Genomic DNA, 55,935 nt, shown 5'->3' with positions numbered 1-55,935 from the left:
GTACTGCCAGTCCCGGGCCGTGACGTCGTTGAGGACCGAGTAACCGGCGATGAGCCCCGCGGCCTCCGCCACGGAGACGTTGCGGGCACGTGCCCCGACGACGACCGCCATCTCGCCCTCCCAGTCCACGGCCTGTGAGGCGGCCGGCAGCACGATGTCGTCGTACGCACCGATGAGGACGGCGGGGAACTTGGCGAACAGCGTGGGGTATTCGGGGAGGTCACGTCCCATCTCGGTGATGTGCGTGCGGTAGTTCAGGCCCACGCAGAAGATCTTCTGCGGGCGGGGAACGACGGGCGCGTAGTCGAGTGTCTCCAGGGCGTGCCGGGTGCCGTCGGCGGCGGCGGCGAGCTCCTGCCAGCCGTCTTCGGCGAGCAGCGCGCCGACATCCGGGTGACCGGTCTCCACCGCCTCCGTCTGGTCGATGCGGACGGCGGCCGTGCCGGAGCCGGTGCGGATGGTGGCGAGCTTCACGAGTACTCCCTGCGGGCGAGGTTGAGGCGTTCGAAGACGGGGGCGTCGCTGAATCGGAAGAGGTCCAGGTCGGTGCCGGCCTCGATGGAGACCTCGCACCACGACGGCACGGCGATGACGTCGCCCCGAACTACGTCGGTGCGGGTGCCGTTCAGGCTGATCACGCCGGACCCGTCGAAGACCTGCCACACGCTGGAACCGGTCTCGCGGACAGGTGCCGTGCGCTGACCGGCGGCGATCCTGTGCATCTCGGTGCGCAGTGTGGTGAGCGCGTCGGACCCCGTGGTGGGGTTGGTGAAGCGCACGGCGGCGTGGCCGGGTTCCAGAACCCCCGGGTGCCCCTCGGCGGCGACTTCGAGCTGGGCGGCCAGGGCCGCGTCGGTGTGTTCCCAGCGGTAGGCGGCCAGGGGGGAGTTGGGTGTGTCCTGCTCCGTCGCCGAGACCGGCCGCAGGCCCGGGTGGCCCCACACCCGCTCGGAACGGGAGCGGTGCGGGGTGGAGCGGTCGCTCACACCGTCCTCGCCGAACTCGAAGAAGCCGGTGTCGGTGGCGGAGACGAACGGGATGTCCAGGCCGTCGAGCCAGGCCATCGGCCGGGGGTGCGGGTTGTGGTGCCCGTGGAACTGCCAGCCCGGTGTGAGCAGGAGGTCACCCCGGCGCATGGCCACGGGATCTCCGTCGACGACGGTCCACACGCCCTCGCCTTCGAGGACGAACCGGAAGGCGTTCTGGCTGTGCCGGTGGGCCGGGGCGACCTCGTTCGGGCCGAGGTACTGGATGGCCGCCCACAGGGTGGGTGTCGCGTACGGCAGCCCGGGCAGGCCCGGGTTGGACACGGCGATCGCCCGGCGCTCGCCCCCGCGTCCGACCGGGACGAGGTCGCCCGCGCGGGCCGCCAAGGGGTAGAGGTCGCCCCAGTGCCAGATGTGCGGAACGGCCTGGGGCTCGGGCGTCATCGGCATGAGGCCCTCGCGCTCGGTCCACAGCGGGATCAGCCCGAACCGGCTGAAGCCCTCGTACAGCTCCTTCTCGGCGGCGCTGGCCTCGGCCTCGTCCGAAGGCGTAGGGGGTATCTGCGTCTGCGTCATCGATCATTCCTCTCCGCGAGCCGCTGCAGGTAGTTCCAGCCGGCCTCGCGTTGCGTGGGGTTCCACACCTGGTCCCGCTTGAAAGCGGCCTCCTCGCTGTCGGACCACACCTTCGGTCCGCCGGCGGCCATGGCCATCAGCTGCGTACGGCACGCCCGCTCCAGCAGGACGGCGTTCATCACCGCGGCCGCCGCGTCCGGACCGACGGTGACAGCGCCGTGCTGCGGCATGAGGACCGCGGGAGCGTCGCCGAGCGTCGTGGCGAGCGCGGCACCGAGTTCGGCGGTCGCGATGAGCGCTCCCGTCTCGGTGAAGCGGGGCAGTTGCGGATCGCAGAACACGACGCCGTCGTGCGAGATCGGCCGCAGCGGCACGTCGAGGGAGGCGAAGGCGCTCAGCGCGGGTGCGTGGGTGTGGACGACACAGCCGACGTCCGGCCGCCGCGCCATGATCTCGGTGTGGATCGGGAACTCGATGTGCCGCTTGCCCTCGCCGTGGAGGACCTCGCCGGCACGGCTGACCAGCAGCACCCGCTCGGCGTCGATCTCCTCGAACCCCCAGCCGGAGGCCTTCATCCACACGCCCTCGCCGTCGGGGTCACGGATGGCCGCGTGCCCCCACACCATGTCGGTCAGGCCCGCTGCCGCCAGGGCGCGACTGGCACGGACGGTCTCGTCGATCTCTTGCTTCATCACGGTCCTCGTGGGTCGGTTCAGGCGGCGTGCGGCTGGTACAGCCAGTCCAGGTCGGTGTAGTCGTCGGCGCTGCGGAGCCGGAAGAGGCGGTCCCGCAGGGCCTCGATCACATCGCCTTCGGCGTGCCAGACATGGCCCCAGCCGCGCGCGACGCGCTGCACCAGCGCCGTACGGGGGATCCGTTCCGCCTGGTAGGCGGCGAACGCCTTGTCGATGTCGCCGTTGTGCTCGGCCATCTGGCGGGCCAGGCACTCGGCGTCCTCGATGGCCTGGCAGGCACCCTGCGCGAGGTACTGGAACATGGGGTGTGCGGCGTCGCCGAGCAGGGTGATGCGTCCGCGGGTCCAGTTGGCCAGCGGCTCCCGGTCGTACAGGGGCCAGCGCCTGGACCTGTTGAACATCCTGACGGACGTGCGGACCTGCTCGCACGAGGTGGCGAAGGCCGCGTCGAGTTCGTCGGGCCCTCCCCACTGGTCGGTGTGCTCGATCTCCGGCGTGTAGCTGGGGCTGCGGAAGACGGCGACCTGGTTGTACAACTCGCCACGCCGGATCGGGTACTGGACCAGGTGCCTGTTCGCGCCGAGCCAGATGATCTCGTCGTCCGGCTCGACCGGCACACTGATCTCGCTCATCGGGAGCGCGCCGCGGTAGGCGACGTACGCCTCCGTGAAGGGCCGGTCCTCGGAGAGGAGCAGGCGGGCGCGGGAACGCAGGCCGTCGGCGCCGATCAGCGCGTCGGTGCGGTAGCTGTCGCCGTCGGCGAAGCGGACGACGGCGGTCGTGGTGTGGTCCTCGATGTCGACGACCTGACGGTTGTTCTCCAGCGTGACCTTCGGGTGCTCACGGCACGCGGCGAGCAGGACGTCGAGCAGGTCACCGCGGTGCAGCACGCTGTAGGACTGGCCGTAGCGCTCCAGGAACGCGGCACCGAAGTCGATCGTCGTCATGTGCCGGCCGGTGTCGGCGTGCAGGAACACCAGGTTGCGCGGACGCACCGCGACGTCGCTGACGGCGTCGAGGACACCGAGGGATTCGAGGACCCGCAGGGCGTTCGGCGCGAGCTGGATGCCGGCGCCGATCTCCGTGAACTCCTGGGCCTGCTCGACGATGTGGGTCTCGAATCCGGCCTGGGCGAGGGCCAGGCCGGTGGCCATGCCGCCGATGCCGCCTCCGATGATGAGCAGCGGGATGTGTCGCACGGTCACTCCTTGGTCCAGTCGGCGACGAGGGGGGTGTCCACTCCGACGGTGCCGGTGCCGCCGGCGCCACCGGGGCTGTCCAGCGGGGCGTCCTTGCCGGGCAGCGCCGTGGCGAAGAACGCGGCGTTGTCCTGCTTCCAGACGGGATCCGACTTCTCGGGCGCGGTGATGGCGTCCACCGGGCACTCGGGCAGGCAGGCCCCGCAGTCGATGCACTCGACAGGGTTGATGTAGCGCTTGGTGAGGCCCTCGTAGATGCAGTCCACGGGGCACACGTCGACGCAGGAGCCGTCGAGTTCGTTGATGCACTTCTCGTTGATCACGTAAGCCATGAGGTGTCTTCCTCCGTTCAGGGGGTCGGTGTCGGTGGGCGTTCGCTCGAGTGGCCCGGGAAGAGGTCCTCGTCGGGCCGGAGCCGTACGGCGATGTTGTTCACGGCGGTGGCGGCCTCCCCGAACCCGACGGCCATCAGCCGGACCTTGCCGGGGTAGGTGGTGATGTCACCGGCGGCGTAGACGCGATCCAGGCCCGTGGACATCGAGCTGTCCACCTGGATCTGCTGCCGGTCGAGCGTGAGTCCCCAGGTGGTGAGCGGCCCGAGCGAGGCGATGTGTCCCAGGGCCGGGATCAGGACGTCGGCGTCGACGGTCTCCAACGCGTCGGTGCCGCAGTCCCGTACGGTCACGGCCTTCAGGGACTCGGTTCCGTGCACCTCCGCGATCTCGCTGTTGGTCAGGACCCGCACGGGGGAGTCCATGAGCCGGTCCACCGAGAACTGGTGAGCGCGGAAGCGGGTGCGTCGGTGTACGAGTGTGACCTGCCGCGCGTGCGGGGCGAGGGTGTTGGCCCAGTCGACGGCGCTGTCTCCGCCACCTACGATCACCACCTGCCGGTCGGTGTACGCGTGCGGGGGCTCGACCAGGTGGTGCACACCTTCTCCGGCGAACGCCGTCAAGGCGGGCAGCGGTCTCGGGGTGAAGCGCCCGATGCCGCCGGTGATCAGCACGGCGCCCGCCCGGATGACCCGTCCGGCGTCGGTGGTGACGACGACCGCGCCGGCGTCGTCTCTGCGCAGTTCCATTGCGCTCTCCCCGAGCAGGACGGACGGTGAGGCGGTCTCGGCCTGCTGGGTGAGCCGCTCGACCAGCTCGCGCCCGCGGACGGCCGGAAACCCGGCGACGTCGAAGATCTCCTTGTCGGGGTAGAGCGCCGCCACCTGCCCGCCGAGGTGGGGCAGGCTGTCCACGAGGGTCACGTCGAGGCCCCGCATTCCCGCGTAGTAGCAGGCGAAGAGGCCGGTGGGACCGGCGCCGACGATGAGGAGCTCGGTCTCCAGGGCGGCGGGGGCCCCGGAGGGCGGGACGGGTGTGGACATCAACGGCTCCCCAGTGTTGCGTCGGCGACGAGATCGGCGTGACCGCGGGCGGCCGCCGGATGCAGCGGAAGCGGCGAGGGTGCTGTGGCGGCAGTGCCGGCGGAACGGTACGTCCGGGCGAGGAACCGCGCGGTCACGCGGGCGACGTCGTCGTCCAGGTCCTCGCGGCAGAGCACTGCGAAGTCGGAGCAGTCCAGCGTCGGCAGGTCCGCGTCGAGGAGGGGGAGCCGACCCGCGGGGACCACCCGGGTCGGCCAGCCCTGGGAGGCGAAGCCGTGCAGCACGCGCGCGTCCCACGCCAGGTACTTCACCGGCCGCGCCTCGGAGGCTGCCGTCCAGTCGGGCGTGGACAGCAGGTCGTGGATGACGACGTCCGCCTCGCCGCTGGCGAAACGCTCACAGCAGGTGGCCGGCTGTTCGTCGTGGACGTATGTCACCTGGGCGTCGACACCGGCGATGCGCAGTGCGCGGCGCACTGCGAAGCCGACCAGGCTCACCCCGTCGTCCGCGGGAGTGGCGACTGTGATGCGGCTGGTGGCAGCGACCAGCTCACTGACCGTGTCGTGGGCAAGTCCGGCATCGGCAGCGGCGATCAGACCCCCGCGGCGAGCAACCACCCCGAGCGCGACCAGACCCTGGAGATCGCCGAACTGATGCAGGAGGCGCACTGCCGCGGCGGGTGTGACGACGGCGATGTCGGTCTCCCCGGAGAAGAGCCTGGCGGTCTCGTCCAGACCGCCTCGCCCGACCCGGATGCGGAGACGAGGCCCTTTCGGGCCGAGCCGGCGCACCTCCTGTCGGAGGTGGACGGAGATTCCGCGCAGGTCGCCGAGACCTTCCGGTTCGAACTCGCCAGTCACGGAGTCGCCTTGTGTGCCGCGGACAGCCGTGCCTTCGTCCGGCTCGGGAGCGACGGTGAAGCCCGGCCGGGCAGATCCGGACGCTGGAACATGGCGGCTCCTCCAGGATGTTTGAAGTGTCGCATCATACGGAACGCTGTTCCGTAGTGTGGCGCTATTTTGAGGCTGAAGCAAGACCTGCAGTCGTAACCAAGCCGCCCTCCCAGCCCGCTGATTGCGGGTCGGAAGGGCGGGAGAGCGCGCTGCGAGAGTGATCAGCTGGAAGCGATCCGCAGTACCAGGGCGGCGATGGACAGCACCGTCAGGGCGGCGGCGCCGGTCATCGACTGGTTCATGCGCCCGGATCTGAGATGGAAGGCCAGCGCACCGACGAAGTACGCGGCGCTTCCGACGGCCGCGGCGACGCCGACGGGCCACCAGAACAGCCCGGCAAGAAGGCCGATCCCGCCGGCCACCGTGCATGCGCCGAGCATCCACATCCGTTCGGCCGGGAAGCCGACCTCCGCCATGAGGTCGGCCTGGCCGGTGTTGCCGGTCAGCTTGGCGATGCCGCTGCCCAGCAGGGCGACGGCGAGCACACAGCTGACCATGGCCGTGGCAACGAACATGGACGTCCTCCAGGCGGGATGTGCGATCTCACGCCGGCTCCGCCGTGATCGGAGGAGCCGGCGGCGGTACGGGGCCCCGCCCCGCACCGCCGGTAGGGCAGGGGGTGGCGTTCTCGGCCGTGACGCCGACGGCCAGCCGGCCGATCCGGTCCACCGTCAGTTCCACGGTGTCGCCGCTCTGGATCGGGGCCACACCGGCCGGGGTGCCGGTCGTCACCACGTCGCCGGGTTCGAGCACGGTGACGGTCGAGGCATACGACAGGAAGCGGGCGGCCGACCAGATGAGGTCCCGGGTGTTGGCCTTCTGCCGGAGCGCCCCGTTGACGGTCAGCTCCAGACCGACCTCGTCGGGTGAGCCGAGTTCGTCCGGGGTGACGATCCAAGGGCCCATGGGCGTGAACGTGTCGAAGGACTTGCGGGTGGAGCGGTCCTCACCGCCGCGCATGGTGATGTCCATCAGGCCCGTGTAGCCGAAGACATGATCCAGGGCTTGCTCCGGCGTGACCTGGCTGGTGCGGCGGCCGACGATCAGAGCGAACTCGGCCTCGTGGTCGAAACGGCGGTCCGAGTAGGGCAGTCGGACGGTACCCCCCGGGTCGAGCAGCGAGGACGGGGACTTGAGGAAGAACCCGAGCGCGTTGATGTGGAAGGCCTCGTTCATCTCCGCCTGGTGGTCGCGGTAGTTGACCGGTGCGGCCACGATCTTCGTGGGATCGGGCACCGGGGCACGCAGCCGCACCTCGTCCAGCGGCAGCCCTGCCGACGCCTCGGATCCGGCAGCCAGTTCCTCCAGGATCGGCCGTACCACGGTGAACTCTGTGATCAGGCGCCGGACAAGGCTGTACGGGCCGGGGGAGAGGGCGGAGGTGAGCTGATCGGTGATGTCCAGGACACGACCGTCTCGCACGAGACCGAGGCGGTCGTCGTCGAAGCGGGCGATGCGCATGAGGGCTCTCCAGGGGGCATGGTCAGGCGGTCACAGAGGTTTCGGGAGGATCGGCAGCCGCTTCCTCCCGGTAGAGAGCCAGGGCTTCCAGCACCGGGGCGTCACTGACGGTGAACAGATCGAGCGGTTCGTCCGCGATGTACGCCACGGACGTCCAGGAGGGGACGGCGATCAGGTCACCCGGGGCGACGTCGTAGGAAATCCCGTCCAGGACGACGGCGCCGGTGCCACGGAAGGCGGCGAGGAGCGAGGAACCGGTGCGTCGCAGGGCGGGAGCGGTGTGGCCAGGCAGGTATCGGTGCATCTCGCACCGCATCGTGGGCATCACGTCGCGGCCGTTCGTCGGATCGGCGAAGCGGACGTGCGCGTGGCGGGCACCGGCGGCCTCGGCGCCCTCGTCGGCGAGACGGCTGCTCAGCGCGCGGTCGGTGGCGGCCCAGGGGTAGCGCAGGAGAGGGGAGTGGGCGGCCGGCGGGGAAGGCCCGTCGCAGGGAAGGAGTCCCGGTCCGCCGCCGTAGCGGCTCTCGGAGGCGGACCGGGGAGCGGTGACGCGTGCAGCGCCGGGTTCGTGGCCACGTTCGAAGAACACGGCCCCCAGCGCCTCGACCAGGGGCAGGTCGAGTGCATCGAACCAGGTCATGGGGGTGGTGCCTGGGTTGTGGTGTTCGTGCCAGGTCCAACTGGGGGTGAGGATCAGGTCTCCCGCCGCCATGTGCAGCGGATCGCCGTTCACCAGAGTCCACACGCCCTCGCCCTCCAGCACGAAGCGCAGGGCGGCGGGGGTGTGGCGGTGGGCGGGCGCCGTCTCCGCGGGGCCGAGGTACTGCACCGCCCCCCACAGTGTGGGGGTCGCGTACGGGGCGCCGCCCAGGCTGGGATTGGCCAACGACAGCACCCGCCGGTCACCACCGCGGTCCACGGGGACGAGGTCTCCGGCCCGCGCGCCCAGTTCCCGCAACTCCTTGCCGCGCCAGCGATACGGTGTCGCCCAGGCTTTCGGCGTGGGGGTGAGCAGCCCGGTCAACTCCCACAGCGGCTGGAGGTTTCTCTCCGCAAGGTCTGCGTACAGGTTGCTCAGAGCGGGATCGGCAGGCGCGTGAAAGCGCCGAGTAGCCATGTCTCTCCTACGGTGTCCGGCGGCGGGGAGGCCGGATGCGGCATCGACGATGCCGGTTGCCAAGACCGCGACCATCTGTCAACTGCCGCTTCCTGCCCCGCGGTGTGTCGTCCTCGCCCGGGGGCGGCCTCAGGCGACGGGAACGGGGGCCTGCCAGCCGTACGACGCCAGGTTGATCTCCGGGTGGACCGCCGCGCACTTCGCACAGGTACGGGCGGACAGATCGGTGGTGAAGCGGGCGCAGGCCGCTGCGTACTTCTGGACGACCGGGGTGTCGTTGTCGTGCTCCCACTCGTAGCGACAGAGCTCGGTCTGGCATCCCGGGCAGTACCACGCGGCCCCCTGGCGGCCGGCGTCGAGCGCCATGTAGCGGATCGCGACGCCTTCCTGAAGCGGCACGATCTGGTGCGGGGTGCCGGCGGGAACGTAGATGTGATCTCCGATGTCCATCCGGAACCGGTTCACGGAACTGTCCTTGAGGTGCACCTGGGCGGCGCCGGACAGCTGGCTGATCACGGTGTCCTTCTCACAGATCAGGTGGAAGGGCTGCGGCAGCCAGTTACGTGACAGATAGAGCTGCGGGTCGGTGTCGGCGGGCAGGACGGCGGCGTCCTCGTAGTTCCCCAGCTCGGCGGCGACCTTGAGGGAGTGCAGCATGCGGCGGCGGTTCATCACTTCTCCTGCTCGTCCTGCGGGGCGGCTGCCTCGCGCATGGCGCGGTGGGCCTTGGTCGTGGCGTCGGTCTGGACCACTGTGCGTGCCCAGCCCCAGATGTCCGACGGGAACACGTCGTTGACATGCCCGCACGCCTGACAGGTGCGTCCCTCGTCGGAGTTGCGCCGGCTGACGAACTCCATGGAGCCCAGCGTCGTGGAGAACTGGCGTATCGGGGCGTCGTGTTCACCGTGGCGGGCCACGTCGTATCCGGGCAGCGGGAACGGCGTCGCGTCGTAGTCGTAGCGGACGATCTCCGCCTTGCAGTTCTTGCAACGGGCGATCAGCGCCTCGGTCTGGTCGCCCTCCTCCGACTGGTGCTGGGTGACGACGATGACCGCGTACGCCTCGGGGTTCTTCTCGTCCCGAAGGAAGGAGTTCACTCCGTGCAGATTCTGGGTCGCCATGATCTGCCCGGTGGCGAGCATCGCCTCGTTGGAGCCGTAGGTGACGGCCACCTCGTTCACCGTGTTCCAGTGGAAGAAGTGCCCGTAGGCCTTTTCGGGGCCGCCGATGAGCACGTTCCCGCAGGGCACGATCGCCCCGGCGTGGTCGTACGGGAAAAGGGGCGTCAGCTGCGAGGCCGCCTTGGCCATCCGCTCGTAGACGTTGGCCTTCATCGGTTCGCGGTCGGGGTCCGGCGGAGGGATTCGCCGAGTGTCCTGAAGGCCGTCCTGCTCGGAGACAAGCTCGCTCACAACATCTCCTCCTTGAGATACTGTCGCATGATACGGAACACTGACCCCTATTGTGAAACTAGATGTGGGCGATGGCAAGGTGGAACTCGCAGAAAATCGCGTGATCGTGGGATGGCCGGGGCGGTGGTCCCCGGCGCGCCCCGCCACGAGAATCGGGCGTGGCGGGACTCCGCCCCAGGCGGCTTGAGAACGGCCGCTGTCTCGGCGGGCCGGCCATGACCTCCTGTACGCGGACATCAGGGATCGGACGGATCCGCAGAGGCGCTGCGCTCGACTGAAAGACGGCTACGCCGTGGGAGGTGAGCAGGTGGGCCATGATGAGGCCGACCTGACCGCCGCCCACGACGAGTACGGGCTGCCGTGGGCGATCTACGGGTTGACGACCGCCATCCAGATCGGCTCGGTTCGGCTCTGCATGGCCTCGACGGCCTCCTTCGCCTCCGTGAGCGGGTAGCGATGGGTGATGAGTTCGTCCACGTCGAGCGCCTTCTCGGCGAGCAGAGAGAGAACTTCCTGTGCGTCGGTACGGGTGCAGGAACGAGTGCCGACGAAGCGCCAGCAGTTGACCATGACGGCGATCGGGGGGAGCGTCAGCGGGCTGGGGTTGGCGCCCATGTGCACCAGGGTTCCGCCGGTGGTGAGCGAGGCCATGGCCTGGGAGGTGGCCGGCCCCTCCGGGACGTAGTCGAGGACCGCGTCAGCTCCCTGCGGGACGAGCGCGCGCAGGGCGCGGGTGAGACCCTGCGCGGAGTGCCAGTTCTCGGGCAGGGTCTCCAGCGCTACGACATCGGTGGCGACGTCGCCCGCCAGATGCCGGATGGCCTCCAGCCGTTCGGCGCTGCGCCCGACGAGAATCAGACGCGCCACTCCGTAGTGCCGGGCGAGTTTGATGGTGGAGGTGCCCATCGTGCCGGTGGCGGCGGTGACCACCAGGGTGGCGCCCAGGGGCAGATCGGCGCTCTTCAGAGCGCGTACGGCGTTGGCGATGTCGTAGACCTTGGCGCCGACGTCGAAGGACACGCTGTCCGGCAGCGGATCGACGAGCCAGTGCGGCACCCGGACGTACTCCGCCAGACCACCGTCGTGATAGCGCTCGTACAGCGGCATGGGGACGTCACCGAACCCAGCGTGGCCGATCACCGCCTGCTGCGCGCACATCATGTCCCGGTTCGAGCGGCAGTAGCGGCAGGCGCGGCAGTTGAGGTTGGGATGCACCCGCACTCGGGCGCCGATCTCGATGCCCTCCACCTCGCTGCCGACGGCGGCGATGGTTCCGGCGGCCTCGTGCCCGAGGGTGGTCGGCAGATGCTTGAAGGCGCCCATGGCCAGCAGGGTCATCATGCCGGGGGCAAGCCCCGCGGAGGCTACCTTGATCAGGACGTCCTGGGGGCCGGGCTCGGGGATGTCGATCTTGTCCAGGTGCAGTGCGTCGGAGCCCTTCCGGGCCCGTGCGGCGAGCATGGTGGTCATGATGTGCGGCTCCTCTGCCGTTTCAGACGTTCAGGGCGGTCAGGCGTTCGGGGGTGTACGGCTCGGCGGTCCTGGTCGTTTCGGCGATCTGCGGGAGCTCCCGGTCCGAGAACAGGGCGATGTGCTCGCTCTCCTCGCCGCACACGCTCGTGTGGGCTATGCCGAGGGGGATGCGGACGAAGTCGCCGGGCCCGAGGTCGACGATGCCGCGCTGGCTGATCAGGGTGCGGCGGCCGCTGATCTGGTACTGGACCTCATCGGCGTCCAGGGTGCGGCGGTACGTCCGGACGCCCGCGGGCCGAATCCGGACCGTGCCGAGGCGGAAGCCCGCGGAACGGTACAGCCAGGTCGTGCCGGGTTCGTCCGAGCCGGTGAGGACCTGGAGGCGTTCCTTCTCCGCGTGCACCTGCTCCAGCAGCCGCAGCTCGTCGATGGGCGCGACGGTGATGTCGTGTCCGACGGAGCCCATGCACTGGGTGACCGCCTCGTTGATCGCCCCGGGTTCCCATCCCGGGAACGGCGGGATGACCGCCTGCGACTGCCGGGCGGCGGCACGCTCCTCCGTGACCGGGACCGGCGTGTAAAAGAGCAGGTGGCTCTCGCGGCGCCCCCAGTTGTCGTGGGCGACACCCCGGGGCAGTCGGGAGAACTCGCCAGGCCGGTGCTCGACCACTCCGAGCTCGGTCATCAGGGTGCGCTCGCCGTCGATCTGGTAGGAGATCTCCTCGACGTCGCAGTTGCGGTGGTAGAAGGGCTGACGGCCCTCCATCGTCTGCCACTCGACGCGCAGTTGGGCGCTCTCGTAGACGCCGCGCGGCGGAGCGAACGGAAGCGCCTCGTACTCCTGCGGGAAGTGCACGACGCTCAGCGGCTCGTGGTCCCTCCACAGCTTCATCGGCACGCGGCTGGGGTGCGGGGGAGAGAGCAGAAGGTGCTCGTCGCGCTCGATGGTGCGTGAGGGCTCGTCGGAGCAGACGACGGCGACGACTTCGGTGACGGTACCCATGAAACTTCCTTGTTTCGTCGGGGTGATGGAAATCAGGCGGCCTGGGGCAGGTGCTTGTCGAGGAAGGCGTGGGTGCGCCGCCAGGCGGTGGCGGCGCTGTCCTCGACGTACATGTGCGGGCGGGCGTCGCAGGCGAAGGCATGGCCGGCGCCGTCATAGACATGGCTTTCGAAGTCGGCCTCCGCGGCGGTGAGGGCCCCCTCGATGGCCGCGACCTGCTCGACGGGGATGGCGGGGTCCTGGGAGCCGACATGCAGCTGCAGGGGTGCGTCGATGTTCTTGGCCCGGTCCACGACCGCGTGCGGGCCGGCGGCGATGCCGGGGCCGTAGAAGACGACTACGGCGCCGAGACCGCTGATACCGGTGGCCGCGGTGAACGCGGCCCGGCCGCCGAAGCAGAACCCGTTGACCGCCGTGCGGGAGGCGGGAACGCCCTCCCGCTCCGCGAGGTGGGTGAGGACCGCCTCGACGTCGGTGACGATCGCGTCCGGTCCGATGGCACCGATCAGCGGCATGGCCTCGGCGTGCTGCTCGTAGGCGAGAGTGCCCACCCCGTTGCGATGGAACAGGTCCGGGGCGAGGGCGAGGAAGCCGCGGTCGGCGTGGCGGCGGGCGATGTCCTGGATGTGGTCATTGACCCCGAACGCCTCCTGCAGGACGATCACCGCGCGGTCCGCGGGCCGGTCGGGCCGTGCCCGATACACGCGCATCGGTCCGTCGGCGGTGGGGACGATGATCCACCCGGTCGGTGTGGCGAGGGTCTTGTGCTGGTCGCTCATGGTGCTGGGTCCTTCACTGGAGTGTGGGCTCGATGGCTGATGGCGTGAGGGGGCGGGCGGCGGCGAGTGTCGCCGCCGCCCGCCGCACGAGGTAGCGGTATCCGGCTTCCAGCTGACTGTCGGCCCAGCATTCGGCGTGCTTGGCCGAGGCCTCGGCGTCGCCTGACCACACACGGACCTCGCCGGCCGCTGCCGCGGTGAGCTGGACGGCACACGCCCGCTCGAGCAGTACGGCGTGCATGACGGCGGCCGGCACGGTGCGGCCGGCGGCCACCAGGCCGTGCTTGGGCATGAGGGCGGCCGGGGCCCCGCCCAGGTCCGCGGCGAGCGCCTTGCCCAGCTCCGGGGTGCTGACGAGGCTGCCGGTGGCCTGGAAGCGCGGTACGTCCTCGCCCTCGAACAGGGATTCGTCGTGGGAGATCGGGCGGAGCGCGGTCCCGAGTGCCACGAACGCGACCGCGGACACCGCGTGGGTGTGCACCGTGCAGGTGACCGGGCGGCCGGTTCGCATCGAGGGTGAACCCACAACCCCTCCTTGTGTCCTGAATTTAAGGACCAGTGTCCTATTTGGCGGCCAGCATAGAAGGTGATGCTCTGGATGACGAGGGGGTTACGGGTGTGAATCTAAGCCTATACCTCTATGGGTAGAGTTAATGGTTGGCCGCCTCCGGACGGTGCCGCAACAGGCGGCTGGTCGGTGCCGGCGCTGAGGCCGCATCCGGCATCCACCGGTTCCCGAACTGGGAACGACCGTCGGTGGACAGCCACCAAGCACCCTTGCTCAAGACGTGCACATCGAGGTGCCCATGAGCCACGGCAGAACTCTCGCGATCACTCCAAGCTCACGAACCCGTCGTGTCCTGATCCGCGAGGAGTCGCGCGACAGCCTCCTCGCCCCGTCACTCAAGGGCGTCGACCAGTTCCCCGTGCGGCCGGCAGCGGCCGCGCCAGCTCTGCCTCCGGGGCCGCCCCAGGCTCCCTCACGCGGCGTCGCCACCAGCCCGCCACCGTTCGACCAAGCACCTTCTAATCATTATGGCGATTACCTTCCCGCCTCTTGACGGCCGGCGAAACAGGGATGCAACATCGCCATAATCATCATGATGATCGGAGATGCCATGGTTCCCTGTCCTTGGCGAGCAGGAATTCCGTGACCTCATGGCGGGCGTCTGCGCACCGGTCACGATCTGACCGCCACGGCGGAAGGACGTCCCTGCGGCCCTCCGAGGTCACCGTGGCACTGGCCGCTTCGCCGCGCCGGTCGTCTTCCTGCACCACACCTCCTGGCAGGTCGACGACGTCGACGAGGTCGGGCGCGGTGCCAAGGCCATGCTGGACGACCACCCCGAACGGCACGTCCGGGGCCTCGGCCGCCATCACGCCGGCTCCGACTTCTTCTGGTACCTGAAGGACCCGGCCGGCACTTCTCCGAGTACTACTCCGACCTGGACTGCATCGTCGACGACCAGCTGTGGAATCCGGATGTCTTCGAAGGCGCAAAGGGACTGTTCCACCGGGGCCCGCCCCCGCCGCCCTCCTTCCTCAAGCCCGACGACCTCGCCGCGCTCATGACCGGCTCGCACAGCAACTAGCCATTGACCCGAGGAGGACCTGAGATGAGCAGTACGGAAGCGACGGCGACCCCGCCCGAGACCGACTTCGACCACCACGCCCCCCACCTGAGCGTCAGCCACGACGAGGTTCTCGCCACCTACGCCGGCCTGCGTGAGCGGTGTCCGGTGGTGCACAGTTCCGCCCACGACGGGTTCTACGCCACGACCGGTTACCAGGCCGTGCGGACGGTGACCGGCGACGCGGAGCACTTCAGCACGGCGGAAGGGGTCATCCTCCCCACCCAGGACCTGCCCAAGATCGTGCCGCTGGAATTCGAGGGTCCGGAACACGACGCGTGGCGCACCATCATGCTCGCACCGATGACACCGGCCAAGGTGCGCGAGCTGCAGCCGGTGATCGACGAGATCGTGCGCGCACAGATCGACGGCTTCGCGCGAGACGGCAGGGCCGACCTCACGGCGGCTCTCGCCGAGACCGTCCCCGCCCTGGTCATCTCCCGCATGGTGGGGCTGTCCGCCGAAGCGGCCCCGCGCATGCGGGAACTGGGGTCGGAGATGGTCGCCGCCGTGAACACCGACCGGATGCCCCAGGCCGCGAAGGAGTTCTTCGCGTTCACCGCGGCCCAACTCGAAGACCGGCGCCGAAACCCCCGGGACGACTACCTCACCCAGCTCGCCTCAGGGGCCCTGGGAGACCGGCCGCTGACCGACGGCGAGGTCGGCGGAATCCTGATGTCCTTCTTCATCGGCGGCCATCACTCGACCACGGCGGCCATCTCCGCTCTCCTGCACCACATCATCACCGAGAACGGAGTCCGGGAGGCACTCGCGAACGACCCCGGGGTCCTCCCCAAGGTGATCGAGGAGAGCCTGCGGCTGTCGACGCCGCTGGCCCATTTCGCGCGCACCGTCCTGCAGGACACCGAGATCGAGGGGTGCCCCGTCCCGGCGGGCAGCCGGATCCTGCTCAACTACGTCTCGGCCAACCGCGACGAGCGGAGGTTCGCGGACCCCGACCGGTTCGACCTCGCCCGACGCCCCAACCCGCATGTCGCCTTCGGGTTCGGCGGACACCTGTGCATCGGGCGCCACCTGGCCCGCGCGGAAATGACCGCCGTCGCCACCCAGCTCCTCACCCGGCTGCCGGACATCGAGACCGACGGCGAGGTGCGGTTCAGCGGCCTCATCGGCGGCAACCTCCACAGAATCCTGGAGTTCCCCGTCAGGTTCACACCCGAGAACCCCAACGCCCGGCAGAACAGGACGGCGGACGGAAAATGACCAAGATAACCTTCGTGCGGCCCGGCGGTGAGCGGGAGATCGTGAACGCCGAACCCGGCCACAGCGTGATGGCGACGGCCGTCGACAACGGCATCGACGAGATCGTCGCGGAGTGCGGTGGCTGCCTCGCCTGCGCCACCTGCCATGTGTACGTCGACGAGGCCGACCTGGACCGGCTGCCTCCGCCCAGCGCTGCGGAGGACGCGATGCTGGAGGCGACGGCGGCCCCGCGCACGCCGTGCAGCAGACTCTCGTGCCAGCTCAAGGTCACCCCGGAACTCGGGGACCTCACGGTGCATCTCCCGTCGGAGCAGTACTGATGGATCAGCCGGGAGTCGTCATCGTCGGCGCGGGGCACGCCGGCTTCACCGCCGCGGCATCCCTGCGCCAGAAGGGCTACGCCGGAGCCGTGACACTCGTGACGGCCGAGGACGACCTGCCCTACCAGCGGCCACCGCTGTCCAAGGGGTACCTGGCCGGCAGCATCGGCGGCCAGCGGCTCGCCTTCCGGCCGGCGGACTTCTACGAACGCAGACGCATCGACCTGCGGCGCGGCGATCCCGCCGAGTGGATCGACCGCGAGGCCAAGGCCCTGATCCTCTCTTCCGGGCAGTCACTGCGCTACGACCGCCTGGTCCTGGCCACGGGATCGACACCGAGGACCGCCGCGCTGCCCGGCGCCGAACTCGACGGCGTGTTCCGGCTGCACTCCCGTGCCGACGCCGACGCCCTGCGTGAACGCCTTGCCGTCGCACACCACCTGGTGATCGTCGGCGGTGGGTTCATCGGCCTGGAACTCGCCGCCCACGCACGCGGCCAGGACAAGGACGTCACCGTGGTGGAGAGCACCGACCGCCTTCTGGGAAGGGCGGTGTCCTCGGCGACGTCCGCGTTCTTCCACGCCACACATCTGTCGTGGGGATGCCGGGTTCTCCTGGGGTCACCGGTCGCGGGGCTGGTCGGCGACGGAACGGGCCGCGTGCGAGGGGTTCGGCTGCAGGAGGGCTCCGTACTCGACGCCGATCTCGTCGTGGTCGGCGTGGGGGCGCGCGCCAACACGGAACTCGCCGAACGCTCCGGGCTGAGCGTCGACAACGGTGTGGTGGTGGACGCGGGCCTGCGGACCTCCGATCCGCACGTCCACGCGATCGGTGACTGTGCCCGCTACCCCAGCGGTGGCCGGACGGTCCGGTACGAGTGCGTGGAGAACGCGGTCGGCCAAGCGCACACCGTCGCCGAGGAACTGACGACCGGCCGACCGCAGAACTACCGAAGGATCCCGTCGTTCTGGAGCGACCAACAGGATCTCAAACTCCAGATCGCCGGCGACTCCACCGGCCATGACCGCGCCGTTGTGCAGGGCGACCCGGCCGAAGGGAGTTTCGCCGTGCGGTGTTTCCGGGGCGCGACCCTGGTGGCCGTCGAGTCGGTCAACCGGCCTTCGGACCACGTCTCCGCCCGCCAACAGCTACAACCGGCCTGAACCGAGGAGTTCACGTGATAGAGCTCAGGGACATCGATCCCTCGACCCCCTTCCTGGCACAGCTGCAGGGCCCGGACGACGGACGGCCCATCACCCTCGTCAACACCTTCGTCGTCCCCGAAGGCCAGATCGACAAGGTCATCGACGTCTGGCGCCAGGACTCCATGATCATGAAAGCGCAGCCCGGTTTCGTCTCCGCGCAGTTGTACCGAGGTGCCGGCGACGGTCGCGCCCTGACGAACGTGGCCGTCTGGGAGACCCTCACCTCGCTGAGAAACGCGTTCATGAGCGAGGAGTTCCAGAACACGCTGCCGCTCTACCCGGACGGGTCGCTGGCGTTCCCGGTCGTGATGCGCGGGGAAGCGGTGCCCGGAGTGTGCGTGGCCTGATCACCCCCGATCAAAGGCTCTACAACTAGATGTACTCTGCGGGGATGAGCGAGTCCGTCACCCGAGAGTCCTCGGTGCAGCTGGTCCGGGTCATCTGGACCCTGCACCGAGTCCTGTACCAGCGCCAGTCGACCCCGGGCGGTGAGTCCCGCAGGCGTCCGCTCGCCCACGTGGAGGTACTGCGGCTGGTCGAAAGCCGGCCGGGCATCGGCGTCCGTGAGGCGGCCGTGGCGCTGGGCATGCAGCCCAACAACGTCAGCACCATCGTCACGCAACTCGTCCGTGACGGGTTCCTGGAGCGCCGTACCAGCACCCACGACAAGCGCTACGTCGAGCTCCATCCGACCGACAAGATGCGCACCATGGGCGGCGAGGTCGACGACAGCCTCCACAACGCGATCACCGAGGCCCTCGGTCAGCTGCCTCCGGAGACGTCCCGGCGTATCACCGCCTCCCTGCCCGATCTGTGGGAGCTCGCCCGGACCCTCACCCCGGCGTCCAGGTGAGCCCAACGCGCACGAGCGGCACGCGGTACCGGGCGCGCCGCTCTCCGTGGACGGGCTCGTCCCGGCGCCGCCCGGCCGGCCCGCTCGGTCGGTGCTGACCGTGACCGGCAGCGATTCCAGACCACGCAGTACGAGGCGGACCCGGCCATGGCGGTCAGGGTGATCAGCAGCTGCAAGGCCGAACAGAAGATTCCGCACCGAGTCGCCTGCCGGGCCCTGGGGGTGTCGGAGTCGTGGTACTGCGTGCAGTCCATGGGTAGAGTCGGATCTTGCTTCGACAACGCCGTGAGCGAGGCGTTCAACAGCGTGCTCAAGGTCGGGTACGTCCACCGGCACACCTTGCGCACCCGCACCGAGGCCCGCATCAGGATCGCCACCTGGACCGACTTCTACCACACCGGGCGGCTACACAGCGTGTGCGGGTTCAAGAGCCCGATCGACTACGAACGCGAGTACAGGGCCACCCTCACCAAAGGACTGACCGCGTAGACCGCCTCCACGCTCCAAGGGGATTGACACGTCCCACACGGGATCCCGGCTCAAGACTTCCGGACCGGGGCCGGCCGGTGCGCGGCCAGGGCCGAATCAGACGGTCACCACGATCTTGCCAACGTGCCTTGCCGCCGCCTGGGTTTCGTGGGCCGCAGCGATCTGGTCGAACGGGAACGTCTTCGCGATCGGCATCGAGACCTTGCCCCGCACCGCGAGGTCGAGGACCTGCCGCTGCTCACCACGGGTGTAGCCCCGCGCGCCCAGAACGGACAGATGCTTGGCGAAGACGAGACCGACGGGAATCGCGATCGTGTCGACCAGAGCGTTGGTCGCGGGGGTCGCCGCGAGCACGATCCTGCCGCCGAGGTCGGCGGCGCGGATGGCGAACTGAACGAGTTCCTCCGACCCATAGGCGTCCAGCGCGACGTCGGCTCCCATGCGGTCGCCGCAGATCCCGCGGATCCGTTCGACCGCGTCCGGATCCCGGTGGTCGAGCACGACATCGGCCCCCGCTGCCCGGATCGCGTCGTGCTTGTCCGCGGTACGGCCACCGGTCGCGTCGGCGGATGCCGACAGGACGGGCCGAGCAGCAGGCTTCGGATCCACCACGCGTCCAGGCCGCGGCCACGAGAGGGGACATGGCCGCAGTGGCATCGTCGAGGTCATGGGGCGGGATGTTTCTCTCCGAGTAGCCGTGCGGGGAACGATTCGCGCGCTGCCCAAGGCGAATCGGGCGACCGAGGTGTGCAACGCGTCGAGTCGCGCGGGCAACCGCCAGATGGGGTCGGCGTCCTTCGCGGACCCCGCTCCGAGATCCAGGCGACGCCACCGGTGCCGTGGGTCGCGGTTCCGGCGGCCTGATCGGCGGAGTGTCCTCAGACGACCAGCCGTCTCATTGCGGGTCGATGACGGTCAGCTCACGTGGACGAGTGCCCAGCCGTTCGGCGCCCGTTTCGGTCACGACGACGGTGTCGCCCCACGTGACGTCGTGCGTACGGGCGGAAGGCACGGGCGCTTCCGGTACCTCCAGGAACGGCTTCAGGATGAAGGTGGTGTGCGCGGTGATCGGCTGCTCCGCGATGTGGGAGGCGTCGCGCTGGGGGATGACCAACGGCCCGTCGTTGCCGAGCCCGCGGCCGTGCAGCAGGGCGAGCATATGGCCGTCGGCGTCCCCCGCGACCGACTCCACGGCGGCGAAGACATCGCCCCATCGCTGCCCGGGCACCATCGCTTTCAACGCCGTGTCGAAGGCGGCCGCGTTGCGGTCGAAGATCTCCCGAGCCCGGGCGCCCGGCCGTCCGATGACCATGGGCTGCGCGACCTGGGCCTGGTAACCACGGATCTCGGGCATCAACTCCGTGGAGACGAAGGTCCCGCGGTCCAGGACTCCGGGCGGGGTCGTCACGTACCGGTGCCGTCCCTCACCCCATGGTCCCGGTGCCCAGGCCACGTGCAGCACGTCCGCGCCGGCCCGTACCTGGGCCAGCAGCATCTGCCCGTACACCTCGGCCTGTGCCACGCCCACCCGTGCCGTCGCCGCCATCGCCTCGAGCGACGCCTCGCCGGCACGGACGCTCGCGGCGAGCCGGGAGATCTCCTCGGGGCCCTTGACGTACCGGGCCCGTCCGAGGATGCCGGTGCCGTCGACGACGTGTTCGGCGCCGACCGCTTCCGCGATACGCGCCACCGAGGTGTACCCGGCGTACCCCTCGGGTTGCCGCACGGAGGAGAACTCGTCGCCGCGCAGCCCGGCGATCGCGGTGCGCCGGCCGACGAGGCCCCGTTGGCGCAGCACATCCGCCGTCACCGCACCGTACTCGGGCGCGGTCGAACCGAACGGGGTCGCGCTCATCCGGTCTTCGATCCAGTGCGGCCGCTCGACGGCGTAGTTGCTGTGCTCACCACCGAGAATCAGGATCGGATCACCATCGACGGGAAAGATCGTCACACCGACGGTGTCGGCGATGTAGAGCGAGTCCGACGTGATCCACTGCGGCAGGACGATCAGCACCTCGACAGAGGCCTCGCTCATCAACTGCCGCAGCCGTTCCCAGCGCCGGTCGCGCTCCTCCAGGCTGAACATCGGTTCGTTGATCGGTGCCGGGACCCCCAGGATTCCCTGGACACCGCGCATACCCTGCATAGCGGTCGCCTTCCTTGGCTCAGTCGTTCGCGCGGTATCGCGTGCGGACGTACTCGTTGTAGGGCGAGGCCTGCACCGTCGCCTTGATCCGCTCGAATCCCCTGTCGTCATCGGGGTCGGTCCCGGGGCCGGGGTGTTCGCCCCACACGAATGTCACCTCCGTCCCAGGGGTGGCGTACTTCTTGTCGACCAGCGCCAGTGACAGGACCGTTCCGCGGGGGGCGAGGGTACCGGTGTCGAAGGCCATCCCGATGACCTGGTCGTCCGCCTCCACCCGGAAGCGGGCCTGTGTCTCCATGAATTCCAGGTCACCACTGTCGGCACCCCATACGCGGCGCGCTTGGTCCGCGTAGAGGACGAGGGTGACCCGCTCGCGTGCCACGTCGTGCCGGGATTGTTCCAGGCCCTGGCGGCCCAGGAAATCGTGGTCGAACGAGATCAGCCTGCCGTAACCCAACTCGTAGGGGGTGGTGTAGTAGTCCTGGATGTTCTCCGAGAAGAAGCTTCCCCGCAGCGGATTCAGTCCGTCGAAAGACAGCGCGGGAAGCGATTCGCGGTATGCGCGCAGTCCCGGTGCGCTGTAGATGCCGGGAGTCGGCATCGGGATCCAGCCGCTCTCCAGGGCGTTCGTCGAGTAGGCCCACGCGCCCACCTGGACCAGGCCGAACGACTCCCCGGCCTCGAGCAGGGCCTGCTTGATGAACTCCCCGTCCTTCCACTCGCCGATGAACTCGTATCCGGGCTGCCCGGTCATGCCGTGCCGCAACGCCCGGAAGGTCCGGCCGCCCAGCGTGACCAGAGCCGAGTGGAAGAACTTCGTCTTGGGCAGCGGGCCGCCGAATACCTGCTCGACCAGTTCCAGTGCGCGCGGCCCCTGGATCTGATAGCGGAAAAGCACCGGATATCCGCCCCCGCGCGTTCGTGCGTCCGGGTCGAGCGAGAACGACACGTCGTAGCCACCGGCCTCGGCGTGATACCTGATCCATGCCTGTGAGGAGGGCACGCCGCTCATTGTGAACTTCTCAGCACCGTCCCGGGTGAGGATGTTGTCACCGACCGTGTATCCCTCCTCGGTGACCATGATGCTCTGTTTTGCCTGGCCGACGGCGAAGTCGCGGTAGCTGTTCGCGCTGTGATCCGAGAGGAGCCGGACCGCGTCCGGTCCCTCGATGAACAGGTCCGATATGTGGTGGCACAGATCGGAAAGCGCCACGGTTTCATACGCGGCCGTCTGTTCCTCGCGCCATCCGGCGTACTCCGGTTCCACGACCGGCGGCGACCATCGCGGCGCGTTCGCCTTCCACAGCAGCCGGACAGGGGATTCCGCTCGGTCGATGGCTTCCTGCAGGGTCGGGACTGCCATGTGAATACTCCTCGTCAATGACTTTGAGCAGTAGAAAGGTTGTCGGTCTTCGCGCCCCCATGCCGCAGCGGCCCGTACGGCATCGGGAGGGGTGCGACGTGTGCACACGGACGTAGAGCCGCAGCAGCCGCTTGCGCGGATTCGCGCCGCCGTGTCGTCGTCGCGGCGGGGGTGCCACGTTCTTCACCCGGGAGCCGACCGAGGACGGCCGCACCTCAGATCCGGGTACCGCTCGATGACGCCGACGTCCGGGCAGGTCCGACGTCGGAGAACACGCCAGGCGTCACGGTGACGATGTCCGTAACGGGACACCGAGCCGGTTCGGGAGGCCCCACACACACCGCGTTTCCGGCGACCGGTCGGTCGGCAGGGCTCTGGTCACGGCGTCTCCCCTCGCGGAGACCGCCTGGCTTCAGGCGAGAAGGCGCGTTTCACGGTCATCGGCTCCTAGCGGGCGCCCGCCCCCGCTATGCGGTCGGGCCACGTGTGTGACGCCCTTGCTGGACGACACCGTCCCCGACATGTCTTCTGTATAGCAGACCTCCTTTCTGCAGTACAGACGACGGAGGGACGCGATATGCCCGTCTGTGACCCGTCCCATCATGTCTGTCTGGTAGACGCTATTTCTGCTATACAGAATACAGTGCGGGGCAACGGCTCGGACGGTCACCCGCCACCGCCGGAAAGGAAGGGATCCCTTTGCAGGAGTCTCGAGCCATGGCCCGGTTCGGCGGAGTTCACGCGAAGGGGCTCATGGACATCACGAGTGATCCGGCAGCCCTGGACTCGGAGGGATTCTGGGCCGTGATAGCGAGCTTCGAGGGGAGCTTGACGTGCGCCCGCTTCCGGGACGTGCGCCCCGCGGTCGAGGGAGCCGGCAACACGCCACCATGGCATGGTCCGGCTCGAGCCGACTGGCGGACATCGCTCGATCGGTCCGCCTACCTCACCGGCGTCCGGCGCATCCGTGAACACATCTCCGCCGGGAACGTCTACCAGGTCAATCTGTGCCGGGTCCTGTCGGCCCAGATCGCGCAGGACGTGGACATCGAGGCCCTGGCCGTCCTCCTGGCACGCGGCAATCCGGCGCCGTACGCGAGCACCATCCGCCTGCCGGAGCAGGGCCTGGAGGTGGTCGCGGCGTCACCGGAACTGTTCCTGCGCCGGCAGGGCAGAACACTCACCTCCGGCCCGATCAAGGGGACGGGCCGGACGGAGGCGGACCTGTTGGAGAAGGACCACGCCGAGAACGTCATGATCGTCGACCTCGTCCGCAACGACCTCAGCCGTGTCTGTACTCCGGGAAGCGTCACCGTTCCGGACCTGTGCGCCGTCGAGAAGCACCCGGGCCTGGTCCACCTCGTCTCCTCGGTTCGGGGTGAGCTCAGGGACGACGTCGGCTGGCCCGAAGTGCTCGATGCGACCTTTCCCCCCGGCTCGGTCACCGGTGCTCCGAAACACCGCGCGCTCGACGTCATAAAGGAACTGGAGACATCCGCGCGCGGCCCGTACTGCGGCGGCATCGGATGGGTCGACGCGGACACGGGGGCAGCCGAACTGGCCGTCGGCATCCGCACGTTCTGGATCGACCGGCACGCCGGAACCCTGCACTTCGGCACAGGAGCAGGCATCACCTGGGGATCCGATCCCGAACGGGAGTGGCAGGAGACAGAGCTCAAGGCGGCACGTCTGCTGGCCATCGCCTCGAACGCCCCATGAACGCATCACCCCGCGCCCCGGCATCCTTCGGCCGCTCGGCCACCACACCAACCGGCGGTCGCCGGCTCGCGGTTGTCCCTGTCCCTTTCCTTTCTCTTCTTCACAAGGAACCGGTATGAACCTGCCCCTGGGAGACATCGCCCACCTCGGCCACGTCGAGCTTCTCACCCCGGACCTCGACGCCAGTCTCGTGTTCTTCACCGACTACCTGGGCCTGACCGTCAACGAACGCCGAGGCAGCTCCGTCTACCTGAGGACGTGGGACGACTACGAGCATCACAGCGTCATCCTCACCGGCGACGACCTGCCCGGCGTGCGCCGCACCGCCCTGCGCACCTCCAGCGAGGACGCGCTGCGGCGCCGGGTGAAGGAGCTGGAGGCCGCGGGACATCAGGGGTACTGGACCGAGGACGAGCCCGGCATCGGCAAGCTCTACGTGACCACCGACCCCGACGGCCACGAGCTCGCCCTCTACTGGGAGAGTGAGTTTTACCAGGCGCCGGAAGAACTCCGGCCCGCGCTGAAGAACCAGCCCCAGGCCAAGCCCAACAGGGGCGTGGGCGTGCGCCGTCTGGACCACATCAACTTCCTCGGCGCCGACGTCGCCGCCAACGCCGACTTCCACGACCAGGTGCTCGGTGCACGGCCGACCGAGCAGATCCGACTCGACAACGGGCGGATCGCGGGCAAGTGGCTGACCTACACCGACAAGTCGTACGACGTCGTCTACACAGAGGACTGGACCGGCTCGGCCGGCCGGCTGCACCACATCGCCTTCGCGACCGACACGCGCGAGGACATCCTGCGCGCCGCCGACCTGGCCATCGACACCGGCGTGTTCATCGAGACCGGACCGCACAAGCACGCCATCCAGCAGACGTTCTTCCTGTACGTCTACGAGCCCGGCGGCAACCGCATCGAGCTGTGCAACCCGCTCACCCGCCTTGTCCTGGCCCCCGACTGGCCACTGGTCACCTGGACCGAGGAGGAACGGAGGAAGGGCCAGGCCTGGGGCCTGAAGACCATCGAGTCGTTCCACACGCACGGCACGCCCCCTGCTCGGAGCTGAGTGAGCGGGTGGACAGGGGGTCCGTGCACGGCATGCGCGACCCCGGGACAACGGATGGCCGACGCGGCACGTCCCGCCGGTCAGTCGGCTCCCGCGGTGGTCGCCTCGGAGGCGAGTCGGCCGTGGGAAACTGATCGCATGGATACGCCGCCCGACCGTCTCGGTGAGTTGTCACCGCTCGCAGACCGCGCCACGCCGGCCTACCCCATCGCCTCGGTGGAGAACACTCTGCGCATTCTGCTGCTGCTCAGGGACAGGGGCACCCTGACGCTCGCCGACGTGGCCGCCGAGCTGGGCATCGCACGCTCCAGCGCCCACCGCCTCATGGCGATGCTCACGTACTACGACTTCGTACGCCAGGAGCCCGCCACCCGCGCTTTCGGACCGGGCCCCGCCATGGTGGACGTCGGGCTGTCGGCCGTACGTTCCCTCGACATCCGTGTGCTGGCCCGACCGGTGCTCACCGAGTTGGCGGAGTCCACCGAGATGACCGCCCACCTCGCTCTGCCCCGGGGACGGGACATCCTCTATGTGGACGGCGTGGAGAGCCGGCGCACGATCAGGGCGGCCCTGCGCACCGGTGACACGATGCCGGCCCATGTGACCGGCGTCGGGAAGGCACTGCTTTCCCGCATGGACGACGAACAGCTCCGTCAGCTGTACCGGGACGCGCCACCGCAGGCGCTGACCCCCAAGTCGATCTCCACCGTGAGCGCCCTCCTGACGGAAATGCGGCAGGCACGCGAGGCCGGATACGGGGTGAACCGCAGCGAGAGCGAGAGCGGTGTCTTCTCCATGGGGGTTGCCTTCGAATCGACCGAGCCCGGCATGTACGCGGGAATCGGCCTGGTCTGCCCGGAGTCGGCGATGGACTCGGACGGGGAGACCCGTGTGGCGGCCCGGCTCAGGACGGCGGTTCGCGACATCACCAACGAGATCAAGGCTTTTCGTTCCTGAATCGCCTCGCGTCCATCGGTGCCTTCACGACCGTGCTGTCCAGGCTTGTGCCATCCGTACGGCGTCCCGGTTGGCCGGCACGTTGTGGACTCGCACCGCCCATGCGCCGGACGCCGCGGCCAGCGCGGAGACAGCCGCTGTGGCGCTGTCACGATCGGCCGGGGGCACCGGCTCGCCTCTTGCGTCGGCCAGAGCGGTGCCGATGAACGACTTCCGCGAGGCCCCGACGAGGACCGGCAGTCCCAGACCTGTCAGTTCCGGGAGTCGGCTGAGGAGGGCCCAGTCGTGCTCCGGTCTCTTGGCGAAGCCGAGGCCGGGATCGAGCACGATGCGGTCCACGTCGGCACCGGCGTCCGTGAGGCGCTCCACCCGCCGAAGCAGTTCGTCCCGGACTTCGATGACCACGTCCTGATAGCGGGCGTGCCGGTACATGTCCGCGCTGGGGGAACGCCAGTGCATCAGGATGTAGGGCACGGCCATGGCCGCGACCAGGGCGGCCATATGCGGATCGGCCAGTCCGCCGCTCACGTCGTTGACCATGGCGGCACCCGCTTGAACAGCGGCACAGGCCACGTCCGCGCGTGTCGTGTCCACGCTGACCCGGATTCCCTCCCCCGCCAGGACCCGGATCACCGGCAGGACCCGGTTCTCCTCTTCGTCCGGTGGCACCCGCAGGGCGCCGGGGCGGGTGGACTCCCCGCCGACGTCGACGATGTCGGCACCCGCCGCGGCCAGGGCCAGGCCGTGCTCGATGGCCTGGTGGGTGCCGAGGTAGCTCCCACCGTCGGAGAACGAGTCCGGCGTCACGTTGAGGATGCCCATGACCAGGCATCTGGCGTCGGACCGAGCAGACTTCTGTACCGGGTGCATGGGCGGACTCCAGCCGTGGCCGGGAGAGGAGGGGAGCGGTGCGGCTTCTGCCGTCGGGAACGCGGTGGGGACGGAAAGGGGCACGCGATTCTCCGGGAGCACGGCAGCCATGGGCTATGGCGTCCAGGACGAGGCGCGCCACCACGGTGCTACGGCCGCTGAGTCATCTCTGAGCCGCACGCAGTGTGTTGACCAGGAGCATGGCGATGGTCATGGGCCCCACGCCTCCCGGAACGGGTGTGATCATGGCCGCCAGGCCGTCCAGTTGGCCGGTGCGCACGTCGCCCAGCAGTCCCCGCGGCGTGCGGTGGATGCCGACGTCGACGACGACGGCACCCGGTTTGACGTGCTCGGGTCCGATCAGACCGGGCACCCCGGTGGCGACCACCAGGATGTCGGCCGTTCGCGTCACGGAGGGGAGGTCGCGTGTGTGCTTGTGGGCGACCGTGACGGTCGCGTCCCGCTGCAGCAGCAACTGGGCCATGGGACGGCCGACGAGTTCCGAGTGACCCACGACGACGGCGTGCGCGCCCGACAGGGCGACGCCCTCCCTGTCGAGCAGTTCCATGACGCCCGCGGGGGTGCAGGGCCGCAGGCCGTCGGCTCCGCGGGTCAGCAGGCCCACGTTCAGGGTGGTGAGGCCGTCGACATCCTTGTACGCCGGAATCCGGTCGATGAGCGCCGTGGCGTCGAGGCCAGGGGGCAGCGGAAGCTGCAGCAGAATGCCCGTGACGTCCGGGTCGCGGCCGAGGGCGTCGATCACCGCAGCGATCTCCTCCTGCGTCGTGTCCCGCGGCAGGGCGTGGTGGACATCGCGCATGCCGGCTTCGCGGATCGCGCGACGTTTGTTGGCCACGTACACCGCGCTGGCCGCGTCGTCGCCGACCAGAACGGTGGCAAGCCCCGGAGTTCGTCCGTGGGAGCGCGCCAGGTCGGCCACCTCTTCGGCTACCCGGTGGCGGATCTGGTGGGCGTACTTTCTGCCGTCGATCAGGGTGGTCATGCGCAAGGTCCTGTCCCTGGCGGTGGTGCTCACGGAAAGACAACGCAGTGGTTGCGGTGCCGGATGACGCGGTCGTCGGCGTGCCACAGGACGGCCCGGGAGAGTACGGCGCGTTCGACATCGGCACCGCGACGCCTGAGTTCGGCGACCGAGTCGGCATGGGTGACGCGGGCGACGTCCTGCTCGATGATGGGGCCTTCGTCGAGGTCTTCGGTGACGTAGTGCGCGGTGGCGCCGATGAGCTTCACTCCGCGTTCCTTGGCCTTGGCGTGCGGGCCGGCGCCGATGAAGGCAGGCAGGAAGGAGTGGTGGATGTTGATGATCGGCACGCCCACGCCCTCGATGAAGTCGCTGCTGAGGATCTGCATGTAGCGGGCCAGGACGACGAAGTCGACGTTCCCGGCGAGGAGTCGGAGGTGCTCGGCTTCCGCGGCGGACTTGTCGGGGCCCATGGACGGCACGTGGAAGAAGGGAACGCCGAAGGTCCGCACCTCTTCCGCGGTGTCCGGATGGTTCGATATCACCATCGAGATGCTCACCGGCAGCTCACCGCGCCGATGGCGCCACAGCAGGTCGAGCAGGCAGTGATCGGACTTCGAGGCGAAGATCGCGATCCGTTTGGGGACCGACATGTCCCGCAGGGTCACCTCCAGGCCGAAGTCCTTCACCAGCTGCGTGTGGAGCTCTTCGCGGAGGCCGGGAAGCTCCGCCCGGAGCCCGTCCAGGGCGAACACGGTGCGCTGGAAGTAGGCGCCGTCGTCAGGGTCCGAGTACTGGTCGAGCGAGACGATGTTGGCGCCGTGGTTGCTCAGGAGCGAGCCGACCGCGGCCACGATGCCCACGCGGTCGGTGCCCTTCACGATCAGCGAGGCACGGTCGGCGTGCGGGCCGGTGGAGGCGGCCGGTGTCGAGGTCTGCAGGGCGAGGGTCACTTCAGCCCCTTCCGGAAGGCGTCGATCCAGCGGGAGGTCGTGTCCAGGCCGCCGAAGGTGTAGAAGTGCAGCTTCACCTCGCCGTGCCGGGCGGCGTCGTATCCGGCGGCGAGCGCGGTGAGGAACCGGTCGGGGCCCGTGGTGCCCATCAGGTTGGTGAGTGACAGGCCGTATTTGCGTGCGATGGAGGCGCTGGTGCCCACGCCGAAGCGCGTGGCGTAGGTCATCAGGCGCTTGACCCCGGCGGGGCCGGGGACCCCGACGCGTATCGGCAGCTCGATGTCTCGTCCCCGTACCTCTTCGATCCAGGTCAGGACCGCATTGGCGTCGAATCCGAACTGGGTGATGATGTCGCCGCTCAGTCCCTCGGCGGCGAGTGCGTCCGCCTTTTCCACGAGAGCGGACCACAGGGTCTCGCGGGAGATCTGCGGGTGTCCTTCCGGGTAGCCGCCGATGCCGACGCCGCGGACGCCGTGTTCCTGCAGCAGTCCGGACCGGATGATCTGCAGCGAGTCGGCGTAGGGGCCGTGAGGTTGGGCGGGGTCGCCACCGACGGCGAAGACCTGTGCCTGGGCGTCGTGCTCGCGCAGAGCTGCGAGGAATACCTTCAGTTCGTCCCGCGAGGTCAGGCGGCGGGCGGAGATGTGCGGGACCGGGACGAAGCCGAAGCCGTTCACGGCGCGCGCGGCGTCGAGGCGCATCTGCAGGTTCTCGTTGCCCAGGTAGGTCACGTTGATCCGGGTGCCGGGGGGAATGGCGCCTCGGGCCTCGTCGAGCTTCGATGTGTCCTTCCCCGTCATTTCCAGAGAGAAGTCCCGCAGCAGCATGGCTTCCGTGACAGGGGGTGGGGAGGTTGTGGTCATCATGCTCCTTGCACATATGAGGTCGGCGGCATCGACGCCGGGCCGGGGGACGCGGGAGAGCCGCTTTCCCCGGGACGGACGGCGCGCGGGATCTGCCACCGCGACACAGGCACAAGGCCGTTGCCGTGAAACACCGCGGTGTGCGTTTCGCTTGCCGGCGGTGACGGACGGACGGGCGCGGTCCGCGGGGTGCTACTTGTTGCGGTAGGTCTCGCGAGCGAACTGCACGTAGGGGGCGGGGGCGACGGTGGCCCGGATCTCGGTCTGGCGGTGGGCTTCGACGCCGGGCTTGGCCGAGTTGGGGCTCTCTCCCCACACCACGGTGACCTGGGTGCCGGGTTCGCTGTGGGCACGGTCGAGGGTGGCGAGGGAGACCATGGCGCGTTCGTTGGCGATGTAACCGACGTCCATGGAGATGCCGACGAGTTCACCGTCGAGGAGGACCTTGTCGCTCTGGTGGAGGGCGTAGCGGGCCTTGGGGAACTCGATGAACTTCGCGGGGAGTTCGTCGCTCTGGTAGAGGGAGCCGATCGCGCGGGCGACGTCCTCCTCGTTCCAGACCAGGGTCACCTTGGTACGGGGAGGGTTCTGGGCGGTCTTCGCCAGGGCCTCGCGGCCGACGAAGTCGTGATCGAACTTGACGATGGAGCCGTAGCCGATGTCATAGGGGGTGAGGTAATAGTCCTCGATGTTCGGGGAGCCCATCGAGCCGCCCAGGGATCCCATCGCGGGGGTCTTCAGCCACTCGCGGTAGCCCTTCATCTTCTCGCCGGAGAAGACGGCCGGCATCGGCGCCGGAACCCAGGCGGACTCAAGGTTGGCCGTGGAGTAGGCCTTCGCGCCGACCTGGACCAGGTCGAACGCCTCGCCCTCGGCGAGGATCGCCTCGCGGACGGCTTCGCCTTCCTCCCAGGGGCCGAAGAGTTCGAAACCGGGCTGGCCGGCCATGCCGTGACGCAGTCCGCGGACCTGGTGTCCGGCGATGGTGAACGTCGCCATGTGGAAGAAGCGGGTCTCGGGCACCGGGGCGCCCGTGACCTTCTCCAGTAGTGCGAGCGCGTTGGGGCCCTGAAGTTCGTAGCGGTAGACCTTCGGCGGGCCGGAGACCCGGTCGTAGGAGTTGTCGTCGCGTTCCGTGGTGGCGTCGTAGTCGCCGGTCTCCACGTTGTACTGCACCCAGTCCAGCACCGGCGGGTGCCCGACCAGGTCGAACACGCCCTGCTCCAGGTGGAAGAGGACCGCGTCGCCGATGAGCTGTCCGTCGTGGTTGACGGCCACGTACTGCTTGGCACGGCCGGGGCCGAAGTCGGCGAAGCTGTTGACGCCCAGATCGGACAGCAGCCGCAGTGCGTCCGGGCCCTGGATGTACAGGTCCGTCATGTGGTGCGACTGATCCAGCAGCGCCACCGAGTCCCGCCACGCCCGCTGTTCGGTCCGCCAGTTCGTGAACTCCGCCCGCACCGGGAACGTGTGCGGACGGATCGGGGAGTTGCGCAGCAACTCCACCGCGCTGCCCGCACGCTCGATCGCCTGCTCGACACTCTCCTGGCTCATGTCCCACCTCTCTGTACCGGCGGCCGCATGGCCGCCTGACGCCCCCGACGGGAGCGTCAGGGCTGCGCCGGGTCGTGCGTCACGAAAATCGGGGCGCGTACGGAAAGTACTGCCAATCCGTCTACTGAACAGAATAGCTGTCTGGTATGCAGAACGCTAGGTTGGGTGGCGCACCACGACGAGATCGTCGGCGCCCGCGTGCCTCACCGTTCGGGCGGCGTCGTCGAGCAATGTCTAGTGGGAGCCGGCCCGCACCGGCAGCGGTGGTGGTCCGGCGAGGGCGAGGTCGGCGCAGTCCGGGCCGGGAAGACGCTGAGCCCCAGCACGGTCGCCGAGACAGAGGGCGGCGGACGCCCGCGCCTGCTCCGCGGTGCAGCCATCACGTGAGAGACGTGGTCTTCGCCGAGGGTGCCTCCGCCGTCCATACCGGCGGCGCGGCGCGGGCGATGACCTCCTGGCGGAACCTGGCCATCGGCGGACTACGGCTCTGCTCGGAGCGGACGGACCGTCCGAGCGGTCTGGGCCGCGCCCGGACATGCCCTCTGGATCTGCGGCGTCACCGACAGCCCACCGCTACCGGGAACTTGAAGCCGCCCTGGGGCACGAGCCCCACAACCGTGACCTCGCCGACCTCGTCCGCCACCCGGTCGCGGGTGAACGGCTCATGGCGCCGGGACGAGCCGAGTGGAAGCAGCGGACATGTATCGAACGAGAGGCCTCCCCACGGCGCGGCCATGGGGTCCCGCGCCGTGGGACGGGCTTTCGCCGCAGCGAAATTTACCATAATGAATATGAGGAAGTGGAGGGTGGTGAACACCGCCGCTCGATAAGGTGTTGCGCCTGGCTCGGTCTTGCGGCCGCTGCGGGGCTTCGCCGGCGATCGGTCGCGAACGGCGCTGCCGTACTGTCTCCGACAAGGGGGTTTCGATCAGGCAGGTTTCCAGCAGACTCGTGGTGGAGGTCAGGTCCACCCCACCGAGCCGCTCACGCGACCATGCGCGGAAGATCTCCTTGCGCTCGCGTGCGGCGTCGGCGAGTTCGCTGCCGCGCGGGGTGCACGTGATCTCGATTCGGCGGCGGTCGTCGCCGGCGGGCTCTCGCTCAAGGACCCCTGAGGCGACCAGACGGTCCACGAGCCGGCCCGGGTGACCCCCTTCGGCGATCAGAAGCGTCCCCAACTCGCCCAGGGACATCGGGCCGTACCGGTCGACAAGCTGCAACGCCTCGGCGTGGCTCGTGGTGATCCCCAGCGGCCGCAGCAGGTCGTTGGCCCGGCGGTCCGCCTCCCGGGTCAGCGCCTTGAGCAGCAGGCCGAACTCCTCGATCGCATATGAGTGAAAGGGACCTTCCGTGCCCAGCACCCCCCGCACCGTCGTCGTCACCGGCGCCAACAGTCGTACCGGACGTGACCTGCTGCCCCGCCTCGCGGAATCCGGGCTGCGAGTGATCGCACTCGCTCCAGGTGGCCGATCACCGGCCCGACCGCCTCCTGATCCATCCCTCTCCCGGCGAATCGCCTGGTCGAAACCCTTTCCTGCCCGATGCCACCGGGGAGGGACGAGTCGCGGGCGGTCCGGGGATCCATCCATGAGCCGCAGGACGACCCGAAGGAACGTGAAAGTGGAACAGACCATGATGGCGGTCCGCCTGTTCGAGCACGGCGGGCCCGAGGTGCTCAAGTACGTGGAGGTGCCGGTCCCCGAGGTCGGCCCCGACGACGTCCTGATACGCGTGCGCGCCACGGCCGTGAACAGCTGGGACCTCCGGTACCGCTCGGGAAACCTGCCGAAGCCGCTCCCGGGCCGGCCGGGCTGGCCCGTGCCGTTCCAGCTCGGCCGGGACGCGGCCGGTGAAGTCGTCGCCACCGGCGCCAATGTCACGAGGTGGCACGCAGGCGACAGGGTCCTGCAGCTTCCGCACCCGCCGTGCCGCAACTGTGCCCTGTGTATCCGAGGGCTGGAGAACCTGTGCATTGACACCGCGTACCCCGGCCACCAGGTCTTCGGCGGATACGCCGAGTACATTGCGCGCCGCCAGGACGCGATCCTGCCCATTCCCGAAGGCGTCGACTTCGAGACGGCCGCGGCCACCATGTGGACGTACACCACCCCGCTCAACTGCGCGCGGCAGGCGCCTGTCGGCCCGGGCGACACGGTGGTCATCACCGGTGCCAGCGGTGGAATGGCGATTGCCTGCGCACAGCTGGCGAAGCTGAGCGGAGCCACCGTGATCGGCACCACGACCAAGCCGGACCGGGACGAGGCGCTCAGGAAACTGGGCTACGACCACATCCTGCACTCCACCGACGCACGGCTCCCGGCTCAGGTCAGGGAACAGACGCACGGCCTGGGCGCCGACGCCGTCTGGGACTGCGTCGGCGGCAACGACTTCTTCCAGCTCTCCGTGTCCTGCACACGGCTCGGCGGCGCGGTCGTCGTCCTCGGTTCACCGCCCAGTCAGGGGTCCCGGCTCGAGCTGGACGCGTTCGCGCTCATCGCCAAGCAGGTGCGGATCGCCAGCGTCCGCGGCGCGACCCTGCGGGACCAGCAGCTGTGCCTGGAGCTGCTGGCGGCCGGAAAGATCACCCCGATCATCGACGAGACCTACCCCCTGGCGTCGGCGGTCGAGGCCCACGCGTACCTGGAGGGCCAGCGGCAGATCGGCAAAGTGCTCCTCCTGCCCTGACACGCGGGCACGCGCTGACAGCAGCACGAGCGTGGTCAGCGCTCGGCCCACGGCCGCCGAAAGACGGCATGATCAGGCCGACTGCCTTGCAGCCCCGCTTCCAGGGCGGGAACCTCCCACACGACCTCACGTTGGTCGAGCTCCTGCGAAAGGTCGCCGAACAGAAGGGTCTCAGCGTCGCCCAACTCGCCATCGCCTGGGTGCTCTCCCGCGGCGAGGACATCGTCCCGCTGGTCGGGCGCGGGATTCGGCGATGGTACTGGCGACTTCGTTTCCACTGGCTCGGCTCCGTGCTGCAACACGCCCTAGCGACCAGGCTCGTAGGCGAGCTGTTTGACCTCGCGCATGGCGAGGGCGGTCTCGACGGACTGGACGCCGTCAAGAGCACCGATCTTGTCGCTGAGGTAGGTGTACAGGTCGCCGGTGCCGGTATGGAGGGTGGCCGCGACGATGTTGGCCTGACCGGTGGTGGCCGCCGCGAAGCGCACCTCGGGGTGCGAGGCGAGGGCTCGGCCGACGTTGGCGAGTGCGGCCGGGGTGACGGTGAGCCAGAGCATGGCGACGACCTCGTTGCCGAGGTGCTCGTGGTCGAACTGCACGTCCAGGTAGAGGATCCCGGTCGCCCGCAGGCGATCCAGCCGCCGCTTCACCGTGGATTCGGGAAGGCCTGTGCTTGCCTGGAGTTCCGTGATGGACGCTCGTCCGTCGCGGCCGAGGACGGCGAGCAGCGCCTCGTCGGCGTCCTCCAGTGCGACCGGTCTGGTGCCCGGATCTACCGGTGGGGGGCTGAGGGCGGCCTGTTCGTCGGGACTGAGGGCGTTGATCTTGCTGAGCCAGCCGACGGGGCCCCCGTAGAAGTGGTGGAGCAGGCAGTGGGCACTGACCGAGATGACGCGTGGCGTGCGCTGGAGGCGGTCCAGAAGGAGTTCGTCCCGCGCCTGCCGCGTGCGGGGCTTCATCGCGCACATCACTTCTGTACCACCTGAGATCACGCTGACGTACGCGGTGTCCGGACGCCGGGCGAGTGCGCCGGCCAGTTGTTCGGCACCGTCGGGGGTGCAGCGTAGGCGCAGGATCCAGGTGCTGCGGCCGAGTCGGCGTTCGTCCGTGATGCCCAGTACGCGGAGGTGGACGGTGCCGCGCAGCCGACGATAGCGGCGAGCGACCGTCTGATCGGAGACCCCCAGGACCTCTGCGATCCGGTTGAACGGCGCCCGACCGTCGAGCTGCAGCGCCTGCAGCAGCTTCAGATCGAGTGGATCGAGTGCCTGGGCCCGCACTGGTTCCTCCTGTCTCTTTGGGGCGGCCGGTGAGGTCCGGGCCCTGGAAAAAGAGGACCCGGACCCCGGCTGGGCGCGTTCCCGTCCCCACGGATGGCGCCCTGTACCGGATCCGGCAGCTGTATGCCCCAGTGTCACCGGCACCGGCACGCTTCGAACTCTCGGCCGGACAGCCGCGTCAGCTGTCTGGGTGAGCCAGTTCCAGATGGATGTCCTCCAGGCCCCGGCCCGCCACGGTGACCGTCCTGGCCACGGCCGGATACCCGGCGGCGACCACCGAGTATTCGCCCGCGTCCAGGTCGATGAAGGCATAGGCACCGTCAGGGCCCGTGGTCGTGATGCCCACCACGTTTCCCGTCGCGTCCAGCAGGGTGACCCGAGCGTCGACCAGGCTCTTGTGGCCGGTAGCCGCTCGCACGATCCCCTGCAACTGCGCGCCAGACGAAAGGTGCACCTTCAGCGCGGTGGCTTCGGGCTCGGACGTCCGGACGGGGAGCGCGCCAGGCCGGAAGCCTGACGCGTTCACCGTGAGTGTGACATCGCTGGTCGACAGCCCGCCGAACTCGAACCGACCGTGGGGGTCGGTCTTTTCGCTGGCCAGCACCTCACCGCGCACGTTGGTGACGGTAACCAGAGCCCCCGCCACGACCAGCCCGTCCTCGGCCGACATCACGGTGCCGGCGACCCTGCCTCCTCCGGCCAGAACCAGGTCGTGCACCAGTGGCTGCTCGCCGAGTACGACCGTGGTCGCCTCCGGCTGGTGCCCCTCCGCCGAGGCGACCAGCACGTATGACCCTGCCGCTGGGGCGGTCAGCTCGTAACGGCCGGTGCTGTGGGCCACGACTCGGCCGGTCTGACGCCCAGTCGGCGAGATGAGGGTGAGCGTGGCGCAGGCTATGCCGCTGCCGACGGAGTCACGGACCCGGCCGGAGACGACGGGCCCGGAACCGGCCCGGGCCGGGGCATCGGCCTCGTCGACCACGAAGTTCCGCCCCCCCTGCCAGGAGAGCCCGACACTCACTGGATTGTCCGCGTCGGCCGTGCCGACAGGAACCGGCTTCGGTTCCGGCTCGTTTCCGGTGAACGGCTTCGCATCCTCGGGCGCAGCCTCGATCGAGGTCCGCGGTGCGCGAAGCAGAATCGCCCCGACCACAGCAGCGAGCAGCGCGAGAGCGGCCGCCACGACCAGACACAGACGAAGGCCGTCGAGGAAGGCCTCGGACAGCGCGCCCAGGGCGCGGCCGGTGTCCGCTCCCAGGTTCATTTGGGCAACCACGCTCAGCCCGTCGGCCTCCACCGCCGCGGTGATCCGACGCGCCGTCGAATCGTCCACACCGGCGTCGGCGAGATGTCCGGGCAGGGTGTCGGTGGTCCTGGTGGTCAGCAGTACGCCGAGGACGGCCGGGCCGAGCGCGCCGCCGACCTGGCGGAAGGCGTTGTTGCCGGCTGCCGCCATGCCGGCCAGGTGGTGCGGCACGGAGGCGACGGCGGTGGCGGTCATGGGTGTGACGACCAGGCCCAGGCCGAGACCGAGCAGGGCAAGTCGCCAGGTGAGAGCGCCGAAGGAGGTGTGCGCGTCGAGAGCGGTCAGGGACACCAGAGCACCCGCGGTGACCAACAGCCCGGTGGTGATCAGGACGCGTGCCGAGATCCGGCGCATCAACGGCCCCACCACGACCCCGACGAACAGGCACACCGCCGTCACCGCGAGCAGCCGGTAGCCCGCGGCGAGGGTGTCGAGCCGCTGCACCAGGCCGAAGTAGAGGCTGAGGACGAAGAAGAATCCGATCAGCCCGAGGAAACTGATCATCGCGACCAGGGTGGTGGCGCTGAACGCCGGGCTGCGGAAGAGCGCCAGGTCCAGCATGGGGTTGGTGCTGCGCCGCTCGGCCCGGACGAACCCGGCGGCGCTCACGGCGGCCAGCGCCAGCGCGGCGATCACCCGGGGCTCGGAGAAGGAGTCGGCGCCGCCCTCGATCACCGCGTAGACGAGCGAAGTGATCGCCAGCGCGGCGGTGATCTGGCCGGGCCAGTCCAGCCGACGCGAACCGGGCGCCCGGGAGTCCTCCACGAGCGGTACCGCCACCGCCATGGTGAGGAGGGCAACCGGTATCGCCGGAAGGTAGATCCATCGCCAGGCCGCGTGGTCAAGAATCACGCCCGCGATCAGGGGGCCGGTGGCCAGCGCCGTCATAAGGGCAGCGGCCCACAGCCCGACGAACTTGGCGCGCTCGTGCGGATTGGGCACCGCGTGACTGATCAGCGCCAGCGTGGTCGGCAACAGCGCGGCCGCGCCCAGCCCGGCCAGTGCCTGTCCGACCCACAGCACCTGGACCGACTGGGCGCTCAGAGCGACGGTCGCCCCCACGGCGGCGAACAACAAGCCGGCCTGGAAGACCTTCTTGCGGCCGTGTACGTCTCCGAAGACCCCCGCGGTCAGGATGAGGGCTGCCATGGGCAGGACGAATGCGTCGGAGATCCACGACAGTTGGGCAGTCGACGTGTGCAGGGCCCGTTGGATGGCCGGAAGGCTCACCGAGACGCTGGTGACCGGCAGATAGGCGACGAACACTCCCACGCACGCCATGACGAGCGTGGCTGTCGGACTGCGGCGTGGTCCGGTCGCCGTTGTTCCCAGGTTCACGAATCCTCCGTTCCGGTGCGGCAGGTCGCCGGCACGGCAGTCACTTTCCGGCCTGTGCCGGCCCTGGGCCAGCCACAGCCCGCCGAGCTTGGAGAACCGACACGGGGAAGGGCCATCCGAAGGATTTTCGACACCGCAGCGCGCGGTCGGTGTCCTGACCGGGCGCGGCCAGGAAGCCGGCGGTCTCGGGCAGGGCGCGGCGCACCCACGGACCGAAGAACGTGAGGGGGACGCTGAGCAGGAACGGGATGCGTCGGCTCTTCTCACCGCCCGCGGTGAAACCCTGAACTAAGCACAGCAGGGCCGGTGGGATCGGCGCCGCGATGTCGATCTGGCTGAACGTCGGCACCGGACCGATGCCCTTGGCGGCCAGGTGTGTTCACGGTGCTGGATCATCCTTCTGATGAGGCGCTGCCCCCGGCAGGACGGTCGACCAGCCGCCGTCGACGACGAGGTTCGTGCCGGTGATGTGCGTGGACTCGTCGGAGGCCAGGAACAGCGCCGCGTTCACCACGTCGTCCGGCACTCCGACGCGGCCGAGCGGGATGTGCGCGGCGATGGTGCGCATGGGGTGGTCGTCGGCGAGCAGGTCGCCGCGGGTGGCCTCGGTGTCGATCATTCCGGGGCTGACGCAGTTGGCACGGATCCCGTGTGGTGCGCCCTCTGCGGCGAGTTGGCGGGTCAGGGCGATCACCGCGCCCTTGGAGGCGGAGTGCGCGGTGCGCTGGTTGGTGAGGGAGCCGGCGAGACCGGCCGTGGAACCGACGGTGACGATGCAGCCGCGGCTGCGGACCAGGTGTGGCCAGGCGGCTCGGGCCGCGAGCCACACCGAGTCCAGTTCGGCGCGCAGGGTGAACGTGAAGTCCGCGTACGACTGCTGGTCGATCGCGCCGAAGCGGACCGCGCCGGCGTTGGCGTACAGGATGTCGACGCCGCCGTACGCGGAGACCGCACCGGCCACCCAGTCGCGTACCGAGGCCTCGTCCGTCGCGTCGAGCGGGCCCGGCACCAGAGCGTTGCCACCGGCCTCGGCGATCATGCGCCGGGTTTCGAGCGCGCCGTCGTGTCGCAGGTCGCCGCCCACCACGAGCGCGCCCTCGGCGGCGAACCGCAGGGCCGCGGCGCGGCCCTGGCCCCGGGCTGTGCCGGAGATCAGGGCCACCTTCCCCTCCAGGCGCCTCACGGCCGCTCCCGCGTGCGGCGCCGCGCCCGCGGCAGCGGTACCGGCTCCGGCCCCGGCACGACGGTGTTCGACACCGTGCCCACGCCCTGCACCGTGAGGGTGACGGTGTCGCCTTGCTTCAGGGGCGGCGGGGTATGTTCGCCGCGCAGGCCCCACAGTTCGGCGAGGCAGCCGCCGTTGCCGCAGGTGCCGGAGCCGAGGACGTCGCCGGGGCGCACGGTCGTGCCGCGCGAGGCGTAGGCGACCATCTCCTCGAACGTCCAGCTCATGTTGGACAGCAGGTCCTCGCCGACCACAGTGCCGTTGACCTCGGCCCGCAGCGCCAGGCGCAGGAACCCCTCCGCGTCCCGGTACGGCTCCAGTTCGTCGGCGGTGACCAGCCAGGGGCCGAGCGTGGCAGCCGTGTCCTTTCCCTTGCACGGACCGAGACCCACCCGCATCTCGCGGGCCTGCAGATCGCGCGCGGACCAGTCGTTGAATACCGTGTACCCGGCGATGTGGGCGCGCGCCTGCTCGGGCGTCAGGTCCCGGCCCTCACGGCCGATCACGGCGGCGACCTCGAGCTCGAAGTCGAGGACGGCCGCACCCGGGGGCAGGGGCACCTCGTCGTACGGGCCGAGGACGGCGTACGGATTGGTGAAGTAGAAGGTGGGCGCGTCGTACCAGGCGTCCGCCACCCCGGCGGCGCCGTCGATGGACTTGCGTACCCCTTCCACGTGTTCCTCGAAGGTGACGAAGTCCCGGACGGTCGGCGGGTCGAGCGGCGCGAGGAGCCGCACCTGGGAGACGTGTGGCCCGGGCACCGGACCCGGCCCGGTCACGTCCAGAACGCCGGTCGCGTCAGGCACCGGGTGCAGGCGGTCCACCTCGTCCAGAACTCCGACCTGCGTGCGACCTTCGTGTACGTAGCGTGCGATGCGCATCGGGAAACCTCAGGCCGGGTTGCGGCCGATGGAGAACTCGCGGAACGGGTCCATGCCGGGTTCGAGGCCGGCGTCGAGCAGCCCCTTGCGCAGGGCCGTCATCTGGGGGTCGTGGATGCGCTGGGTGGGCATGCGCAGCGGGCCGCCGTTGTAACCCTGGAGCCAGCCCTGGAACTTCCACGCCTGCCGGTTGATGAACGCCCCGCCGTTGAGCGTGGCGGCCAGCTCCGCCTTGGTCTTCCGGGCCGGGTGGAGCTGCCAGTACAGGTCGGCCGCCTCGTCGAACCTGCCCTCGCACAGCAGGTTGAAGGCGCGCGGGATCATGGGGCCGTAGTACTCGTGATCGCTGGTGGCGGAGAACTGGAGCGGCATGATCTGCGACAGCGGGATCAGCTCGCCCTCGATGGGCATGGAGATGACCACGTCGTCACCGAAGTGCCGGTGGCACTCGATGACGCTCTGGATGCTGGGGAACCCGCCCTCGGCCTTGATGGCGACGATGTTGGGGCAGTCGTCGAGGAGCCGGCGGATCAGCCGTACCGGGATGTCGGAGGGGTGGATGCGGGTTCTGAAGCCCCACAGGAACATCGGGAAGAGCATGACACCGAGGTTCGTCGCGTCGCAGACGGCCTTGGTGTAGTCGTAGACGTCCTGCTCGGACTCCGGGTAGAAGTTCGGCGGGTACGACAGCAGCACCAGCTCGGCGCCGGCCTCTTCCGCGCCCCGTACGGCCTCGATGTTGTCCTCCAGGGTGCTCCAGCTCCCGTGGTGGACGAGCAGCAGCCGGTCTCCGGCCTCGTCCTTGATGATCCGCAGGACGTCGAGGTACTCGTCGAGCCGGATCGAGACCTCGGAGACGCCGAGGGTGCCCATGAAGCCGTGCTCGATCGCGAGCCGGGCATCGTGCCGGACCGCTGTCTCGTTGATCTTCTTCAGGTCGTTGGTGAACGAGGGGATCGTGCAGTTCACTACGCCGACGAGGTTCTCGCGGGCCCAGTCGCGGGCCTCGGCGCGGGTGTAGCGGGCCATGAGTGTGCTCCTAGCGGCTCAGGTCAGGGGTGGGTGGTGCCGGCGCCTTCCCAGGCGAGGTACTTCAGTTCCAGGAACTCGTCGATGCCGTGGACGGAGCCCTCCCGGCCGACACCGGACTGCTTGACACCGCCGAACGGCGCCAGTTCGGTGCAGATCAGGCCGGTGTCGATGCCGACCATGCCGGACGATCAGCCTGGCCAGGTCCTCGGCGTTCTCGGTGACCAGCTCGAACCAGCGGCGCACGATCCGGGAGCGGTCCTTGGCCGACCGCGCCTTCCACGGGCCGAAGGCGCGGTGCGCGGCCTCGATGGCGCCCGCGGTCTCCTCCCGGCCGAGCTTCGGCAGCTCGGCCGGCAGATCGCCGGTGGACGGGTCGTGCACCGGGAACGTGCCGGCTCCGGTGACCCAGACGCCGTCGACGTAGGCGCCCTTCTTCAGCAGGGACGGGTCGGCAAGTTCTCGACTTATGAGGGTGCTCATTTCGCGACCGGGGAGAGGGTGACGGGCAGCGTGGTACCGAGGGACAGTTCGCCGGCGCGCCATGCGCACATCGAGGCGACCGCCAGTTCCTGTACGACGGAACCGACCGACTTGTAGACCACCAGCGAGTCCGGGCCCGAACGGCCGGCGACACGGCCGGAGACGACGTCGGCCAGTGAGACGATCTTGTCGGAGCAGTCGACGCCCGACGCCTCGGCCGCCAGCAGGTCCCCGGTGTCGTGGGCGACCTCGTCCACCATGTCGGCCACGATCAGATCGGCCCGTGCCAGCACCTCGACGCCCAGCTCGCGCTGTTCCGGCAGGGCGGAGCCGATCGACGCGACCGTGGAACCGGCCGGCGCCTCGCGCAGCGTCGGCTGCTCGTCCCAGGACCGGGCCGCGCACAGCACCAGATCGGCGCCCTCCACCGCGGCGGCGGCACTCTCAGCCGTGCCGAGCGGCAGCCCGAGGTCGGCGAGCCGCTCGGTGAACCGGGCGCGGCTGGCGGGGTTGGGGCTGAACACGGTGACCGAGGACAGCTCACGCAGCGCGGCCAGCGCTCGCACATGGTTCTGCGCCTCGAAACCGGAACCGATCACACCCACCCGCAGCGGTCCGGCGGGGGAGAGGGCGTCGGCCGCCAGCGCGGAGGTCGCCGCGGTACGGAACCTGGTGATCGGGAACGCGTAGCACTGGTCCGCCGCGATCGGGGTGTAACCCGCTTTGTAGCGGGGGCCGCCGTAGTACAGCTCGGAGCAGTCCAGCTCCGGAGGGCGGGCGGCCACCACCCGGAAGATCGACATGCCGACGGGCTTGGGCCGCGCATCGATGCCGATCATGGAACGCATCTGCGAGTTGGTGCCGTCGGCGCCCACCACCAGGTCGTAGTGGCCGGTCGTTCCGTCGGTGAACGTGACCCTGGTGGTGTCCGCGCTCTGTTCGAGGCGTTGGACGCTCACTCCGAGGTGGACGGTGACACCTTGCGCGTACACGGCCTCGCACAGCGCGTTCTGGAGGTCGGAGCGCAGGGCTCCCGCTGTGGAGGGCAGGTCGGCGCCACCCGTGTGCGCCGCCTCGATCTCCGCGATCAACTCGCCGTCGGCGCGCCGCATCCGCACCAGGTCGAAGGTGACGGCGTGTTCCAGGATCCGGTCGAGCACGCCGACCGAGCGCAGCGCCTTGAGCGCGTTGCCCTGGATGGTGATGCCGTGACCGACCCCGGACCATGCCGGCGCGATCTCCACCAGGTCGACCTCGACGCCGCGCTGCGCCAGCGCGAGCGACAGCACGCTGCCGGTGATTCCGCCACCGACGACAAGCACTTTCCGTACGGACACGGCTGCTCCCTGGAAAAGTCGACGGGCGAGTGGGGCGGCACCGCACAGCGGGGGCACGGCTTCAGAGCCTGGTCGGTGTACCGGTGGCGGTCAACGCGGAGAGGTATCCGCGAGGGTGACCACACCCATTGATCTTGGTGATGGCTGTGATGGTTGCGATGGCAGCCATCACCAACGGTGGATTACGCCCGTTCGACCACCGCCCCTAACGTCGGGTGGGCAGTGGCCAACTGGGCGGCCCGCACTGAAGTTGCGTGTGATGCGCGGGCGCTCCGGCACGTCACGCCCGCCGTGACACGACGCGGCCTGTCGTGACCGCGTCCGCGACGTCGCACTCACCGCCGACATCCCTGAGGAGCCGCCTACCCATGCCCCAGCCACACCCCACCATGCGCTCGCGCGTGCGCGCACTGCTGTTCGTCAGCTCCGCTGTCGCCGCCCCGGCGCTCCTTGTGCCCACAGCCGCACACGCGGACTCGGACTCGACCACGGTCTCGCCCACGGGACGCCGCAAGACCGTCGCCTCCGGTGAGACCTGGGAGGTCACCGAGATCACCCGCCTCACCGAACTGACCGTGGAGGACGGCGCGGTCCTCGCCGCAGCCGGGGGACACCAGCTGTCACTGACGGTGAACGGAGTGGAGACCGGCTCCGTCATCGACGGCACGTACGGCACCGCGACCGTCATCGCGGCGGGCGCGTACCGCGGTGACGTCGTCGTCACGCCCACCGTGGACCACACCGAGACGTTCTCCGGATCCAACTTCCACATTCGGCAGGCCGTGTGGGCCGGCGCCGACGGCGTGGTCAGGGACAACTCCGTCCTCTCCGCGGTACGCGGCGGCAAGCTGACCGACGCCTACGCCAAGGACGTCGCACTCCTGTCCACCGGCGAGGACTTCAACGGCTTCTACGTCGTCGAGGGCGCCTCGTATACCCTGATCCGCCCGACCGTGCGCTTCGACGGCAACGGCCGCACCGACTTCGCCACCGCGGGTTCGGCGATCACGGCCAAGGGCGCCGGTACCCGCCTGGTCGTCGAGGACGCGGACATCGACAACAAGGGGTCGATGCGCAGTGCCGTCATCTCGCACGCCGGCGCCAACGTGATCGTCAAGAACTCCCGCATCCGTACGCGTGACGGCGTGCTCCCCGACGACTACGAGTTCGGACTCGGGCCCAATCTGCGCTCCGTGCCCTGGATGCTCGGCCTGAGCGGCAACGTACGGGCCACGACGATCCTCGGTGCCGACGCCTCGGCCACCTACATCGGCTGCGACGTCTCCTCCGAGCGGTGGGGCGTCCTGTCCACCGACTCCGTCACCAACGCCCACCTCACCGCGATCAACACCTCCGCCACGATCACCGGAGACTCCGGCTACGGCACCTACTCCGACGGCCCCACCGCCCACAACCTGCTCCTCGGCACCCGGGTCGACGCGGCCACCATGGTCGCCATCTGCGGCGGCGGCCACGTCACCTTCGCGGACTCCACCCGCGAGGCCGTCGCCGGGGTCGACACCGACCGCGATCTGCGGCTCACAGCGCGCGAACTCGCCGCGATCACACCGCGCGGCTCGGTGCTCCACTCGCGCAACTTCGGGGTCATGTTCCACACGGTCGGCGTGATGGATCCCACCGCCGGAGGGTGGGCCGACATCTCGGGCGCCACCAGGTTCACCACCGGCAAGACCCTGTTCCTGAACAAGAGCACATCGGCCGACATCACCGTGGACGGTTCGAGGGGCGCCACCCTCCAGGCCGGCAACGGGGTCCTCTACCAGCTCATGGAGACCGACGACCCGGCCGCGACGGGCTACGTCTACACCGACCCCACCACCGACCCGGTCAAGGACGACACCTTCGACACCACCGCCGAGCACGACACCGACGCCACCTTCACCCTCACCGACATCCAGGTGGCGGGTGACATCTACAACTCGAAGCGCGACGGCAGGAACCTCGTCGCCACGTTCACCCGCACCCGCATCCAGGGCGTGATCTCGGCGTCGAAGTCCATGCACCTGGTGGACCGGATCACCGAGGAGAACGCGGACGACCTCGGCCACGTCACCAACACCGCCCAGGCCGCGGTCAACAACGGCGTCATCGTCACGCTCGGCGCCGGGTCGGTGTGGACGGTCACCGGAACCTCGTACCTGACGAAGCTGACCGTCGCCGCCACCGCGACCGTGCAGGCCGCGAGGGGCAAGCGGCTCACGCTGACGGTCGACGGCAAGGAGACCGCCCTCACCGCCGGCAGCACCTACACCGGTGCCGTCCAACTCACTGTCTCCTGAGCACAGCCGAGTGGCCCGCCGTGCGTTCCCACGCGGCGGGCCGCCTTCATGTGCCGGCCCCCGGTCTACTGGGCGGTGAACCCGCCGTCCACCACGAACTCCGCGCCCGTCGCGTAACCGGACTCGTCGGAGAGCAGGAACAGCACCATCGCCGCCAGCTCCTCGGGACGCCCCGCGCGGGGGAGCGGCTGATGCTTCGCCGCCTCGAGCGTCCCGGGGTTCGCCGCGGTCATGGGGGTCTCCACCAGGCCCGGATGGACCGAGTTGACGCGAATGCCGTACGGGGCGAACTCCACCGCCGCCGTCTTCGTCATCCCGCGTATCGCCCACTTGGAGGCCGTGTACGGCAGGATGCCCGGCAGGCCCACGAGGCCGGCCGCCGACGAGACGTTCACGACGGAGCCGCCACCCGCCGCGCGCATGGAGGCGAGCACCGACTTCATACCGAGGAACGTGCCCACCTGGTTGACGTCCACCACGCGCCGGTAGTCCGCCTCCGTCAGCTCCTCGATGGGGGCGTCGACGACGATACCGGCGTTGTTGACGAGGCCGGTCACCCGTCCGTACGCCCGCTCGGCCACCGTGACGGCGGTGAGCCAGTCCGACTCCCGTGTGACGTCGAGCGGGGTGAACGTCGCGTGATCGGCGCAGAGTTCACCTGCAAGCGCCTCACCCTCGGCGGTCAGTACGTCGCCGATCACCACGTGGGCGCCTTCGGCGGCGAGGCGCCGCGCATGTGCGGCGCCCATCCCGCGGGCTCCGCCCGACACGATCACGACCTTGCCCGCGACCCGTCCGCTCATGCGACCGCGGCCTCCTCCGCGGCCTCGGCGGCCGTCGTCTGCGGCGCCGATCCCCGTACGAGGATCAGTGTGGCCGCCGCACCGACGAGGGACGCGATGCCGGCCACGACCGTGCCGACGGAGTAGCCGTGACCGAGCGCGTCGAGCGCGGCCTGCCGTGCGGCGTCGCTCGTGTCCGGCGAGTTGAACAGGGCCAGCGCGCCACCGGCCTTCTCGATCGCCGCATCGGCGCCCGTGAGGTTACTGGACAGCTGTCCCGCGGCCAGAGCCGCCGCGATGGATCCGACGAGGGCCGGGCCGAGCGCCTGGCCCGCCTCACGCACCAGCGACGTGGCGCCGGACGCCATACCGGTCATGTGGATCGGTACCGCGTTCACCGCGGCGGCCGTGAGGGAGGAGACCACACAGATGAATCCGACACCGAGCAGCAGCACCGGACCGATGAACGCGCTCAGGGACGTCGTCGTGATCGGCAGGGCGCTGATCCAGAACTGGCCGGCCGCCATCGGCAGCAGACCGCCGACGAGCAGCCAGCGCGGGTTCACCTGGCTGAGCATCCGGCCGAGCACCGGGGCGAGCAGCAGCGGGATGAGCTGCAGGATCACGAACGGCATCCCGGCTTCCAGCGAGCTCAGATGCATCACGGCGCCGAGCCGCATGGACACCACGTACGCGGTGCCGATGAAGCCCAGCATGCCGAACAGGGCCACCACGGCGGCCGCCGCGAACGACGGAATCCGCAGCAGAGACATGTCGAACATCGGCGCGGAGGAGCGCAGCTCGACCCGGACGAACGCGGCGAGACCCACCACGGCGATGATCATCGCGCCGATGAACAGGCCACTGCCCCACCCGGAGGCCGAGCCCTGATTGATGCCCCACAGCAGCGCAGTCAGGCCGACGGCGACGGCGATCTGCCCCGGCCAGTCCAGCGTGCGGCCCTCGGCCGCGCGCGAATCGGTGACCAGCCGCCAGGACAGCAGAGCCGTGACGACACCGAGCAGCACCGGCAGGGAGAAGGCCCAGTGCCAGTCCGCCTTGGTGGCGATCACACCGGACCACAGCGGGCCCGCGGCCGACGCGGCGGAGATGGAGAGAGCCCAACGGGACACCGCCTTGGCGCGTTCCTTGGGCTGCGGGGTGGCGGCCGAGAGTACGGCGAGGGTGGTGGGGAAGAGCATCGCCGCGCCGAGGCCGGCGATGACCTGGCCGACCCAGAGCATCTCGATCGACTGGGCCGTCACATTGAGAAGTTCACCGGCAGCGAGGACCGCTCCGCCGAGTACCAGGAGCTTCTTGCGCCCGAACATGTCGCCGACGACACCGAAATTCAGCTCAAGAATGGCAGTCGGCAGCAGGAAGGCGGTCGTCACCCAGCCGATCTGGGCCGAGTTCGCGCCGAATGCCGTCGTGATATTGCCATTGATCGGAGATGGAATCGTGATGGCCAACTGGGCGGCGGCGACCGCGAGACAGCACGCGATGAGCGTACCGGTGTCGAGCCTTTTCGGTGTCGGGGCGGTTTCACTCACAGGAAATCCCTTTCCGTACGTTCGATGCGTTGTATGAGTTCGAGGCCGTGTTCAGGGGGTGTGACGGCGAAATGGCCGCACCCCTCGGTGTGCGCCGTGGCCAGCGGGTGGGGAGCGCAGAGGCGGGGCCGAGAACCGGGTCGTGCGAGTAGTTCGAGCCGCCATTCGGAGTCGGGACGTTCCAGGACGACGCCGCGCAATCGACAGGCCGTGCTGTCACCGTCCGCAGCGTATGGACCGGTAAAGCGGGGGACAAGAACGTGTGCGGTTCGGGGGCATAACCGATTGACATGTCTGCCATCTGGTGTGCGGTGGCAGGCGGGGGCTTGTCAGTTCGCGTCGAGGGCGTTTTGGGATCGCCTTGACACCGCGTGCGCCGTGCCGCCCATCGCACACGAACGGGTCCGTGGTGCCGTCCGCGAGGACGAGGATCTCGGCCGGCCCGCGAACAGGTCGATGCCGATCTCCCGCAAGTCCGGCTCACCGCCGCAGTCACGGGCGGTACGGAGCAGGAGGCCGAACGGGACTTCGCCTCCCGCGCGGCCCGCGCACCGGCGTCGACGAGGCGGCCTCTTTCTCCTCGCCGAGCTCGGCGGGACGCCACGGCCGCGAAGCGGTCGACCTGCTCTCTCTCGCCGCTGACGCGATCACCGCTGCGGCGCTGTCACATCCGCGCCGGGCCATCGCCCTGGAACCGCTCGGGGACCACCCAGCCGATCCCGCCGTCGACCGGGCTCTCGACGTCGTCGAGGTGGACGGCGACGCGCATCAGCTCGCGCAGGTCGTCGGCAATCTGCTGTCCCACGCCTGTACCCACACGCCGCCCGACAGCCGGATCCGGGTACGTGTGGGTGCCACCCGGTGCGGCCCGCGCACCGGCGGCATCGACGTGCCCGGCAGGACGAGCTCCGGGCCCGTACTCCTGCCCGGTCTCGAGGTGTGCGTGATCGAGGTCATCGACGACGGCACGGGCCTCGGACCGGAGGACGCCCGTCATGTCTTCGGCCGCTTCTACCGCGCCGACCCGCCGGCCACGGCCGAAGCCGAGCCTGGCTCGGGACTCGGCCTGGCCATCGCGTCGGCCATCGCGACCGCTCACGGCGGCCGGCTGGACGTCCCGGCCTGCGCGACGCCGGCATGATCCGCCGGACAGACCCTAACCGCAGGGCAGGACGCAACGGAACACGCAGCCCTGTGCGGGCCGGGTCTCCAGTTCGAGGCGGCCGCCGTGTCCCTGGGCGATCGTGCTCGCGATGGCCAGGCCGAGGCCGGAGCCGCCTTGGTCGCGGGAGCGGGAGGGGTCGGCCCGGTAGAGGCGTTCGAAGACCCGGTCGGCGGCCTCGGGGCAGATGCCGGGACCGTCGTCGATCACCTCGACCACACAGATCGGGGTGCCTTCCGCCAGAGGTGGTCCCGAGGCGCTGCGGCCGGGCCGGTCCCGTCCGCCGGAGTCGGTGTCAGCGCGGGCGGTGCCGACGCGGACCCGTACGGTCGTTCGGGGTGGAGTGTGGGTGACGGCGTTGGTCAGCAGATTGGTGACGACCTGCCGCAACCGGTGCGGATCGCCGGTCGTCTCGGCCGGCTCCAGTTCGCCCTGACCGCCGCCCAGTGGCTCCAGCCCGATCCGGTGCCCCGGGCTCTGCGGCGCCACGGCGCTCACGGCGTCGGCGGCCAGCGAGAGCAGGTCCACACGCTCCGTCGCGTACACGGGTTCCTGGTCCAGCTTGGCCAGGAGAAGCAGGTCGTCGACGAGCAGACTCATCCGCTCGGCGTTCTGTGCGATGAGCCGGTCGGCCTCCCGCCGCGCCGACGCGGGCCGGTCCTGGTGCCGCAACGCCAGTTCGGCGAATCCCTGGATCGTCGTCAACGGTGTCCGCAGTTCGTGCCCCGCGTCCGCGACGAACCGGCGCAGCCGTGCCTCGGAGGACTCGCGTTCCCGCAGGGCCCGCTGGAGTCGGTCCAGCATGGTGTTCAGTACGGTGCTCAGCCGCCCGGTCTCGGTCCGCGGATCGGTGTCCGGCAGGCGCAGGTTCAGGTCGTGGGCGGTGATGTCCTGCGCGGTGTGTTCCATGCGGGTCAGCGGGAGCAGACCGATCCGTACGGCCCAGCGGCCGAGCACCACCAGGCCGGTGGCCGTGGCGGCCAGCACGATCGCGTTCAGCCAGAGCATCTTCGCGGCGGCCCCGTCCACCGTGTTCAGGGGGAGCGCCACCACGTACGAGGTCCTGCCGGATCCGGATTTGACCAGCACCCGCCATCGCTCGTCCCCGGAGACGGAGCCGACAGTGGCGGGCTCTCCCGGCGACAGCCCGAGCCGGCCGATCGAGGACGGAAGGTCCGGTCCGGGAGTGCTGCCTCCGCCCAGGGTTCCGTGCTCGTCACCCCGGGCGTCGTAGAAGGTGACCCGGAAGTCGGACGGCAGGGTCACGGAGCCCGGGGCGGGCGATGGCACGGGTCCGGGGCCGACGGTCCGGGAGTAGGCATGGTCGGGCAGGAGAAAGTCCCGGAGCTGGCCGTCCACCCGGTCAAGCAGCCAGGACCGCACCACGAAGAAGCCGATGGCCTGCGCCGCCAGCACCGCGACCGTGGCCAGCAGCGCGGCGCCCCACACCAGCCGGCCGCGCAACGACCTGGGCCGCACCGTGCGCAGGAGGTGACGCCGTCTCACCCGTCGGTCCGGGCCGTGCGGTCGCGGGGCAGTCGCAGGCAGTAGCCCACGCCCCGCTCGGTGTGGATCAGCGGCGGGTCGATGGCGTCGATCTTCCGGCGCAGGTACTTCACGTATGTCTCGATGATGCGGGCGTCACCGGAGAAGTCGTAACCCCACACCCGCTCCAGGATCATGGCTTTGCCGACCACGCGGCCCGCGTTGGCCATCAGGAAGGAGAGCAGCCTGAACTCGGTGGGGGACAGGGGGATGTAGGTGCCCGCCCGGCGGACCTCGTGCGCGTCCTCGTCGAGTTCCAGGTCGGCGTAGCGCAGGACGCCGGGCGCGGCGCCGGGCTCGTCGCAGGCACCCTCGGGGTCCGTACGACGCAGCACGGCGCCGATCCGCAGCACCACCTCTTCGATGCTGAACGGCTTTGCGACGTAGTCGTCGCCGCCCACGCGCAGGCCGGCGAGCCGGTCGTCGACGTCCGCGCGGGCGGTCAGGAACAGTACCGGTGTGGTCACGCCCGCCGCCCGCAGTGTGCGGGTGAGTTCGAAGCCGTCGAGGTCGGGCAGCATCACGTCCAGGACCAGCAGAGCGGGCGCGAACCGCTCGGCCTCCAGCAGGGCGTCCCGGCCCGTGGCCGCGCTGCTCACCTCGTAGCCGGACAGCCGCAGCGCCGTCTCCAGCAGGGTGCGGATGCCCGGGTCGTCCTCGACGACGAGGATGCGGCGCGGGCCGCGGGCAGCGGGTGCTTCTGACATGTGGGGCTGTCGTCCGTTCTGCCGCCTACTTCGTGGTGCTCTTGGCAGCGCAGTCGTACAAGGTCGTCTGACCGCCCATCATGCCCGCGGAACCTGAGGAGCCGCCCGAGGAGCCGCTGCCGCCGTAGGCGGAGGCGGGCACCTCGGTGCAGTTCTCGCTGATCCACTGGGAGCGTGCGGAGGCACTGCCGCCGGACCCCATCGGGCCGCCGCCGCCCGAGCCCGAGCCGAGGACGTAGCGCAGCTCACCCTTGCTCGTCCAGGTCCGCAGCTGGTTCACCGAAGGGGCGTTGTCGGTGCCCATGAAACCGCCCATGCCGATGACCACGGCGTCGCTGTTCAGGATGTAGGAGGAGGTGGCGTTGGCGCCGCCCTCGACGGCGAGCTTGATCCGCGCCCTGCCCGAGTGCTTGACGGCGTAGTCGAGGATCTTGCGCTGTCCGGAGGTGAGGGCCGAGTCGCCGCCGAACCCGCCCATGCCGCCGAACCCGCCCATACCGCGGGAAGCGCCGTTGCCGCCGCCGGAACCGCTTCCGCCGCCGGTGCCCGGGAAACCCTCCATGCCTTTCGGCAGCCCGCTGGGCATCCCTTCGGGCAGCTGTCCCGAGCCGCCGCCGGCGCTCCCGCCCGGCATCTGCGTGGGCATGCCCTGCGGCATGCCGCTCGCGCCGTCGCTCGGCAGCTGTCCCGATCCGCCGTTGCCGATCCCGCCGAAGCCCTCGGGCCTTTCGAAGTCACCGGAGCCGCTGCCGCCCCGGGGCAGGGAACCCGAGCCGAAGCCCATGCCCGTCATGGGGCCCGCCGTCGGGTTCACCCCCCCCATCGCGGTGGTGGAACCAGGCACGCTGAGCGACCATGCCGCGGGCGCGAGCAGCACCGCGAGCACCGCGCCGCCCAGCGCCGCGGGCAGCAGACGCCGCCGTGGGCCGGACAGCCCCAGAAGGGCCGCCGCGCCGATGCCCACCGCAAGCACGAGCCAGGCCAGCCAGCCGTGCCAGGACGGCGTCCGCCGGATCACGACGACCGCCCAGACCATCGTGACCATCACGGTCATCGCCGCGGTCGGGATCGCCCAGCGTGCACCGGCCCAGTACGCCCGTGCCAGCGCGGTCACCAGACCTCCCGTGAGGGCGGCGATCGCCGGGGCCAGCTCGGTCGTGTAGTACGGGTGGAAGGTGCCCTCCTGCGTGGCGAAGACCAGCCCGCACACCACCAGCCAGGTGCCCCACAGGATCCAGCCGGTCGCGGCGAGCGGTTCGCCCGTGTCGCCCCGGCCACGGCGGCGCCGTACCGCGACCGTCACCGCGACGCCCAGCGCCACCGCGCACAGCGGCAGCAGCCAGCTGATCTGCCCGCCGACCTGGTCGTTGAAGAGCCGCCCGAGTCCGGCCGCCCCGCCGAAGGAGACCCCACCGCCGAAGCCGCCACCCGAGCCGTTCTCGCCGAAGAGGCGCCCCAGCCCGTTGTAGCCGATGACCAGGTTCCAGGCCGAGCCGTCCTCGCTGCCGCCGATGTAGGGCCGCTCACCCGGCCACACGGCGACCATGGCCACCCACCACAGGGACGACACCGCCAGCACCGCCCCCGCGGCCAGCAGCCGCCACAGCCGCCTGAGGAACGGCCCCGAAGCGCCCACCAGCCAGGCCGCGGCGAACGCCGGGATCACCATCCAGGCGGCCAGCATCTTCGTCAGGAAGCCGACCCCGATCAGGAAACCGCTGCCCGACAGCCACAGCAGCGCCGAACGCTCCGACGACGCCTGAAGGGCACGGGTCAGCGCGTACGCCGCCGTCACCAGGGTCAGCACCAGCAGGGTGTCCGGGTTGTTGTCCCGGTTGATCGCCACCGTGATGGGAGTGAGCGTCATGACCAGCGCGGCCAGCAGGGCGGCGCCCTCACCCGCCCAGCGGCGTACCGTCCGGTGCAGTACGAAGACGCCGGCGACGCCCTCCAGGAGCTGCGGCAGGATCATCGCCCAGCCGTGCAGGCCGAAGATCTTCGTGCTGATCACCTGTGGCCACAGGGCCGCCGGGGGCTTGTCGACGGTGAGGACGCCGGCCGGGTCGTAGGCGCCGAAGAGGAAGTTCGTCCAGCTGCGGCCCATGGACTTCACGGCGGCCGAGTAGAAGCTGTTTCCCCAGCCGAGCGAGCCCAGGGCCCATCCGTACAGCAGGGCGGCCAGCAGCAGGGTGGCGCCGAGCGCGGCGGGGGCGGCCCAGCGGGGCAGCGGGCGGCCACCGAGGGCGGGGGGCGCCGTGGTGTGCGACTCGGGCGGCGACTGCTGGGATGTGTCCGTCATGATCGGAGGCACTCTTCGTCTGTGTGTGTGGGTGTGGGGGCGTGGGGGATCAGGACGTATGGCCGCGGAAGACGGCCAGACGCAGCACCAGGAACCGGAGCGCGGTGACCACGACCGACGCGGCCATGAGCACCAGCGTTTCGGCGGCGGCAGAGGCGTGCGGCCGGCTTTCGCGGAACAGGAGCACGGCGCCGGAGGTGACGAGATACCCGACGACGAACAACGCGCCCGCGCCCAGGTGCGCACGCCCGATCCCGGTCTGTGACCGGCGGAACGTGAGGCGGCGGTTGGCCTCGGTGTTGACGACGGTGAGCACCAGCAGGGAGACGAGGTTCGCCAGGGCCGGCGGCCACCAACCGCGCAGCAGCCAGTACAGCAGTGCCTGGCCGAGTGTCGAGACGATGCCGATCGCGATGAAGCAGCCGGTTTCCCAGGTCAACCGGGAGCGCCCCGAGTCGGGGGCCAGCACCGCGTCCGGGTGCTCGGCGGCCGGCCGGGGGCGCCTCGGCAGCGGTATGCGGGCGGCGCCCGAGGACTTCAGCCGGGCCATGCGCCACAGCCCGCGCAGGTCCTCGGCGGCGGTGCTGACCACGTCGACCCGGGTGTCGATGTCCTCCACCCAGTCGACGGGTACCTCGTGGATGCGCAGTCCGTTGTGCTCGGCGAGCAGCAGCAGTTCGGTGTCGAAGAACCAGGCGTCGTCCCGGGTCTTCTCCAGCAGCGGCCGGAGTATCTCGGTGCGGGCGGCCTTGAACCCGCACTGCGCGTCGCTGAACCGGGCCCCGTGGGTCAGCCGGATCAGACGGTTGTAGCAGCGCGATACGAACTCCCGGCGCGGCCCGCGCACGGTACGCGCGCCCGGCGCGAGCCGGCTGCCGATGGCGAGGTCGGAGTGGCCGCTGGCCAACGGGGCGACGAGGGGCAGCAGCCCGTCAAGGCCGGTGGACAGGTCGACGTCCATGTAGACGACGATGTCCGCCTCACTCGCGCCCCACACGGTGCGCAGGGCGAGCCCGCGCCCCTTGCGGTCGAGGTGGACCACGCTCACCCCGGACAACTCGGCGGCCAGCGCGCGGGCCACCTCCAGGGTGCGGTCGGTGCTGGCGTTGTTCGCGACGGTGATGCGCCAGGGGAACGGAAACCGCTCGTGCAGCCGCGCATGCAGGGTGCGCACACAACCCGGCAGGGAATGCTCTTCGTTGTACACGGGGATGACGATCTCGACCGTGCGCAGGGCCGCGTCGAGTGGGCCGGGCCGCGCGGCCGGTTCGAATTCACCGACGGTGCGAGCCCGACTGGACGTCTGGGTCATGGATTCCTCGTTCGTGGGGGGAACGGCGGGAAGCTCCCACACCCGGGCAGGGCCGCACGCCCAGCGGAGGGAGGCGACGACCTCGGCCTCCGGCTCGTCGTACGGAAGCGGGAGCCAGCCGAGAGCATGGCCGCCCCGGCTGGGGGGATCCGGGAAGAAGGCTGGGAACCCGCTGTGAGCCGGGTTAATTTCCGCTTTGCGGACGGCAGTGGCGGAGACCGCCGGCTGATGCCGGATTGTGCGAGGCAGCCGAGCACGGTCGCCGCTCCGCCCTCCCCGCGCGGACGGGAAGAGCGCGCGACGGCCGAGTACGGCGTTCCCTGCGTGCCGACGCGCGGCGCAACCGGGCTCACGTGTCCAGCGGGACACCTCAGCTCGCGCGACATCTAATCGGTTTGGGTGCGGCTCGGTTTGAGGGACCGTGATCATGCGGCGAGTGTGAGGGCGTCGCGGTAGCGGATGGCGTGAACCCGCAGGTGCTCGCGCTGCACGTGATACTTCCAGTACTGCTCGAAGTCGCCGTTGCTGATCACCGCGCGGAGCTTGAGGACGGCCTCGGCCCCGGCCAGGCCCCAGCGAGCACCGGTGATATCCATCCGGTCCTTGACCAGGTGCCGGCACGCCCCCCCGATCACGCCTGTCGCGATCGGCCAGCCCTCCGCCAGCGCGATGTCGTAGCCGAGGTAGGGGAGTTTGGCCCGCAGGTAGCCGACCGCCTTGTCCACCCCCAAGCGCCGCTGGCCGTCCAGTTCCGCCGTGTCCGCGTGCGCTTCGAGGGCGTCGGCGACCTGCCCGGCCCGGCCCTTAAGGATCTCCAGCGCGATCTCGCCGACCCACCTCTCGGCGGCGGGGCCGGTCCTGGCGAAGAAGCACCAGGCAGCGCCCACGCGTACTCCAGCACGTGAACGAAGTCGATCAGCAGGCACACCTCCGCGCTGCGCGCGTCGCACTGATCATGGATCACATCCAGCTGGTGTCGGGCGCCGTCGACCAGCATCACCCACTCCCACTCCCGCTCCCGGTCCGGGTCGCGGCGCTCGGCCTCCTCGAACACCGCGCCGATGACCTGTTCGGCGTCGCGTTCGACGGAGGCCGTCAGCCACTTCGCCCGCGCCCTGGGGCGTCCGGTGCACTCGGTGCGGTCGGCGTCGCCGCGCCTGATCACCTCGCCCGGCTCGCGCGGCATCGGCGCGAGGCCGTAGACCGCGCCGACGGTCGCCATCCGTTTGCGCCCGTTCTTCTCCCCGCCGGCCAGGCGCGTCTGAAACGGCCCACCCCCGGCCGCGGTCTTCTTCGCGGCGGCCCGCCTGGTCTCCTCGCGCAGCGCCTCCGGGCGCATGACGATCCCCTTGCCATCCGCCGAGAGCACCAGCAGCATCTCCCCGGAGCCGGAGCCGGAGCCGGAGCCGGAGCCGGAGCCGGAGCCGGAGCCGGAGCCGGAGCCGGAGCCGGAGCCGGAGCCGGAGCCGGAGCCGGAGCCGGAG

53 protein-coding genes and 4 pseudogenes (1 of these 57 only partly in view) are annotated in these 55,935 nt (G+C 69.9%); 15 read left to right on the top strand and 42 right to left on the bottom strand.

From position 1 onward, the window contains the following. The 16 genes from ACFY6U_RS51100 to ACFY6U_RS51025 all read right to left on the bottom strand — a co-directional run. On the bottom strand, nt 1–474 hold the 5' portion of the coding sequence (locus ACFY6U_RS51100; RefSeq protein WP_390049874.1) for a fumarylacetoacetate hydrolase family protein. Its footprint begins 363 nt before the window's first position; 474 of the gene's 837 nt are visible here — the first part of the coding sequence; it begins with the start codon at nt 472–474; its stop codon lies off the left edge, out of view. Next, nucleotides 471–1,562 (bottom strand): cupin domain-containing protein, encoded by a 1,092-nt coding sequence (locus ACFY6U_RS51095; RefSeq protein WP_390049872.1) that lies wholly within the window; start codon nt 1,560–1,562, stop codon nt 471–473. The genes ACFY6U_RS51100 and ACFY6U_RS51095 overlap by 4 nt, the downstream gene beginning before the upstream one ends. Then, nucleotides 1,559–2,254, bottom strand: a complete 696-nt coding sequence (locus ACFY6U_RS51090) for a class II aldolase/adducin family protein (RefSeq protein ID WP_390049870.1) — start codon at nt 2,252–2,254, stop codon at nt 1,559–1,561. The genes ACFY6U_RS51095 and ACFY6U_RS51090 overlap by 4 nt, the downstream gene beginning before the upstream one ends. A gap of 20 nt (nt 2,255–2,274) precedes the next feature. Further along, nucleotides 2,275–3,456, bottom strand: coding sequence for an FAD-dependent monooxygenase (locus ACFY6U_RS51085; RefSeq protein ID WP_390049868.1), 1,182 nt, complete (start codon nt 3,454–3,456; stop codon nt 2,275–2,277). Between the two features lie 2 nt (nt 3,457–3,458). Continuing rightward, a complete protein-coding gene (locus ACFY6U_RS51080) occupies nt 3,459–3,788 on the bottom strand; it encodes an indolepyruvate ferredoxin oxidoreductase subunit alpha (RefSeq protein WP_390049866.1) in 330 nt (109 codons plus the stop codon). Nucleotides 3,789–3,805: 17 nt separating this feature from the next. Next, on the bottom strand, nt 3,806–4,831 hold the full coding sequence (locus ACFY6U_RS51075) for an NAD(P)/FAD-dependent oxidoreductase (protein WP_390049864.1): 1,026 nt from the start codon (nt 4,829–4,831) through the stop codon (nt 3,806–3,808). Further along, complete coding sequence (locus ACFY6U_RS51070; RefSeq protein WP_390049862.1) at nt 4,831–5,691, bottom strand: hypothetical protein; 861 nt, start codon at nt 5,689–5,691, stop codon at nt 4,831–4,833. The genes ACFY6U_RS51075 and ACFY6U_RS51070 overlap by 1 nt, the downstream gene beginning before the upstream one ends. 254 nt (nt 5,692–5,945) lie before the next feature. Then, nucleotides 5,946–6,299 (bottom strand): DoxX family protein, encoded by a 354-nt coding sequence (locus tag ACFY6U_RS51065; protein ID WP_390049860.1) that lies wholly within the window; start codon nt 6,297–6,299, stop codon nt 5,946–5,948. Between the two features lie 28 nt (nt 6,300–6,327). Beyond that, complete coding sequence (locus ACFY6U_RS51060) at nt 6,328–7,245, bottom strand: fumarylacetoacetate hydrolase family protein (RefSeq protein WP_390049858.1); 918 nt, start codon at nt 7,243–7,245, stop codon at nt 6,328–6,330. Nucleotides 7,246–7,267: 22 nt separating this feature from the next. Further along, nucleotides 7,268–8,362 (bottom strand): cupin domain-containing protein, encoded by a 1,095-nt coding sequence (locus ACFY6U_RS51055; RefSeq protein WP_390049856.1) that lies wholly within the window; start codon nt 8,360–8,362, stop codon nt 7,268–7,270. Nucleotides 8,363–8,491: 129 nt separating this feature from the next. Beyond that, entirely contained in the window at nt 8,492–9,034 is a 543-nt protein-coding gene (locus ACFY6U_RS51050; RefSeq protein WP_330351278.1) for a hypothetical protein, read from the bottom strand. Then, nucleotides 9,034–9,774 carry a hypothetical protein gene (locus ACFY6U_RS51045; protein WP_390049854.1) on the bottom strand — a complete coding sequence of 247 codons (741 nt, stop codon included), beginning with the start codon at nt 9,772–9,774 and terminating at the stop codon, nt 9,034–9,036. The genes ACFY6U_RS51050 and ACFY6U_RS51045 overlap by 1 nt, the downstream gene beginning before the upstream one ends. Before the next feature lie 369 nt (nt 9,775–10,143). Beyond that, nucleotides 10,144–11,244 carry an alcohol dehydrogenase catalytic domain-containing protein gene (locus ACFY6U_RS51040; RefSeq protein ID WP_390049852.1) on the bottom strand — a complete coding sequence of 367 codons (1,101 nt, stop codon included), beginning with the start codon at nt 11,242–11,244 and terminating at the stop codon, nt 10,144–10,146. Between the two features lie 22 nt (nt 11,245–11,266). After that, the gene (locus ACFY6U_RS51035) at nt 11,267–12,250 is read right to left on the bottom strand and encodes a hypothetical protein (protein ID WP_390049850.1); all 984 of its coding nucleotides are present in this window, start codon (nt 12,248–12,250) and stop codon (nt 11,267–11,269) included. A gap of 32 nt (nt 12,251–12,282) precedes the next feature. Continuing rightward, nucleotides 12,283–13,029 (bottom strand): dienelactone hydrolase family protein, encoded by a 747-nt coding sequence (locus ACFY6U_RS51030; protein ID WP_390049848.1) that lies wholly within the window; start codon nt 13,027–13,029, stop codon nt 12,283–12,285. A 13-nt stretch (nt 13,030–13,042) separates the two neighbouring features. Continuing rightward, nucleotides 13,043–13,555, bottom strand: coding sequence for a class II aldolase/adducin family protein (locus ACFY6U_RS51025; protein WP_390049846.1), 513 nt, complete (start codon nt 13,553–13,555; stop codon nt 13,043–13,045). Nucleotides 13,556–14,277: 722 nt separating this feature from the next. Here ACFY6U_RS51025 and ACFY6U_RS51020 point away from each other — a divergent pair. From ACFY6U_RS51020 to ACFY6U_RS50990, 7 genes and pseudogenes are all read left to right on the top strand, one after another. Then, a pseudogene (locus ACFY6U_RS51020) lies at nt 14,278–14,621 on the top strand (dioxygenase); the annotation flags it as partial. A 24-nt stretch (nt 14,622–14,645) separates the two neighbouring features. After that, complete coding sequence (locus ACFY6U_RS51015) at nt 14,646–15,884, top strand: cytochrome P450 (protein WP_390049844.1); 1,239 nt, start codon at nt 14,646–14,648, stop codon at nt 15,882–15,884. Further along, complete coding sequence (locus ACFY6U_RS51010; RefSeq protein ID WP_390049842.1) at nt 15,881–16,204, top strand: 2Fe-2S iron-sulfur cluster-binding protein; 324 nt, start codon at nt 15,881–15,883, stop codon at nt 16,202–16,204. Before ACFY6U_RS51015 ends, ACFY6U_RS51010 begins: the two co-directional genes overlap by 4 nt. Next, nucleotides 16,204–17,367: an NAD(P)/FAD-dependent oxidoreductase gene (locus ACFY6U_RS51005; protein ID WP_390049841.1), complete on the top strand. Its 1,164-nt coding sequence runs from the start codon at nt 16,204–16,206 to the stop codon at nt 17,365–17,367. Before ACFY6U_RS51010 ends, ACFY6U_RS51005 begins: the two co-directional genes overlap by 1 nt. A gap of 14 nt (nt 17,368–17,381) precedes the next feature. Next, nucleotides 17,382–17,756 carry an antibiotic biosynthesis monooxygenase family protein gene (locus ACFY6U_RS51000; RefSeq protein WP_330351287.1) on the top strand — a complete coding sequence of 125 codons (375 nt, stop codon included), beginning with the start codon at nt 17,382–17,384 and terminating at the stop codon, nt 17,754–17,756. A gap of 44 nt (nt 17,757–17,800) precedes the next feature. Further along, the gene (locus ACFY6U_RS50995; RefSeq protein ID WP_330351288.1) at nt 17,801–18,262 is read left to right on the top strand and encodes a MarR family transcriptional regulator; all 462 of its coding nucleotides are present in this window, start codon (nt 17,801–17,803) and stop codon (nt 18,260–18,262) included. A 147-nt stretch (nt 18,263–18,409) separates the two neighbouring features. Then, a complete protein-coding gene (locus ACFY6U_RS50990; protein ID WP_390049839.1) occupies nt 18,410–18,751 on the top strand; it encodes an integrase core domain-containing protein in 342 nt (113 codons plus the stop codon). A 96-nt stretch (nt 18,752–18,847) separates the two neighbouring features. Here ACFY6U_RS50990 and ACFY6U_RS50985 read toward each other — a convergent pair whose 3' ends face one another. From ACFY6U_RS50985 to ACFY6U_RS50975, 3 genes are all read right to left on the bottom strand, one after another. Further along, entirely contained in the window at nt 18,848–19,420 is a 573-nt protein-coding gene (locus ACFY6U_RS50985; RefSeq protein WP_390049837.1) for a zinc-binding dehydrogenase, read from the bottom strand. 226 nt (nt 19,421–19,646) lie between these two features. Further along, nucleotides 19,647–20,897 (bottom strand): M24 family metallopeptidase, encoded by a 1,251-nt coding sequence (locus ACFY6U_RS50980; protein WP_390049835.1) that lies wholly within the window; start codon nt 20,895–20,897, stop codon nt 19,647–19,649. Nucleotides 20,898–20,916: 19 nt separating this feature from the next. Continuing rightward, entirely contained in the window at nt 20,917–22,260 is a 1,344-nt protein-coding gene (locus tag ACFY6U_RS50975) for an aminomethyl transferase family protein (RefSeq protein WP_390049833.1), read from the bottom strand. Nucleotides 22,261–22,977: 717 nt separating this feature from the next. Between ACFY6U_RS50975 and ACFY6U_RS50970 the strand changes: the two genes are divergently transcribed. The 3 genes from ACFY6U_RS50970 (at nt 22,978) to ACFY6U_RS50960 (ending at nt 26,005) form a co-directional block, all read left to right on the top strand. After that, the gene (locus ACFY6U_RS50970; RefSeq protein WP_390049831.1) at nt 22,978–23,979 is read left to right on the top strand and encodes a chorismate-binding protein; all 1,002 of its coding nucleotides are present in this window, start codon (nt 22,978–22,980) and stop codon (nt 23,977–23,979) included. Between the two features lie 115 nt (nt 23,980–24,094). After that, nucleotides 24,095–25,048 (top strand): catechol 2,3-dioxygenase, encoded by a 954-nt coding sequence (locus ACFY6U_RS50965; protein ID WP_390049829.1) that lies wholly within the window; start codon nt 24,095–24,097, stop codon nt 25,046–25,048. Nucleotides 25,049–25,186: 138 nt separating this feature from the next. Beyond that, nucleotides 25,187–26,005 carry an IclR family transcriptional regulator gene (locus ACFY6U_RS50960; RefSeq protein ID WP_390049827.1) on the top strand — a complete coding sequence of 273 codons (819 nt, stop codon included), beginning with the start codon at nt 25,187–25,189 and terminating at the stop codon, nt 26,003–26,005. Between the two features lie 24 nt (nt 26,006–26,029). On the opposite strand, the gene folP is transcribed toward ACFY6U_RS50960, so the two are convergent. The 5 genes from folP to ACFY6U_RS50935 all read right to left on the bottom strand — a co-directional run bounded on the left by folP (nt 26,030) and on the right by ACFY6U_RS50935 (nt 31,227). Continuing rightward, nucleotides 26,030–26,827: a dihydropteroate synthase gene (folP, locus tag ACFY6U_RS50955; RefSeq protein WP_390049825.1), complete on the bottom strand. Its 798-nt coding sequence runs from the start codon at nt 26,825–26,827 to the stop codon at nt 26,030–26,032. A gap of 211 nt (nt 26,828–27,038) precedes the next feature. After that, the gene (gene folD / locus ACFY6U_RS50950) at nt 27,039–27,878 is read right to left on the bottom strand and encodes a bifunctional methylenetetrahydrofolate dehydrogenase/methenyltetrahydrofolate cyclohydrolase FolD (protein WP_390049823.1); all 840 of its coding nucleotides are present in this window, start codon (nt 27,876–27,878) and stop codon (nt 27,039–27,041) included. Nucleotides 27,879–27,907: 29 nt separating this feature from the next. Next, nucleotides 27,908–28,810 carry a formyltetrahydrofolate deformylase gene (purU, locus tag ACFY6U_RS50945; RefSeq protein ID WP_390049821.1) on the bottom strand — a complete coding sequence of 301 codons (903 nt, stop codon included), beginning with the start codon at nt 28,808–28,810 and terminating at the stop codon, nt 27,908–27,910. Beyond that, the gene (locus ACFY6U_RS50940; protein ID WP_390049819.1) at nt 28,807–29,676 is read right to left on the bottom strand and encodes a methylenetetrahydrofolate reductase; all 870 of its coding nucleotides are present in this window, start codon (nt 29,674–29,676) and stop codon (nt 28,807–28,809) included. The genes purU and ACFY6U_RS50940 overlap by 4 nt, the downstream gene beginning before the upstream one ends. Nucleotides 29,677–29,865: 189 nt before the next feature. Continuing rightward, nucleotides 29,866–31,227 (bottom strand): aminomethyl transferase family protein, encoded by a 1,362-nt coding sequence (locus ACFY6U_RS50935; RefSeq protein ID WP_390049817.1) that lies wholly within the window; start codon nt 31,225–31,227, stop codon nt 29,866–29,868. A gap of 165 nt (nt 31,228–31,392) precedes the next feature. Between ACFY6U_RS50935 and ACFY6U_RS50930 the strand changes: the two genes are divergently transcribed. After that, nucleotides 31,393–31,614 (top strand): hypothetical protein, encoded by a 222-nt coding sequence (locus ACFY6U_RS50930; protein WP_390049815.1) that lies wholly within the window; start codon nt 31,393–31,395, stop codon nt 31,612–31,614. A 275-nt stretch (nt 31,615–31,889) separates the two neighbouring features. Here the strand turns inward: ACFY6U_RS50930 and ACFY6U_RS50925 are convergent, their stop codons facing one another. Beyond that, entirely contained in the window at nt 31,890–32,609 is a 720-nt protein-coding gene (locus tag ACFY6U_RS50925; RefSeq protein WP_390049814.1) for a MarR family winged helix-turn-helix transcriptional regulator, read from the bottom strand. Between the two features lie 238 nt (nt 32,610–32,847). Here ACFY6U_RS50925 and ACFY6U_RS50920 point away from each other — a divergent pair, with 238 nt between their 5' ends. Beyond that, entirely contained in the window at nt 32,848–33,912 is a 1,065-nt protein-coding gene (locus ACFY6U_RS50920; protein WP_390049812.1) for a zinc-binding alcohol dehydrogenase family protein, read from the top strand. 83 nt (nt 33,913–33,995) lie between these two features. Then, nucleotides 33,996–34,163 (top strand): annotated as a pseudogene (locus tag ACFY6U_RS50915) (aldo/keto reductase); the annotation flags it as partial. A 54-nt stretch (nt 34,164–34,217) separates the two neighbouring features. Here the strand turns inward: ACFY6U_RS50915 and ACFY6U_RS50910 are convergent. The 9 genes and pseudogenes from ACFY6U_RS50910 to ACFY6U_RS50870 form a co-directional block, all read right to left on the bottom strand. Next, complete coding sequence (locus ACFY6U_RS50910) at nt 34,218–35,192, bottom strand: Lrp/AsnC family transcriptional regulator (protein WP_390049811.1); 975 nt, start codon at nt 35,190–35,192, stop codon at nt 34,218–34,220. A gap of 178 nt (nt 35,193–35,370) precedes the next feature. Further along, nucleotides 35,371–37,779 carry an MFS transporter gene (locus ACFY6U_RS50905; RefSeq protein WP_390049913.1) on the bottom strand — a complete coding sequence of 803 codons (2,409 nt, stop codon included), beginning with the start codon at nt 37,777–37,779 and terminating at the stop codon, nt 35,371–35,373. Between the two features lie 97 nt (nt 37,780–37,876). Continuing rightward, on the bottom strand, nt 37,877–38,185 hold the full coding sequence (locus ACFY6U_RS50900; RefSeq protein ID WP_390049809.1) for a hypothetical protein: 309 nt from the start codon (nt 38,183–38,185) through the stop codon (nt 37,877–37,879). Between the two features lie 30 nt (nt 38,186–38,215). Further along, nucleotides 38,216–39,019: an SDR family NAD(P)-dependent oxidoreductase gene (locus ACFY6U_RS50895; protein WP_390049807.1), complete on the bottom strand. Its 804-nt coding sequence runs from the start codon at nt 39,017–39,019 to the stop codon at nt 38,216–38,218. Then, a complete protein-coding gene (locus ACFY6U_RS50890; protein ID WP_390049805.1) occupies nt 39,016–39,942 on the bottom strand; it encodes a fumarylacetoacetate hydrolase family protein in 927 nt (308 codons plus the stop codon). Before ACFY6U_RS50890 ends, ACFY6U_RS50895 begins: the two co-directional genes overlap by 4 nt. A 9-nt stretch (nt 39,943–39,951) precedes the next feature. Beyond that, nucleotides 39,952–40,971, bottom strand: a complete 1,020-nt coding sequence (locus ACFY6U_RS50885) for a dihydrodipicolinate synthase family protein (RefSeq protein WP_390049803.1) — start codon at nt 40,969–40,971, stop codon at nt 39,952–39,954. 23 nt (nt 40,972–40,994) lie between these two features. Continuing rightward, nucleotides 40,995–41,159, bottom strand: a pseudogene (locus ACFY6U_RS50880) (aldehyde dehydrogenase family protein); the annotation flags it as partial. Between the two features lie 60 nt (nt 41,160–41,219). Next, a pseudogene (locus tag ACFY6U_RS50875) lies at nt 41,220–41,454 on the bottom strand (aldehyde dehydrogenase family protein); the annotation flags it as partial. Continuing rightward, entirely contained in the window at nt 41,451–42,791 is a 1,341-nt protein-coding gene (locus ACFY6U_RS50870; RefSeq protein WP_390049801.1) for an FAD-dependent monooxygenase, read from the bottom strand. The gene ACFY6U_RS50870 and the pseudogene ACFY6U_RS50875, both read right to left, overlap by 4 nt. 368 nt (nt 42,792–43,159) lie before the next feature. On the opposite strand from ACFY6U_RS50870, the gene ACFY6U_RS50865 reads away from it, so the two are divergent. Further along, entirely contained in the window at nt 43,160–45,091 is a 1,932-nt protein-coding gene (locus ACFY6U_RS50865) for a hypothetical protein (protein WP_390049799.1), read from the top strand. 65 nt (nt 45,092–45,156) lie between these two features. Here ACFY6U_RS50865 and ACFY6U_RS50860 read toward each other — a convergent pair whose 3' ends face one another. The 3 genes from ACFY6U_RS50860 to ACFY6U_RS50850 form a co-directional block, all read right to left on the bottom strand. Further along, nucleotides 45,157–45,894, bottom strand: coding sequence for a glucose 1-dehydrogenase (locus ACFY6U_RS50860; RefSeq protein WP_390049797.1), 738 nt, complete (start codon nt 45,892–45,894; stop codon nt 45,157–45,159). After that, entirely contained in the window at nt 45,891–47,426 is a 1,536-nt protein-coding gene (locus tag ACFY6U_RS50855) for an MFS transporter (protein WP_390049795.1), read from the bottom strand. The genes ACFY6U_RS50860 and ACFY6U_RS50855 overlap by 4 nt, the downstream gene beginning before the upstream one ends. Before the next feature lie 664 nt (nt 47,427–48,090). Beyond that, nucleotides 48,091–48,231: a hypothetical protein gene (locus ACFY6U_RS50850; protein ID WP_390049915.1), complete on the bottom strand. Its 141-nt coding sequence runs from the start codon at nt 48,229–48,231 to the stop codon at nt 48,091–48,093. Here ACFY6U_RS50850 and ACFY6U_RS50845 point away from each other — a divergent pair. After that, entirely contained in the window at nt 48,178–48,567 is a 390-nt protein-coding gene (locus ACFY6U_RS50845) for an ATP-binding protein (protein WP_390049793.1), read from the top strand. The two genes, ACFY6U_RS50850 and ACFY6U_RS50845, sit on opposite strands and share 54 nt — an antisense overlap. Nucleotides 48,568–48,582: 15 nt before the next feature. Here ACFY6U_RS50845 and ACFY6U_RS50840 read toward each other — a convergent pair whose 3' ends face one another. The 5 genes from ACFY6U_RS50840 to ACFY6U_RS50820 all read right to left on the bottom strand — a co-directional run bounded on the left by ACFY6U_RS50840 (nt 48,583) and on the right by ACFY6U_RS50820 (nt 55,338). Beyond that, entirely contained in the window at nt 48,583–50,094 is a 1,512-nt protein-coding gene (locus tag ACFY6U_RS50840) for a sensor histidine kinase (protein ID WP_390049791.1), read from the bottom strand. Further along, nucleotides 50,091–50,840 (bottom strand): response regulator transcription factor, encoded by a 750-nt coding sequence (locus ACFY6U_RS50835; RefSeq protein WP_390049789.1) that lies wholly within the window; start codon nt 50,838–50,840, stop codon nt 50,091–50,093. The genes ACFY6U_RS50840 and ACFY6U_RS50835 overlap by 4 nt, the downstream gene beginning before the upstream one ends. Nucleotides 50,841–50,865: 25 nt before the next feature. Next, nucleotides 50,866–53,139, bottom strand: a complete 2,274-nt coding sequence (locus tag ACFY6U_RS50830) for a glycosyltransferase family 39 protein (protein ID WP_390049787.1) — start codon at nt 53,137–53,139, stop codon at nt 50,866–50,868. A 49-nt stretch (nt 53,140–53,188) separates the two neighbouring features. After that, a complete protein-coding gene (locus ACFY6U_RS50825; protein ID WP_390049785.1) occupies nt 53,189–54,451 on the bottom strand; it encodes a glycosyltransferase in 1,263 nt (420 codons plus the stop codon). 425 nt (nt 54,452–54,876) lie between these two features. Next, on the bottom strand, nt 54,877–55,338 hold the full coding sequence (locus ACFY6U_RS50820) for a hypothetical protein (protein WP_390049783.1): 462 nt from the start codon (nt 55,336–55,338) through the stop codon (nt 54,877–54,879). Between the last annotated feature and the right edge of the window lie 597 nt (nt 55,339–55,935).

Origin of the sequence: Streptomyces sp. NPDC013157 (genome assembly GCF_042899865.1) — a bacterium.
Classification (GTDB): domain Bacteria; phylum Actinomycetota; class Actinomycetes; order Streptomycetales; family Streptomycetaceae; genus Streptomyces.
Note: the sequence above shows the minus strand (reverse complement) of the source record. Positions and strands in the feature narration are given on the sequence as shown.

Excerpts from the sequence above, each read along its gene's own strand:
- ACFY6U_RS51065 (WP_390049860.1), bottom strand. The coding sequence starts at position 6,299 with ATGTTCGTTGCCACGGCCATGGTCAGCTGTGTGCTCGCCGTCGCCCTG.
- ACFY6U_RS51050 (WP_330351278.1), bottom strand. The coding sequence starts at position 9,034 with ATGAACCGCCGCCGCATGCTGCACTCCCTCAAGGTCGCCGCCGAGCTG.
- ACFY6U_RS51040 (WP_390049852.1), bottom strand. The coding sequence starts at position 11,244 with ATGACCACCATGCTCGCCGCACGGGCCCGGAAGGGCTCCGACGCACTG.
- ACFY6U_RS51080 (WP_390049866.1), bottom strand. The coding sequence starts at position 3,788 with ATGGCTTACGTGATCAACGAGAAGTGCATCAACGAACTCGACGGCTCC.
- ACFY6U_RS50865 (WP_390049799.1), top strand. The coding sequence starts at position 43,160 with ATGCCCCAGCCACACCCCACCATGCGCTCGCGCGTGCGCGCACTGCTG.
- ACFY6U_RS51075 (WP_390049864.1), bottom strand. The coding sequence starts at position 4,831 with ATGTCCACACCCGTCCCGCCCTCCGGGGCCCCCGCCGCCCTGGAGACC.
- ACFY6U_RS50935 (WP_390049817.1), bottom strand. The coding sequence starts at position 31,227 with ATGAGCCAGGAGAGTGTCGAGCAGGCGATCGAGCGTGCGGGCAGCGCG.
- ACFY6U_RS50825 (WP_390049785.1), bottom strand. The coding sequence starts at position 54,451 with ATGACCCAGACGTCCAGTCGGGCTCGCACCGTCGGTGAATTCGAACCG.
- ACFY6U_RS51010 (WP_390049842.1), top strand. The coding sequence starts at position 15,881 with ATGACCAAGATAACCTTCGTGCGGCCCGGCGGTGAGCGGGAGATCGTG.
- ACFY6U_RS50990 (WP_390049839.1), top strand. The coding sequence starts at position 18,410 with ATGGCGGTCAGGGTGATCAGCAGCTGCAAGGCCGAACAGAAGATTCCG.
- ACFY6U_RS50960 (WP_390049827.1), top strand. The coding sequence starts at position 25,187 with ATGGATACGCCGCCCGACCGTCTCGGTGAGTTGTCACCGCTCGCAGAC.
- ACFY6U_RS51090 (WP_390049870.1), bottom strand. The coding sequence starts at position 2,254 with ATGAAGCAAGAGATCGACGAGACCGTCCGTGCCAGTCGCGCCCTGGCG.
- ACFY6U_RS50995 (WP_330351288.1), top strand. The coding sequence starts at position 17,801 with ATGAGCGAGTCCGTCACCCGAGAGTCCTCGGTGCAGCTGGTCCGGGTC.
- ACFY6U_RS50905 (WP_390049913.1), bottom strand. The coding sequence starts at position 37,779 with ATGGCGTGCGTGGGAGTGTTCGTCGCCTATCTGCCGGTCACCAGCGTC.
- ACFY6U_RS50975 (WP_390049833.1), bottom strand. The coding sequence starts at position 22,260 with ATGGCAGTCCCGACCCTGCAGGAAGCCATCGACCGAGCGGAATCCCCT.
- ACFY6U_RS50860 (WP_390049797.1), bottom strand. The coding sequence starts at position 45,894 with ATGAGCGGACGGGTCGCGGGCAAGGTCGTGATCGTGTCGGGCGGAGCC.
- ACFY6U_RS50890 (WP_390049805.1), bottom strand. The coding sequence starts at position 39,942 with ATGCGCATCGCACGCTACGTACACGAAGGTCGCACGCAGGTCGGAGTT.
- ACFY6U_RS51035 (WP_390049850.1), bottom strand. The coding sequence starts at position 12,250 with ATGGGTACCGTCACCGAAGTCGTCGCCGTCGTCTGCTCCGACGAGCCC.
- folD (WP_390049823.1), bottom strand. The coding sequence starts at position 27,878 with ATGACCACCCTGATCGACGGCAGAAAGTACGCCCACCAGATCCGCCAC.
- ACFY6U_RS51095 (WP_390049872.1), bottom strand. The coding sequence starts at position 1,562 with ATGACGCAGACGCAGATACCCCCTACGCCTTCGGACGAGGCCGAGGCC.
- folP (WP_390049825.1), bottom strand. The coding sequence starts at position 26,827 with ATGGGCATCCTCAACGTGACGCCGGACTCGTTCTCCGACGGTGGGAGC.
- ACFY6U_RS51005 (WP_390049841.1), top strand. The coding sequence starts at position 16,204 with ATGGATCAGCCGGGAGTCGTCATCGTCGGCGCGGGGCACGCCGGCTTC.
- ACFY6U_RS50830 (WP_390049787.1), bottom strand. The coding sequence starts at position 53,139 with ATGACGGACACATCCCAGCAGTCGCCGCCCGAGTCGCACACCACGGCG.
- ACFY6U_RS50885 (WP_390049803.1), bottom strand. The coding sequence starts at position 40,971 with ATGGCCCGCTACACCCGCGCCGAGGCCCGCGACTGGGCCCGCGAGAAC.
- ACFY6U_RS50970 (WP_390049831.1), top strand. The coding sequence starts at position 22,978 with ATGGCCCGGTTCGGCGGAGTTCACGCGAAGGGGCTCATGGACATCACG.
- ACFY6U_RS51055 (WP_390049856.1), bottom strand. The coding sequence starts at position 8,362 with ATGGCTACTCGGCGCTTTCACGCGCCTGCCGATCCCGCTCTGAGCAAC.
- ACFY6U_RS51015 (WP_390049844.1), top strand. The coding sequence starts at position 14,646 with ATGAGCAGTACGGAAGCGACGGCGACCCCGCCCGAGACCGACTTCGAC.
- ACFY6U_RS50835 (WP_390049789.1), bottom strand. The coding sequence starts at position 50,840 with ATGTCAGAAGCACCCGCTGCCCGCGGCCCGCGCCGCATCCTCGTCGTC.
- ACFY6U_RS50965 (WP_390049829.1), top strand. The coding sequence starts at position 24,095 with ATGAACCTGCCCCTGGGAGACATCGCCCACCTCGGCCACGTCGAGCTT.
- ACFY6U_RS51060 (WP_390049858.1), bottom strand. The coding sequence starts at position 7,245 with ATGCGCATCGCCCGCTTCGACGACGACCGCCTCGGTCTCGTGCGAGAC.
- ACFY6U_RS51030 (WP_390049848.1), bottom strand. The coding sequence starts at position 13,029 with ATGAGCGACCAGCACAAGACCCTCGCCACACCGACCGGGTGGATCATC.
- ACFY6U_RS50980 (WP_390049835.1), bottom strand. The coding sequence starts at position 20,897 with ATGCAGGGTATGCGCGGTGTCCAGGGAATCCTGGGGGTCCCGGCACCG.
- ACFY6U_RS50940 (WP_390049819.1), bottom strand. The coding sequence starts at position 29,676 with ATGATGACCACAACCTCCCCACCCCCTGTCACGGAAGCCATGCTGCTG.
- ACFY6U_RS50985 (WP_390049837.1), bottom strand. The coding sequence starts at position 19,420 with ATGACCTCGACGATGCCACTGCGGCCATGTCCCCTCTCGTGGCCGCGG.